Consider the following 43,527-nt stretch of genomic DNA (forward strand, 5'->3'; position numbering starts at 1 on the left):
CCGCCCCCGCCGCGCCCGCCGCCACCCTCGCCGCGTCCGCCGGCGCCGTCCTCGCCGCGCCCGCCGGCGCCGTCCTCGCCGGGGCCACCCTCGGCGAGGCCCTTCTGGGCGAGCCAGACGTGTGGGGCGCGGTGGCCGGGCGCAGTGCTCGGGCGGACGTGCGCGGGGTCGAAGTCGGGGCCGGGTTCCCCGGCGGGCAGCGCGAGCGGCGACGTCGGGTGGCGCTGGTCGTAGAGCACGCCGTCGGCGCTGCCGTGCAGCAGCGGGGCAACGTGTTCGGCCAGCGCGTCGCGGGCGTCCCGTCCGCCCGGGTCGTCGAGCCGCGGGCCCAGCGCGCGGGCCTGCGCGCCGACGCGCAGCCAGGCCTCGGCGACGCGCAGCGTCGCTTCACCGGTCGCGACGCTCGCGGCGCGGCGCTCGTGCTCGTAGGCGTCGAGCAGCGCCTCGCCACCCCAGCCCGCGAGCAGCGCCGGGAGCATCCAGCCGAGCGTCACCGCGTCGGCGACGCCGTGGTTGAGGTTCTGGCCCAGGTGGGGCGGGAAGGCCGAGGCGGCGTCGCCCGCGAGCAGCACGCGGCCCGCCCGGTAGACCCAGGCGGTGCGGCGCTGGATCGTGTGCGTCGTCACCGCGGCCTCGGTCACCGGCAGTCCGGCCCGGCCGAGGAAGCGCGCGATCTCCGCGTGGACGTCGAGCTCGTCGAGCGCGACGAGCGGGCCGGCGGCGATCCGCCAGCGATCTCGTTCGTACGGGTGCGTCAGCCCGGCCGCGTCGTGGTTGATCACCCGGAACTGCACGCCGGGACGCACGCCGAGCCGGCCGAACGCGCCCGGCAGCCGGAAGGTGAGGTTGCGCAGGTGGCCGACGGGCGTCGTGAGCTCGCGGTCGATCCCGACGGCTTCGCGGACGCGGCTACGGCCACCGTCGCAGGCGACGAGCCAGCGCGCGCCGACGACGTCGTCGCCGACGCGGACGGTCACCCCGGTCGCGTCGGGCCGGAGGTCCGTGACCTCGACGCCGAGCACGAAGCGCGCCCCGAGCGCCGCGGCGCGCTCCCGTACGACCCGCAGGAACCGGTACTGCGGAAGATCGATCGGGGGCTCCGCGCCGATCGTCGCCCACGGCGCGCTCGGCGCCCACAGCTCACGCCCCGCGCCGACCGGCGGGAGCAGCTCGTGCCCGGCGACGCGCGTCACGGCCAGCATCCCGCGGTGCCAGCCCGGCGGCAGCGGGCGCGCGGCACGCAGCGCTTCGGCGACGCCCCAGCGCCGCGCGGCCTCCATCGTGCGGATCGAGAGGTTCCGGGCGCGGACGTCGGTCGGCGGCGGCAGCGTGGCGCGCCGCTCGACGACGAGGGGACGCACGCCACGCACGCCGAGCTCGATCGCGAGCGCGGAGCCGACCGGCCCCGCGCCGACGATCAGCACGTCGACGGCCCGCGGCAGCCGCACGGCGCTACCCGACCGGCACCTGAGAGCGGAACGCCCCGCGGTAGCGCGCCGCGGGATGGCGCTCGCTCAGCCGGTCGTTGCCGAACAGCTTGCGGCGCAGCGTGCCGGGCGTGTACTCGCGCTGGGCGAGGCCGCGCTCGCGCAGGACGGGGAGCACGTGGTCGATGAACTCCTGGTAGGAGCCGGGGATGGTGGCGTTGACCACGTTGATCCCGTCGACGCCCGCCTCGCTCCAGCGCGCGAGCTCGTCGGCGATCTGCTCCGGCGTGCCGGTGACGCGCGTGTTGCGCGTGCGCAGCCGCACGACGTCCTCGAGCGTCGGCGTGCGCCCGTTCGTCGCCTCACGCAGCCACGCGAGCCCGCTCTGGCCGCCCTCGGTGTGGATGACGTCGATCGGCGTGTCCGGCTCGTAGGCGCCGAGGTCCACGCCCAGGCTGCCGCCGAAGTGGGCGATCTGGCCGTCGATGTCGATCTTCTCCTCCAGCTCGGCCTCTTTGCGGAGCGCCTCCTCCTCGGTCGAGCCGACCACGAACGAGAGGCCCTGGAAGAACTTCAGGTCGTCGCGGTGGCGGCCGTGCGCCTCGACGAGCCGGCGCGTGTCGTCGATCAGCACGCGCGCCTGCTCGGCGCCGGGGCTGACGATGAACTGCGCCTCGGCGTGGCGGGCGGCGAAGTCGCGCCCGACCTTCGAGGAGCCCGCCTGGAAGAGCAGCGGCGTGCGCTGCGGAGAGGGCGCGGAGAGGAACGGGCCCTGGACCTTCCAGTGCTCGCTGACGTGGTTGATCGCGTGGATCTTCGACGGGTCGGCGTGACGGCCGCTGCCGCGGTCCTGCTCGAGCGCGTCCTCGTCCCACGAGCCCTCCCAGAGCTTGTAGAGGACGTCGAGGTACTCGTCGGCGAACGCGTAGCGGTCGTCGTGGGAGAGCAGGTCGTCGTGGCCGAAGTTCTTCCAGCCGTTGGCGAGCGCGCTCGTGACGATGTTCCACGCGATCCGCCCGTTCGAGGCGTGATCGAGCGTGGCGACCTGGCGGGCGAAGTTGTACGGCGGCTGCTGGATCGGCCCGGCCGTGAACGCGAGCCCGAGGTGCTGGGTGTGCGACGCGAGCGCGGACAGGATCACCAGCGGGTCGTTGCTCGGGATCTGCAGGCCGAGCTCGGCGTGATGCGCCCAGCCGCCGCGGTAGTCGCCGTACACGCCGACGACGTCGGCGAAGAAGATCGCGTCGAACCCACCGGCCTCCAGGCGCTTCGCCAGATCGACCCACAGGTCGAGCTCGTTGAAGCGGAGCTGCTCGCCCTCCGGATCGCGCCACAAGCCGTGGACGATGTGCGACGCGGTGTTCATGACGAACGCGGAGAAACGCAGCGGTGGTCTGGGCATGACCGGATACTACATAAACTTGATCGGATTACTTATATTTGCGATGGTGCGCCAGTGCTCGTCCAACCCGCGACCTCGCGTCAGCGCGCTGGCGCCCGCGATCTCGAGCGCGTCGCTGACGATCCGCAGCGCCACCTCGTCGGCGTAGCGGGCGCCCTCCCCGCGGGCGTCGAGCGCGTCGAGCGCGCGCAGCCGGACAGCGAGCTCGCCGAAGCGCAGGATCGCGTGCGGCTCGTCGACGGCCCGCGCGACGCCGGCCTCGGGCCAGGCGGAGCGCTGCGCGACGAACTGCGCAGCCTCGGCGAGAGCGGCGCGGGCGGCGTCGGCGACCACGTGGCCGGTGGGCACGAAGGACGGCAGCCGGGGCGGCGCGACCAGCTCGTCCGCGCGGTGCTTGAGCCCCGGCGAGCGCGGCGCGGGATACGCCCCGGTGAGCACGTGCCGCCCCACGTGGTGGAACGCCCAGCGCCCGGGATCGTGCACCGAGTGCGTCCGCGCGTTGCGCCAGTGGAGCTCGACCCGCGCCGCGAGCCGGGCGTCGCCGCCGACCCAGCGCGTGGCGGCGTCGGCGGTCCGCACGGACGTCCGGTACGAAAGCGCCCGCGCGGCGAACAGCGCGAGGCTCGCCTCGCCGAGCGCGAGCCGCGAGGGCGCGACGGTCAGGGCGGCCTCGCCGGACGCGTCGGCGTCGTTGCGCGGCGCGCCAAGCCCGTTGCGCGGCGCGGCCGTGCGCGGCGCGAGCGCGTCGATTTGCGCGGCGGCGTCGTCCAGCAGTGCGCGGGCCGCGGCCACGTGCGCCGTCACAGCCGCGAAGGCGTCGCTCTCGCGGACGTGCGCCGGCCACGACTCGGCCAGTACGGCTTCGGCGATGCCGACCTCGAGCGCCGGGTGCGGGATCTGCGCACGCAGCTCGCGGGCCTGTGCCGCGGGGGCGTCGCGCCACGCGTCGAGCACGTGGTCGCGCGGCACGGCCACGTCCGTCAACGTGACGCCGACGCTGCGGGTCGCGCGCTGGCCGAACGCCTCCCAGCGCGTCCCGACCTCGATCCCGTCGGCGCCGGCCGGCACCAGCGCGACGCGCAACTCGTCCCCCAGCAGGGCAGGGACCGCGAGCCACTGGGCGTCGACCGCGCCCGTGCAGTACGACTTCGCGCCGGTCAGCCGGAAGCCGTCACCGTCGGGCGTGAGCGTCGTCGGCCGGCGCGGGTCGGCGTCGCGGTTGAGGTTGCCGAAGCGCGCGCCGCGGTCGCGGATGTCGTCGCTGATCGCCTCCCGCACGGCGGGCGACGCCAGCGCCAGCAGCTCGACGTTGCCGACGTGGCCGTGCAGCTGCTGCGCGAGGCCGGGATCGCCCGTGGCGAGGATGCGCACGAGGTCGGCGATCGCCGGGCCCGAAGCGCCCGCGCAGGCGCCGAGCAGCCCGCTTGCCGCCAGCGCCTCGAGCGCGCCGTCCTGCACCCACGGGTCGCGGTCACGGTCGAGCGCGCCGCGCCGCCAGTGGGCAGCCAGCCGCTCGGCGGCAGGAAGAACGGGCGACACCGAGAGCACGGATGGCATATTGTCGACTTTACCGATCGGGTTTAGGATATTTAAGGCGATGACCGAGTTCCAGGCGTACGAGCACACCGACATCAACAGCGCCACGGCGTTCAACGCCGAGCCCGTCCTGCGCCGCGTGCGCCACCGGTACGAGGGGCGCGCGTGGTGGCGACGGGTGTTCGGATCGTGTGAGCCTTCGCCCCTCGTGGCCCGGGCGGCGCGGGCCGCCGAGCACCAGGGCGCGGCCTGTGCCGAGGCCGTCCTGAAGCGGCTGCGCGAGGCGACGTTCGTCGATCGGACTCCGGTCGACGACGTGTCCGCGCTCGCCGCGGCGCTCGCCGACGTGCCCGGCCTGGACGTGTCGCGGCTCATCCGCGACCTCGAGTCGCCCGACGTCGTGTGGTCGGTCGACGCCGACCGCTCGCTCACCCGCCGCCGCGGTGGCGGCGAGGCGCCGTGCCCGTACCCGACCGTGCTGTTCCGTGGACCCGGAGGTGATCGTGTGGTGACCGGCCCGCAGCCGTTCGAGGCCTACGTTGAAGCGATCGAGGCGGTGGCGCCGGCACTGCGCGGCGTGCGCCCGCTCGCGGAGGCCGCCTGATGGGCGCCGCCGTGCAGCCGCTCCCCGCGGACGCGCTGCGGGCCGCGATGGGCCACTTCGCCACCGGCGTCACCGTCGTCACGGCCGGACCGGGCCGCGACCCGCACGGGAGCACCGTCAACGCGATCACGTCCGTGTCGCTCGCCCCGCCGCTGCTGCTGATCTGCCTGCGCGAGGACTCGCTGACGCTCGGCGCCCTCCTCACCGCCGGGCACTTCGGCGTCAACGTCCTGCGCGAGCACCAGACGTCGATCGCGAAGCGCTTCGCCCGTCGGGGCGCGTCGTGGGACGGCGTCACCTACTCGCAGGGCATCGTCGGCGGTGTCCCCGTGATCGACGGCGCGCTCGCGACGCTCGAATGCGCCGTCCACGACGTCGCCGACGGCGGCGACCACCGGATCATCGTCGGCCAGGTGCTTGCGGTCGAGCACCCCGAGGAGCACGTCTCGCCGCTGCTGTTCTACCGCGGCACGTTCACGAAGCTGGGAGCCTGAGAGTGTCGATCGTCGCCATCATCGGATCCGCCACGCCGCCCGGCCGCCTGCGCCGCGCCGTCGCGGAAGCGCTCGACCGGTCCCCCGCCGAGACGCAGCTGTTCGACCTGGCCGAGCATCCGCTGCCGTTCGCGGGCTCGGCGCACTTCGAGGCCCCGATCCTCGACGCCGTCGCCACCGCCGACGCTGTGCTCCTCGCCACGCCCGTGTACCGCGGCACGTACACGGGCGTGCTCAAGAACCTGCTCGACCTGCTGCCCGTCGAGGCGCTCCAGGGCAAGCCGGCGGCGATCGCCGCGATGGGCGCCACCGACCACCACTCGCTCGGGCCCGACTGGCACCTGCGGGACACGCTCGCGTGGTTCGGGGCGCTGACCCTGCCGACGAGCGCGTACCTGAGCTCGCGCGACTTCACCGACGGCGTCCCCGGCGACCGGGGCGTGGCGGAGCTCGACGAGCTGCTCGCGGGGCTGGCCGCGCTCGCGGACGCGCTGCCCGAGGGCGTCACGCTCGGGCCGGCGCCGCTGGCCGCGCGGGCGCGCGCTACGCCGCGAGGCGGGTGACAGTCGCGCCCGCCGCGTCGGCGAGCGCGGAGGGCGCGATCGGGAAGATCGTGTGTGGGTGGCCGGCGGCCGCCCACACCGTCTCGTACTGCAGGAGGTCCTCGTCCATGAACGTGCGGACGGGCGCGGGATGGCCGACCGGAGGGATGCCGCCGATCGCGTAGCCGGTGACCTCGCGCACGTAGGTGGCGTCGGGGCGCTCGACCTGCTCGTCGAGCGCCGCCTCCAGCAGCTCGAGGTCCGCGCGGTTGGACCCCGACACGAGGGCGAGCACCGGCTGGCCCGACGTGACGCCACGCATCACGAGCGACTTGACGATCGCGCCGAGCTCGCAGCCGACGGCGGCCGCGGCCTCCGGCGCGGTGCGGGTGGCGTCCTCGAGGTGGACGATGTCGGCCGGGAGCCCGAGCGCGACGAGCGCGGCGTGCACACGGCGGGAGCTGCGAGGCAGGTCGTCGGTCACGGCCCGAGACCTTAGCCACCGGCCGATCGGTCGCCGCCGGGTCCGCCGATCGGCCCAACCGGGGTTCGACCCCGGTTCAGTCCCTTCGTCCCATCCGTCAGTCGGCTGACAAGGCGAACACCCGGTGCATGACGTACGGACGTGTTCTCTCCACCCTCGCCGTCGTCGCCGCCGTGGCTGGCGGCGCGGCGGCCCCCGCCCACGCGGCGGTCACCACGAGCTACCCCAGCGCCGCTGAAGCCCGCACCTTCGCCACCACCAGCGGCGGCTGGACCGCGACCAACGCGTTCTCCGGCGTGTGCATCCTGTGCTCCGATCCGGCCGGGACCTACGTGTCCACGGGCGGCGCGGGCGGCACCGGCGACGGCCACCTGCGCGGCACGTTCACCACGAGCGTCGGCGTGCTGAGCACCTCGACGGTGACCTGGACGTCACCGGCGTTCACGGTCTCGGGCGCGCCCGACAGCAGCGTCCTGACCGCCAAGGTCCGCCCGCAGCTCGGCTCGATCCTCGCCCTGCTCGCCAGCGACGCCGACCTGACGGCGACGATCACCGACGTGGCGACGCCCGCGAGCTCGACCACGCTGCCCGCCCACGCGCTGTCGACCAACGCCACCTTCGCGCCCGTGAACCTGACCGTGCCCAACGGCGCGCTCGTCGCCGGCCGCACGTACAAGCTGACGCTCGCGCTGCACGTGCACGGTGGCATCGCCGCCGCCATCCAGACCGGCACCGTGGACCTCGACGACGTCGCGCTGAACGTCTCCGACCTCGCGCAGCCGTCCGCGCTGACCGCCTCGGCGGACACGACCGCCGGCGTCAAGATCACCGGCTCGGTCGACCCACACGGGCAGGCGACCGCCGTCTCCGTCCAGTACGGCCCCACGGCCGCCTACGGCACGAGCACCTCCGTCACCGCCGTCAACGGCACGGGCGCGCAGAACTTCAGCTTCCCGCTCGCCGGCCTCACGCCGGGCGCGACGTACCACTACCGCGTCCGCGCGGCCAACGCCGACGGCGAGTCCTTCACCAGCGACGCCACGTTCGTCGTGCCCGCCATCCCCAGCGACGCGGCGCCGTCGGTCAATGGCGACCTGAAGTCGCGCACCCGCACGGTCATCTACGACCAGGTGCCGGGCACGACCGCGGTCAACATCCAGGTGCTCGCGGCGGACAACACCACCGTCCTCTCCAACACGCCGGACCCCGACCTCGACGGCACGGCGCAGATCACGCTCCCCGACGCCGACGGCGTCTACTACGTGCGCATCCAGCGCACGAGCTCGGGCGGCACCTCGACGTCCGCCGGCGTCCTGGCCCAGCTGGACCGCGTCGGCCCGGCGAACGCCGCCGCGCCCGTCGTCACCGGCGACGTCTCCGTCCGCCCGCGCCACGTGCAGTTCGTCCGCGCGAGCGACGCGACGGCGGCGACCGTCCAGATCCTCAGCGCCGGCGGCACCGTGCTCTCCAGCACCCCGGTCGCCGCGGGTGGCGACGTCGACGTCACGCTCCCCGACACCGACGGCACGTACCTCGTGCGCGTCATCCAGACCGACGCCGCCGGCAACGCGACGACGTCGCCGAGCGCGAGCGTCGAGCTGAACCGCCAGACGCGCGGCACCGGTGGCGAGGACACCCCGGCACCGCCGACCGACCCGGTGACGCCGGTCACCCCCGAGCCGCCGGTCACGACCACCACCGTCAACGGCGACCCGGGCGGCTGGGGCGCGCTGCTGGCCTCCTGCTACGGCAACGGCAAGCTCGCGCTGGTCGACGTCCGCACCGCGGGCAAGACCGTCAAGTTCGCCGGCGCCGCCGCGCAGCCGGTCGGCACCGCCGTCACCATCGTCGACAAGGCGGGCAAGACCGTCGCCACCGCGAAGATCGGCGCCGACGGCCGCTTCGCCGCCTCGATCAAGCGCCCGAAGGCCAAGGTCCTGCGCAGCGCCCGCTACCGCGCCGTCGTGGGCACCACCAAGTCGCTCGCGCTGAAGGCCACGCGCGTCGCCTCCGTGAGCAAGCTGTCCGTCAGCGGCACCACCGCGACGCTCACCGGCACCGTCGACCCGCGCAAGCTCAAGGCGGGCAAGAGCCTCAAGGTCGCCGCCCGCGGCGGCCGCGGCGGCACCGCCTGCGCCGTGCTCGGCGGCGGCAAGCTGACCACGGTCGGCAAGGCGAAGATCAACAAGAAGACCGGCAAGTTCACGGTCAAGGTCAAGGTGCCCGGCACCGGTCGCGTCGCCGTGCGCGTCGCGTTCTCCGGCGGTGTCCGCACCGCCACGCTGTACGCGGTGCGCTAGCTAGAGGCGCTTCTCGAAGAAGCGCTCGGCGTACTCGTCCGCATTGAACGGCTCGACCTCGTCGTAGCCCTCGGCCAGATAGAGCCGCTGGGCTTCGACGAGGTCGTCGCGTGTGTCGATCTGGAGCTTGGTGATGCCGAGCTCGCGCGCGGCGTCCTCGACGCCCCGCAGGAGCAGGCGCGCGCCGCCCCGGCGCCGATACGCCGGCGCGATGAACATCCGCGTGAGCGCGCCGTGGCGGCGCAGCCCGGCACAGCCCGCCGGCTCACCGTCCCAGCGCGCGACGAGCCACGCCGCGAGGTCTTCCGTGCGGTACTCGTCCATCGCCGCGTCGACCTCGTGCGGGGCGATCGAGCGGTCCTCGTAATGGCGGTAGTAGCGCGCGACGATGTCGTGCCAGTACGCCCACAGCAACGCTTCGGAATCCGGGCTGTCCAGGGGCTCTGAATGGATGGTCCACACGGCGGTTAGCCGCACTTTACGTACCGTCGCGATGCGGGTAGGTTCGAATCCCGTGCGACGACCCTTCACCGCTCTGATCGTCATCGGCGCCACCCTCGGCGTCGGTGCCACCGCACTCGCGCAGAGCGGCGGGAGTGAGCTGTCGATCGACTTCCAGGACGGCTGCCTGGATCACTCGCGCGTCGTCGTGAAGGTCGCCGCGCCCAGCGACCGCGCGATCGAGGCGCTGAGCGTGAGCGCGCACGGCCGCGAGGTCCTGCGCCTGAACGGCCTGTCGGGCGAGGCGCGGATGCGCGTCCGCCTCGCGTCCCCCCGCGGCCAGGTCACCGTGAGCGGCGAGCTGGCCGGCGGCGAGACGTTCACCCGCTCCCGCGACTACCGGGGCTGCGCGCCGGAGCCGACCCCCGAGCCCGCACCGCAGCGCAACACCCGCCCCGAGCCCACGCTCACGGGCGGCGGCGAAGGCTAAAGCGCACCTAACGCGACGTTAAAGGCCCTGGGGCTTTAACTTTCGGCCTCGTCGCGCGACGGCGGCGGGACGTGGAACGCGTCCGGCAGCGGGACGGTCGGGGTGCGCGCGACGGTGAGCGCCGCGATCAGGAAGCGCGCCGCGGCCGGGAACGGGCGGCCCGGCGGGGGCGGCGCGAGGTGCTCGCGGAACAGGTCGAGCAGCTCGAGCGTCGCACCGGCGACGTCGGCGTGCGGCGCGTCGTCGCCGACCGCGCAGGCGAGGCGGGCGAGCGCGATCGACTCGTCCGGGTCGGTCTGGCCGAACGCGCGGCCCATCGCCGTGATCAGGTGCGTGACGATCCGGTCCAGCAGCGGGTGCAGCGCGGGCTCGACGGCGCCGGGCGCGGAGCCGGCCCACGCCGGGTCCTCACCCGCGACGAGCCGGGCCATCTGGCCGCCCATGATCGAGCGCAGCGCCTCGTCGCTCACGCCCGCCTGCAGCGCGCAGCGGGCGTGGGTGAACGCGGCGGTGATCGGCAGGCCGTACGGCGAGTCGCTCGCCCACACGATGTGCGACGGGTCCACGAGCGCGAACAGCGCGATCAGGTCCGCCGGGTTCCACCACGAGGTGTCGATGAAGACGTTCCGGTGCTCGGGCAGCACGTGCCAGAGCCAGGCGAGGTCGGAGATCGCGCCGTGGGCGAGGATCAGCCGCGCGTCCGGGAACTCGCTCGAGAGCGCGACCGTGGTCTGGCCGAGCGCGGGGATGCCGCGGCCGGCGTGGATGAGCACGGGGACCTTGCGCTCGTGCGCGATCGTGATGATCTCGCGCACGCCCGGCTCGTCCATCCCGAACTGCTCGGCGCGCGGGTGCAGCTTGATGCCGACCGCGCCGGCGTCCAGGCAGCGGCGCGCCTCCTCGGCCGGGTGGTCGCGTGGGTCCAGCCGGCAGAACGCCTCCAGCCGATCGGAGGACGCCGCCGCCGCGATCGCGGCGTCGTTCGGCCCGCGGTAGCCGTCGGGCTCGTGCATCGGGAACGTGACCGCGCGCGCGTCGGCGCGGGTCATGACGTCGATCAGCTCCTCCGGCGTCTGCTTGAAGCCGTCGGGGTCGTTCTGGCCGATGTGGGTGTGGGCGTCGTAGAGCTCCAGCGGGCCGTGCGCCGCCTGGATGCTGTCCCACCACGGGCGGAGGATCGCGTCAATGTCCAGCATGGGTTGGCAACCCTACAGACGCGCGCTGCGCCGGCCGACATACTGGGAGCCATGCAGTCCCGCCACGAACGCGTCCGGATCGAGACCGCGCGCCACGAGATCGAGGCCACCCTGCAGCTGCCGCAGGAGGGCTTCCGCTCGCGGCTGACCGACTTCCTGAACGCCCAGGGCGACGACTTCCTGCCGCTCACGGACGCGCGGGTCACGTGGGCCGACGGCTCGCGCGAGCCCGAGCATCACGAGTACCTGGCGCTGGCCACGCGCCACGTCGTGCTGGTGCTGGAGCTCAGCCCAGCGCCGACGCCATCCGCCTGACGGCCTCGCGCACCAGCTCGGGCGTCGTGCCGACGTTCAGGCGCACGTGGCCCTTGCCCGGCGCGCCGAAGCCGAGCCCGGACTGCAGCGCGACGCGCCCGCGCTCGAGGAAGACCGCGGCGGGATCGTCGCCCAGGCCGGGGTCGCAGCGCAGCCACGCGAGGTAGGACGCGTCGGCGGGATAGGTGACCGCGACGCCGTCCGGGAGCAGCGCGGGGAGGTCGCGCTGGTTGGCGGCGATCGTCGCGAGCGTCTCGTCCAGCCACTCGTCGCCGCCCGAGAACGCCGCCTCGGCCGCCACCAGCCCGGCGTAGCCCGCGTGGTAGCGAAGATGCGGATGGAGCTTCGTCGCCGGCTCGCCGACCACGAACCCGAGCTTGAGGCCCGGGACGTTGAACGCCTTCGACGCCGAGGTGAGCACGGCGCCGCGCGTGGACACCGCCTGCCACGGGGTGAAGCTGCCGTTGAAAGTCAGCGGCGCGTGGATCTCGTCCACGACCACGAACGCGTCGTGGTCCTCGGCAACCGCCGCGACCGCGGCCAGCTCCTCCCGCGTGTACACGCGGCCGGTCGGGTTGTGCGGCGAGCACAGCAGCAGCGCGCGGGCACCGGCGGCGAACGCCTTGTCCAGCCCGTCGACGTCGAGCGCGCCGTCCTCACCCAGCGGCACCTCGACCACACGCCGCCCGACGTGCGGGATGTCGTCGAAGTACGGCGGGTACGCGGGCGGGTTGATGATCACGCCTTCACCCGGCTGCGTGTGCACGAGCAGCAGCTCCTTGAAGCCGACCATCACGTCGGCGACGAGCGCGACCTGCTCGGTGTCGAGCTCCCAGCCGAGCCGCCGCGCGTAGAAGCCGTGCATGGCCTCGAGCAGCCCGCCGGTCGGCCCGATGTAGCCGAGGTCACCGCGGTCGATCGCGAGGTGCAGCGCCTCGCGCACGGGCGGCGCGAGCGGGAAGTCCATCTCTGCCACCCACGCCGGCAGGACGTCGGGCGGGTACCTGCTCCACTTCTCGCTGCCGCGAACTAGGAGATCGTCCACGTGTCTCCGCTGCGCATGAGCGCGTCGAGCGCGGCGTCGTCGGCGCCGGCGCGGGCGGCCGCCAGCTCCGCCGTGAGGTCGCTCCCGCTGACCGGGCGCCGGACGTCGCGGAAGATGCCGATCGGCGTCGGCCCGTCCGGCGAGGACGACAGCCGGGAGAGCGCGAACGCGAACGCCGGGTCCTCGCGGTGCGCGTCGTGGACCACCGGCGCGCCGCCAGAACCCAGCCGCAGCGCCCCGTCGGCGTCCCGCACGACGCCGCGGATCGGCTCGCCGTGCTCGAGGTAGATCCGGTTCACCTCGCCACGCTTCTTGTCGCGCAGCGCGTCGAACGCGCCGTCGTTGAACACGGGGCAGTTCTGGTAGATCTCGACGAGCGCCGCGCCCTCGTGGGCGGCGGCCGCGCGCAGCACCGCGGGCAGGTGCTGCTTGTCGGTGTCGATCGTGCGCGCGACGAACGTGGCCTCGGCGCCGATCGCCAACGACAGCGGGTTGAACGGGGCGTCGATCGAGCCGAACGGCGTCGACTTCGTGACCTTGCCGAGCTCTGAGGTCGGCGACGCCTGGCCCTTCGTGAGCCCGTAGATCTGGTTGTTGAACAGCAGGATCTTCACCGGCACGTTGCGGCGCAGCGCGTGGATGAGGTGGTTGCCGCCGATGCTCAAAGCGTCGCCGTCGCCGGTCACGACCCAGATCGAGAGGTCGTCGCGCGCACTCGCCAGCCCGGTCGCGAGCGCCGGCCCCCGGCCGTGGATGCCGTGCATCCCGTACGTGTCCATGTAGTACGCGAAGCGCCCCGCGCAGCCGATCCCGGACACGAACACGATCCGCTCCGGCGGGATGCCGAGCTCGGGGAAGAACGACTGGACGGCGGCGAGCACCGCGTAGTCGCCGCAGCCCGGGCACCAGCGCGTCTCCTGGTTGGACTGGAAGTCGGCCTTCGTCAGCTGCTCAGTCGCCGCCATATCTCCTGCTCCATCTCCGACGGCAGCAGCGGCTGCCCCTGGACCTTGCCGTAGGACTCCACGTTCACGAGGTACTGCGCGCGCAGCTCGTGCGCGAGCTGGCCGCTGTTCATCTCCGGCACGAGCACGCGGTCGAACTTGCGGAGCAGCGCGCCGGTGTTCTTCGGCATCGGCCGCAGGTGGCGCAGGTGCGCCGTCGCCACGCGGCCGCCGCCTTCCCGCACCCGCCGCGCGCCCGCCCGGATCGTCCCGTAGGAGGAGCCCCAGCCGAGCACGAGCAGGTCCGCGTCCGCCTCGCCGTGGATCTCCAGGTCCGGCACCTCGATGCCGTCCACCTTGTCCGCGCGCAGCTTGGTCATCCGCGCGTGATTCTTCCCGTCATAGGAGATCGCGCCCGTGCCGTCCGCCTTCTCCAGGCCGCCGATCCGGTGCTGGAGCCCCGGCGTGCCGGGGATCGCCCACGGCCGCGCGAGGTTGTCGTCGCGCGTGTACGGGAGGAACGCTCCCGTTGAGGTCGTGCGGAAGTGCGGGTCGATCGGCGGCAGCGACGCGGCGTTCGGGATCCGCCACGGCTCACTCGAGTTGGCCACGAACAGGTCGCTGAGCAGGATCACCGGCGTGCGGTAGGTGATCGCGATCCGCGCCGCCTCGTACACCGCCTCGAAGCACTGCCCGGGCGAGGAGGCCGCGAGCACCGGCAGCGGCGACTCGCCGTGGCGGCCGTAGAGCGCCTGAAGCAGGTCGGACTGCTCGGTCTTGGTCGGCATCCCGGTCGACGGGCCGGCGCGCTGGACGTCGATGATCACGAGCGGCAGCTCGAGCATCACCGCGAGCCCGATCGTCTCGGTCTTCAGATCCAGGCCAGGGCCGGACGTGCACGTCACGCCCAAAGCACCCCCGAACGCCGCGCCCAGCGCCATCGACGCCGCCGCGATCTCGTCCTCGGCCTGGATCGTGCGCACGCCCATGTCGTGGCGGCGCGCCAGCGCGTGCAGCAGGTCCGACGCGGGCGTGATCGGATAGGCGCCGAACACGAGCGGCAGCCCCGACTTCACCGACGCCGCGATGAGCCCCAGCGCCGTCGCCTCGGTGCCGTTGACGTTGCGGTAGGTGCCCGGCAGGACCTCGGTGTTGCGGTCCACCTTGACCTGCACGTCGATCAGCTCGGACGTCTCGCCGAAGCTCCACCCCGCCCGGAACGCGGCGAGGTTCGCGGCCTCCACGGGACCGTCGAACTTGCCGGTGATCCAGCGCTCGGTGACGTCCGTCGGCCGGTCGTAGAGCCAGCTGAGCACGCCGAGCGCGAACAGGTTCTTGGCCTTCTGCGCGTCCCGGCTGGTGACGCCGTCCAGGTCCTCGACGGCCCGCGTGGTGAGCGAGCTCATCGGGATCCGCTTGACCGTGAACCCCTCGAGCGTGCCGTCCTCCAAGGGACTTTCCGCGTAGCCCGCCTTCTGCACCGCGCGCACGCTGAACGCGTCCTCGTTGACGAGGATCGTCGCGCCGCGCTGCAGCAGCGGCAGGTTGGCCTTCAACGCCGCGGGGTTCATCGCCACCAGCACGTCCGGCGTGTCGCCGGGCGTGAGGATGTCGCGCGACGCGAAGTGGATCTGGAACGCCGACACGCCCGCGACCGTCCCGGCCGGCGCCCGGATCTCCGCGGGGAAGTCCGGCAGCGTGGCCAGGTCGTTGCCGAAGATCGCGGTGGCGTCGGTGAACCGGCTGCCCGCCAGCTGCATCCCGTCGCCGGAGTCTCCGGCCATGCGGACGACGACGCGTTCACGGGTTTCACTCCGGTGACTCGTCTCCACGCTTGTAGCCTCTCGCACAATGCGGCGGATGTTAAGTCCCGACGGCCTCGAAATGGCCGTTGAGGTGGCCGGCGACGGCCCGCCAGTGCTGCTCCTGCACGGTTTTCCGGACCGCGCGGATTTGTGGCGGCACCAGCTCGAGGATCTGAAAGCTGACTTCACGGTGATCGCTCCGGACCTGCGCGGCTTCGGTGACACCGACAAGCCCGACGACGTCGACGCGTACCGGATGCGCCGCAGCGTCCAGGACGTGCTGGGCCTCCTCGACACGCTCGGGTTCGAGCGCGCGCACGTCGTCGGCCACGACTGGGGCGCGGGCCTCGCCTGGTCGCTCGTGCACGCGGCGACCGACCGTGTGGACCGGCTCGTCGTCCTCTCCGTCGGCCATCCCAGCGTGCCGCGGACGCTCGCCCAGCGCGAGAAGTCCTGGTACACGAGCTACTTCCAGTTCGCGGAGGCCGAGGAGCTGATCCGCCGGGACGACTGGGCGATGCTGCGCGAGTGGGCGAGCACGCATCCGGAGCTGGACCGCGTGCTCGAAGACCTGGCTCGGCCTGGAGCCTTGAGGGCCGGGCTCAACTGGTACCGGGCGAACCACCATCCGAAGCTCGAGCTGCGCGAGCGCGAGCTGCCGCGCCTGCCCATCCCGATCCTCGGCGTCTGGAGCGACGGCGACGCCTACCTGACCGAGGAGCAGATGACCGGTTCGCAGGCGTACGTTCCCGACTGGCGCTACGAGCGGATCGAGGGCGCCGGCCACTGGATGCAACTGGACGCCCCGGATGCGGTCAGCGCGCTGATAAGAAGCCACCTGTGCTGAATGCCGTATCGCTGCGTGCCGCGTTCGCCGCGCGCGAGCTCTCACCGGTCGAAGTCGTCGACGCCTTCGAGGAGCTGCCGGAGTACGGCGCGTTCGTGACCCTCACGCTCGAGCGCGCCCGGGAAGAGGCCAAGGCCGCCGAGGCCGCCTACAAGGACGGCACCGCGCGGCCGCTGGAAGGGCTCACGCTCGCCGTCAAGGACCTCTTCGACACCGAGGGCGTGCGCACCACCTACGGCTCGACGATCTTCGGCGGCCATGTCCCCACCGCCGACGCGTGGGCCGTTCGGCGGGCGCGCGAGGCGGGCGCGATCGTCGTCGGCAAGACGCTCACGCACGAGTTCGCGTGGGGCATCACGTCGATCAACCCGCACTTCCCGCCGTGCCGGAACCCGCACGACCCCGAGCGCGTGCCCGGCGGCTCCAGCGGCGGCTCGGCCGTCGCGCTCGGCCTCGGCCAGGCGGCGCTCGCGCTCGGCACGGACACGGGCGGCTCGATCCGCATCCCGGCCTCGTTCTGCGGCGTCTCGGGCCTGAAGCCCACGTTCGGGCGACTGAGCACCGGCGGTGTCTTCCCGCTCGCCCGTTCGCTCGACCACGCCGGCCCGATGGCGCGCACGCCCGCCGACGTGCGGCTGTTCTACGAAGCGCTCGTCGGCGAGCGCGGCCGGACCGAGCCCGCCACGCGGATCGCGGTCTGCCCCGACCTGCACGTGCGCGCGCCCGAGCCCGGCATCCAGCGCGCCTTCGACGCCGCCGTGGCCGCGCTCGAGGCCGAGGTGATCGAGGTCCGCTTCGACGCGTCCCCCGAGCGCCTGTACCCGACGTACGCGAGCATCCAGAACGCCGAAGCCGCGCTCACCCACGCGCAGCTGTTCGGCGCGCATCGCGACCAGTACGGCCCGGACGTCGCGGGCCGGCTCGAGCACGCCCAGAGCGTCACGCTCGCCGAGTACGCGGAGGCGACCGCGGAGCGCGAACGCATCCGCTCGGCCTTCGCGCACATCTTCGCGGCCGCCGACCTGCTGATCACGCCGATCTCCGCCGTCCCGCCGGAGCGCATCGACGCGCCGACCAACCAGCAGTTCCGCGACGGCGTGCTGCCCTACACCGTGCCGCAGGACCTCGCGGGCCTGCCGACGTGCGCGGTGCCGGTCGGCTTCGACGACGAGGGCCTGCCGGTCGGCGTGCAGCTGACCGGCCCGGCGTGGAGCGAGGCGCGCGTGCTCGCCGCCGCCGAGGGGCTCTTCAGCGCGACAGCATCGGCGAGGGCGGAATCCGCGTCTGCCCGGTGACCTGCGGGATGAGCATCCCGACCTCGTCCTTGAAGCACCAGCACCAGTTCTCACCCGGCTCGAGCGAGCGGATGATCGGGTGCTCGTCGTGAGTGCGCGCGTGCGCGCTCGCGTGCTTGTTGGGTGAGTCGTCGCAGCAGCCGACGTGCCCGCACGTCAGGCAGATGCGCAGGTGCAGCCAGACGCCGCCGGCCTGCAGGCAGTCCTCACAGCCGGCGACCTCGGCCGGCAGCTCGGTGATCTCGATCGCGTCGGTGTGGGTGCAGCGGGAGCTCATTTCTTCTTGCCCTCCAAGGGAAGCCAGATGTGGAACGTCGTGCCCGCGTCGCTCGTGTCGAACGTCAGCGAGCCGCCGTGCTTCTGCTCGACGATCCGCCGAGCGGTGTCCAGCCCCATGCCCGTGCCGCTGCCGGGGGCCTTGGTGGTGAAGAACGGGTCGAAGATGCGGCTGCGGACGTCCTCGGGGATGCCGGGTCCGTCGTCGGCGATGTCGACCTTGATGCAGCCGTTCTCGGGCCCCGTCGTGATCGTGATCGTCCCGTCCTCGCCGAGCGCGCCGAGCGCGTTGTCGAGGATGTTCGTCCACACCTGGTTGAGCTCGGAGCCGTGCATCGTGATCTGCGGCAGCGACTGGTCGTAGTGGCGCTCGACCTTGATGTTCGTGTGCTTGATCTTGTGCTTGAGCATGATCAGCGTGCTGTCGATGCCCTCGTGCACGTCCGCGACGATCACGCCGCCGCGGTCCATGTAGGCGTAGGTCTTGATCGCCTTCACGAGCTTGGACATGCGGTCGGTCGAGTCCACGAGCTCGGTGGCCAGCGCCTGCGCGGAGATCGTCGACGCGACCCACCACAGCGCCTTCAGCGACGCGTGCGTCCCCTCGCCGGTGATCGCGATCACGCGCCGGACCCAGTCCTCGTCGAGCCCCGCCGAGGCCAGCGGCTCGGAGAAGCGGTAGCCCTCGGTGATGCCGAGCTCGTCGAGGATGTCCTCCATCGCGTCGATCGCGTCCGACTCGTCGAGCGCGCTGCTCGCCTCGCGGCTCTCGGAGCGCTCGAGCGCCTCCTTCTGCAGCGCGAGCAGCTTCTCCGCGTCCTCGCGCTCGATGCCGGCCTCGACGAACGCCCGCAGCGCGTAGTTGATGACCTGCATCGCCTGGACGAGGTCGCTCGCCGCGCGCCGCGCCGCCGCGGCCGGGTTGTTGAGCTCGTGCGCCAGGCCCGCCGCCATCGTGCCGAGCGAGGTGAGGCGCTCGCGGCTGGACTCGCGCGAGTTGATCCCGCGCATGACCGGCCCGATCACCTTCATGACCTTGCGGTGCACGGAGCGGTGCTTGATCGCGAGCTCGATGAACTCGGCGCGCGGGATGATCGTGTAGCGGCACGTCGAGGTGGCCTCGATCGTGACCGGCAGCGCGCTCTCGGTGACCGCGGCGATCGCGCCGATCCACGTCGCGCCGTTGCTGACCTGGCCGAGGTCGGTGCCGCCACCGGACTTGATCAGCGAGCGCGTGCCGCCGTCGAACATCAACAGCGGGCCGGGCGAGTCGGCGCCCTGCTCGAGCAGGATGTCGCCCTCCTCGGCGGTCTGGATGGCCGGCGTGATCGCGGCGAACTCGGCGAGCCCCTCGTCCGACACCTCGTCGAACAGGTCGATCCGGCGCAGCTCTTCGACCGGAACGCTCATTCGGCCAGGTACTCGTGGATCAGCGAGACGGCCATCGAGCCTTCGCCCACCGCGCTCGCGACGCGCTTGATCGAGCGCGCGCGGACGTCGCCGGCGACGAACACGCCGGGCACGGTCGTCTCGAGCGTGTAGGGGTCGCGTTTGAGCGGGAAGCCCGCGGCCTTGGCGTCGGCGCCGGCGAGGATGAAGCCGCGCGCGTCGCGGCCGACCACGCCGTCGAGCCAGTCCGTGCGCGGGGCCGCGCCGATGAAGACGAACGTCGCGTCGACGTTCTCGTCGTGCTCGCCGTCCGCGTCACGGATGCGCAGCGTGCGCAGGTGGTCATCGCCGTCGGCGGCCACGGCCTGCGCGTTGGTGCGCACGTCGATGTTCGGAATGGCCGCGATCTGCTCGATCAGGTAGTGCGACATCGACTTCGCGAGCGAGTCGCCGCGCACGAGCATCGTGACCTGCTTCGCGTAGCCGCTGAAGTGCACGGCGGCCTGGCCGGCGGAGTTCGCGCCGCCGATGATCACGACGTGCTGCTCGGCGCACGAGCGCGCCTCGCTCAGCGCCGCGCCGTAGTAGATGCCCTTGCCGGTGAAGGTGTCGAAGCCCTCGGCGGTGAGGTGGTTGTAGGAGACGCCGGACGCCACCAGCACGCAGTTCGCGCTGAGCGTGCCGCCGCCGGAGAGCTGCAGGATCCGCCCGGCGCCTTCAACGCGCAGCGAGACCGCGTCCTGCACGGTCAGCAGCTCGGCGCCGAGCCGGCGCGCCTGGTCGGTCGCGCGCCGCGCGAGGTCCGAGCCGGAGAGGCCGGTCGGGAAGCCGAGGTAGTTCTCGATCCGGGAGGAAGTACCCGCCTGGCCGCCGGGTGCCTCGCGCTCGACCATCACGGTCCGCAGGCCTTCGCTCGCCCCGTACACCGCCGCCGCGAGCCCCGCGGGCCCGCCGCCGACGATCGCCAGGTCGTAGTGGTCGGACGCGGGCGCGGCCGAGACACCCAGCCGCTCGGCCAGCTCCAGCACGGTCGGGCGCTCGAGCACGGTGCCGTCTTCCAGCAGCGCGACCGGCAGCCGGCCGTCGTCGATCGCGGCCACCTGCAGCAGCTCGCGCGCCTCGGAGTCGCGCTCGACGTCCAGCCAGCGCATCGGCACGCGGTTGCGGGCGAGGAAGTCGCGCAGGTCGTGCGAGTCCCGGCTGAAGCGATGGCCGATCACGCGCACGCCGCCGGACTCGAGCGCGGCGCCCGACTCCCACGTCGTCAGCAGGTCCTCGACCACCGGGTACAGCTGCTCCTCCGGCGGGTCCCACGGCTTGAGCAGGTAGTAGTCGAGGTCGACCTCGTTGATCGCCTGGATCGCGGCCTCGGTGTCGGCGTACGCGGTCAGCAGCACGCGCTTGGCGTCCGGCACGAGCTTGCGCGCCTCCACCAGGTACTCCGTGCCGGCCATCTGCGGCATCCGCTGGTCGGCGACGAGCAGCGCGACCTGCTCCCCGCGCGACACGAGCTCCTTCAGCGCGCCGAGCGCCTCCTGCCCGCTGGTGGCGCGCACGATCCGGTAGCGCTCGCCGAACTGGCGGCGCAGGTCACGGGCGACGGCGGCGAGCACCGCGGGTTCGTCGTCGACGCAGACGATCGCGGCGCGGCGACGGCGCGGTTCAGAAGCCTCCATGGCCAAGGACGCTATACGACGCGAACCGGCGTGCCGACTTCCACGAAGTCGAAGATCGCTTGGACCTCCGGCATAGGCACGCGCGCGCCGCCGTGCGACGCGGGACCCGCGGGCACGTCGGTGGCGCCGTAGATCGCCAGGCCGGTGGCCCAGTAGACCGCGTGGTCGAACCAGCTCTTGAACGGCACCGACCACGCCTGCTCGACCTTGCGCGTGACCTTGAAGGTGCCGGCCGGCGTGCCCATGTCGGTGCTGTTGTTGCCGACACCGGTGGAGGTGTGGATGACGCGCACGACGCGGCCCGCCTCGATCAGCAGCACGGCGCTGCGGCCGCGGTTGATCTCGACCTGCTTGCCGTCTCCGGTGCGGTCGGTCGCGAGCGGGCGGCCGGCGCTGTCGAGGCGCTGCACCGTCATCTCGCCCACGATCCCGTCGCGCTCGAGGCCCTCCCAGGACTGGAAGGCGAGCACGGCCTGCTGGGAGCGGTAGTCCCACTTGCCGGTGATCGCGTCCTCGGGCAGGTAGCCGAGCTGGGCGAGCTTGGTCTGAACCGCCTTCGGGTCACGCGGCGCCACGGGCTTCTTGGTCGGCGGCTTGGGGGCCGCGTATTCCTCCGGCGGGGCGAAGTCCGCGCGCGTGAACGTGCGGCCGCGGATCTCGACCTCCTCCGCGTCGGTCGCGCCGGTCACCGTGTAGACGATCTGGGCGACGCGCGCGAGGTAGGAGACGTCGGCGGCGGCGAAGTTGGTGCTCAGCTCGACCTCGACCTGCTCGTCGTCGACCTCGGCGGACGTGAGCGTGACGCCGTTCGGGATCGCCGAGCCGTAGCCCTTCTTGCGCTCGGCGGCGGTGATGCCCTGGAGCAGCACCTTGATCGCGGCCTCGGGGCCGTCGGCGGCCTGGCGCTTGACCGAGGTGAGCGCCTCGCCGCGCAGGACGTAGATCTTGATCGACTTGGCCTCGGCGGCCGCGGGCGCGGCGAGCACGAGGAGGGCGACGACGAGGAGGAGAAGTCTGCGCATCACGCGCCAGTTTGACAACGTGCGCAAGCGTGACGCCCGAGCACGTACGGCTGGAGGAGGCCAGAAGCGGCACGGCGGCGTGGAAAGCGTGGGGTCCCTACCTGTCGGAACGTCAGTGGGGGACGGTCCGCGAGGACGACTCCGCGAGCGGCGACGCCTGGAACGCGTTCACGCACGACGAAGCGCGCTCGAAGGCGTACCGGTGGGGCGAGGACGGGCTCGCCGGCGTCTCCGACGACAAGCAGCGCCTCTGCCTGGCGCTCGCGCTCTGGAACGGGCACGACCCGATCCTCAAGGAGCGCATCTTCGGGCTCACCAACAGCGAGGGCAACCACGGCGAGGACGCCAAGGAGTACTGGTTCTACCTGGACTCCACGCCCACGCACTCGTACATGAAGTGGGCGTACAAGTACCCGCAGGCCGCGTTCCCGTACGAGCAGCTCGTCCACCACGGGCGTGGGCGCGACGACCTGGAGCTCGAGCTGCTCGACACGGGCGTGTTCGACTCAGGCCGGTACTTCGACGTGGTCGTCGAGTACGCGAAGGGTGGGCCCGAGGATCTGCTGATGCTGATCACGGTCCACAACCGCGGGCCGGAGGCGGCGACGCTGCACGTGCTGCCGACCCTGTGGCTGCGGAACACCTGGCACGACGGGTCGACGCGCCCCTCGCTGCACCTCGACGACGAGGTCGTCGCGGGCGACTTCCGCTTCAGCGCCGACGGCGACTATCTCTTCTGCGAGAACGAGAGCGACGGGCCGTACCCCAAGGTCACGATCAACGACCACGTGCTGCACGGCGCGCCGACGAACCCGGATGCGACCGGGACCAAGTGCGCGGCCCATTCGGTGCTGGAGGTCCCCGCGGGCGAGTCGGTGACGGTCCGCGCGCGGCTCTCGACAGCACCGCTCGGCGGCTTCGACGCGGTCTTGGCCACCCGCCGCGAGGAGGCCGACGCGTTCTACGCCGCCGTCCTCCCGGAGAGCCTGGGCGAGGACCGCGCGCGGATCATGCGCCAGTCGCTCGCCGGGATGCTGTGGACGAAGCAGTTCTACGCCTACGACGTCCACCGCTGGCTGCGCGAGCGCGGCATCAACCCGTGGAGCGCGGAAGCCGCCGGGCAGCGCAACGGCACCTGGTTCCACATGGTCGCCAGCGACATCATCTCGATGCCGGACAAGTGGGAGTACCCGTGGTTCGCGGCCTGGGACCTGGCGTTCCACTGCGCGCCGCTCGCGCTCGTCGACCTGGACTTCGCCAAGGAGCAGGTCGAGCTGCTCCTGCACACGCGCTACGTGCACCCCAACGGGCAGATCCCGGCCTACGAGTGGAACTTCTCCGACGTCAACCCGCCGGTCACGGCGTGGGCGGCGCTGTGGGTCTACCACCGCGAGCAGGAGACCCGCGGCGCCGGCGACCGCGTCTGGCTCGGACGCGTCTTCCAGCGGCTGCTGACCAACTTCACCTGGTGGGTCAACCGCAAGGACCCGGACGGCCGCAACCTCTTCCAGGGCGGCTTCCTCGGGCTCGACAACATCGGCATCTTCGACCGCTCGAAGGAGCTGCCGGGCGGCGGGACGCTCCAGCAGGCCGACGGCACCGCGTGGATGGCGTTGTACTGCCAGTGGATGCTGCAGATCGCGGTCGAGCTCGGCCGCGAGGACCAGAGCTACGCCGACATCGCGCTGAAGTTCGTCGCGCACTTCGCGTGGATCGCGATCGCTTTGAACCCACCCGACGCGGACACGCCGCTGTGGGACGAGGCCGACGGCTTCTTCTACGACGTGATGCGGATGCCCGACGGGACGACGATCCCGCTGCGGGTGCGCTCGCTGGTCGGCCTGCTGCCGCTGTGCGCGGCGACCGTGTTCGAGCCGGAGGACCTGGCGGGGCAACCGGGCTTGGTGGAGCGGGCGCTGGAGTTCGCGGAGCGCTTCAAGGACTCCGTGCCCGCGCTCGCGCACGTCCCGCGCGAGGGCCACGAGGGGCGGCGGATGCTCTCGCTCGTCGACCATCACCAGCTCCGCCAGCTGCTGACGGTGATGCTCGACGAGGACGAGTTCCTGTCCCCGCACGGCATCCGCTCGCTCTCGCGCCGCCACGCCGACGAGCCGTGCGAGTTCGACTGGGCGGGCGAGCACTACGAGGTCCGCTACCAGCCTGCCGAGTCGGACTCCGGCATGTTCGGCGGCAACTCGAACTGGCGCGGGCCGGTGTGGTTCCCGATGAACCTCGTGATCCTGCGGGCGCTGTTCCAGATGCACCGCTACTACGGCGAGGACTTCAAGGTCGAGTGCCCGACCGGGTCGGGCACGCAGATGAGCCTGCAGGAGGTCGCGCTGGAGATCTCCCGGCGGCTGATCTCCACCTTCGAGCGCGGCGAGGACGGCAAGCGGCCCGTATATGGGTCGCTCGAGGCGTTCCAAGACGACCCGCACTGGCGCGACCTGCTGCTCTTCTACGAGTACTTCCACGGCGACAACGGCGCCGGGCTCGGTGCCTCGCACCAGACGGGCTGGACGGGAACGGTCGCCACGCTGCTGTGGTTGGTCTCGCAGTGACCGGCGACACTCGCCCAACGGCTCGCGTCGCTGCGAGTTCTCGCCCGGAGGGCTCGGACTCGCGCGCCAGGAGGGGTCCAGCGATCTACGAGATCAACACCGCCGTGTGGCTGCGCGGGCACTCGCTGGCCGACGTGCCGGCGCGGCGCTGGGACGCGATCGCCGCCCTCGGCGTCGACGCGGTGTGGCTGATGGGCGTGTGGGAGCGCTCCCCGGCCGGGCTGAAGATCGCGCTCGGCGAGCCGGGGCTGGTGGCGAGCTTCGCGGAGGCGCTGGGCGAGGTGCGCGAGGGCGACGTGATCGGCTCGCCCTACTGCGTGCGGCGCTACGTGGTCGACGAGCGGTTCGGCGGGCGCGCGGGCCTGGCGCACGCGCGGCGCGAGCTGGCCGCGCGTGGCATGAAGCTCATCCTCGACTACGTGCCCAACCACGTCGCGCCCGACCACCCGTGGGTGGACGAGCGGCCCGGCGTGTTCGTGCGCGGCGCGGACGGCACGATCAAGCGCGGCAAAGACCCCTACTTCCCGCCCTGGCCGGACGTGATCCAGCTCAACGCGTTCTCCCCCGAGCTGCGGGAGGCGGCGGCCGAGACGCTGATCGACATCGGCGCGCAGTGCGACGGGCTGCGCGTGGACATGGCGATGCTGATGGTCAACGAGGTGTTTGCGCGCACCTGGGGGCTGGAGGCGCCGGCGGAGGAGTTCTGGCCCGCGCTCATCGCGCGCGTGAAGTGGACGCACCCCGAGCTGCTGCTGATCGCCGAGGCCTACTGGGACATGGAGTGGACGCTCCAGCAGCAGGGCTTCGACTACTGCTACGACAAGCGGCTCTACGACCGGCTCGTCGAGCGCGGCGACGTGGCCGGGCATCTGGTCGCCGGGCTGGACTACCAGGAGCGGCTGGTGCGCTTCATCGAGAACCACGACGAGCCGCGCGCGGCCTCGGTGTTCGGCCCCGAGCAGGCACGCGCGGCCGCGGTCGTGATGTCCACGCTGCCGGGCGCGCGGCTCTACCACGACGGGCAGCTGAGCGGGCGGCGCAAGCACATCCCGGTCTTCCTGGGACGGGCACCGGACGAGCCGGTGGACGCGGAGCTGCGCGCGTTCTACGCGTGGCTGCTGCCGCGCGCGGCGGGGCTGCGCGGGGCGTGGCGGCGGGTCGACGCTGAGCCGCCGCTCGTGTCCTGGGCGTGGGACGACGACGTCGTGGTCGTGAACCTGAGCGACACGCCGGCCGGCGGCCTGGAGCCCTGGGGCTTCAACCTGCCGTTCGGATAAGCCCGCCGTACACCGTGTTGTACGCACGGCTAAAGACGATCGCCGCGCGTCCTTGAAGGCTGTGCGGACTATGAAGCTCGTAATCGGGATTGTCCGCCCCGAAAAGACGAACGAAGTCCTCGAAGCGCTCTACCGCGCCGAAGTCAGAGGCTTCTCGATGAGCCGCGTGCAAGGGCACGGCGGCGAGCTCGACCGCGTCGAGACCTACCGCGGCACCACGGTGCGCGTCGGCCTCACGGAGAAGGTGCGGTTCGAGATCGCGGTGTCCGACGACTTCGTCGACCCGGCGATCGAAGCGCTGTGCTCCGGTGGCCAGACCGGCGAGGTCGGCGACGGCAAGATCTACGTGCTCGACCTCGAGCAGGTCGTCCGCATCCGAACCGGCGAGACCGCCAACGCCGCCGTCACGCCCGTCGGGGCCTCCGCATGAGCGGGGTGAACGCGGGCGACACCGCCTGGGTCCTGATGGCCACGGCGCTCGTGCTGCTGATGACGCCCGCGCTCGGGCTCTTCTACGCGGGGCTCGTGCGGTCCAAGAACACGCTCAACACCTTCATGATGTGCGTGGCCGCGCTGGCCGTGGCGACGATCACGTGGGCGCTGGTCGGCTACTCGATCGCGTTCGCTCCAGGGAATCCCATCGTCGGCGGGCTCGACCACATCGGGCTGTCCGGCGTGGCCTTCGAGCCGCGCGAGGGCCAGACGATCCCGCACCTGCTGTTCATGGCCTTCCAGGCCACGTTCTGCATCATCACCACGGCGCTCGTCGCCGGCGCGGTCGTCGAGCGCATGCGCTTCGGCCCGTTCCTGATCTTCTCCGCCCTGTGGTCGGTGCTCGTCTACGCGGTGCTCGCGCACTGGGCGTGGGGCGGCGGCTGGCTGCAGGAGCTCGGCGCGCTGGACTTCGCGGGCGGCATCCCGGTCGAGATGGGCTCAGGCTTCAGCGCCCTCGCCGCCGCGATCGTCGTCGGCGCGCGCAAGGACCACGGCCGCGTCGCGATGCTCCCCCACAACTCCGTCTACGTCCTGCTCGGCGCCGGCCTGCTGTGGTTCGGCTGGTTCGGCTTCAACGGCGGCAGCGGGCTCGCCGCGGGCGAGGTGTCCGTGCTCGCGTTCGTCAACACGCTGCTCACCCCGGCGTGCACGCTCGCCGCCTGGTTCGTGCTCGACCTGCTGCGCTCGCGCCAGGTGACCGCGATCGGCGCGGCGACGGCGATCGTCGTCGGCTGCGTCGGCATCACGCCCGCCGCGGGCTTCCTCTCCCCGATCTGGGCGATGGTCCTCGGCGTCGTCGCCGCGCTCCCGTCCTACGCCGTGATCATGTGGCGCCCGCGCTGGCGCGTGGACGAGACGCTCGACGTGCTCGCCGCCCACGGCGTCGCGGGCCTCACCGGCATCGTCTTCATCGGGTTGGTCGCGCAGCAGAGCTGGAACGGCATCGCGGACGGCGCGCTCTACGGCGACGTCGGTCAGCTCGGCAAGCAGCTCGTCGCCGTGCTCGCCGCCCCGGCCTACGCGTTCGTCGCCACGTTCGCCCTGCTGAAGCTGATCGCCCTCTTCACGCCCCTGCGCGCGACCGCGAGCGAAGAGGCGATCGGCATGGACATCGTCGCCCACGGCGAGGAGGCCTACGCCACCGGCGAGGGCGCGATCCTCGTCATGCCCGACGCCCCGCGCCCCGAGCCGCGCCCGTCCAAGGAGCGCGTGCTGGCATAGGCTCCGACCGATGACGCTGGTCCTCCACGAGCATCCGTTCGCCGCGTACTGCTGGAAGCCGCTGATCGCGTTCTACGACCGTGGCGTGCCGTTCGAGCGCGTGAACATCGGCGGCGACGAGGATCGGGCGCGGCTCACCGAGCTGTGGCCGACGGGGAACATCCCCGTGCTCGTCGACAGCTTGCGGCCGGAGCACGGGCGCGACCCGTACGGCGTGGACGAGGCCCGCGCCACGCTCGACCGCGCCTATCCGATCCTCGAGGCCCACGAGCGGCTGGAGGCGCGGCCGAGCGTCAAGCGCGTGATCGACGAGGCCCGGTTCTTCCGCGAGTTCTTCCCGCTGGGCTGGCCGGACCACGTCAAATAGCGAGGTGGGCGCGCACCGCCAGCACCCGGCGGTGCGTGCGCGTCGACGGCGGCAGCCGGAGCTTGTCGAAGATCGAGGTGACGTGGCGCTCGACGGCGCGCTCGGACAGGTAGGCCTGCTGGGCGATCGCGCGGTTGCTGCGGCCCTCGGCCATCAGCGTCAGCACCTCGCGCTCGCGCTCGGTGAACGTGTTCCGGGTCGAGCGGCGGCCGAGCACCTGCGGGACGACGGCGGGGTCGATCACCGAGCCGCCCGCGGCCACCTCCCGCACGGCGGAGACGAGGCGCTCGACGTCCGGGACCCGCTCGGCCAGCAGGTACCCCGCGCCGGCCGGGCGGTCCTCGAGCAGGTCGAGCGCGGCGTCGGGATCGGCGGTGTCGGCGAGCACGAGGAACGGGACCTGCTCGCGCACCGGGGGCTCGCGCAGCGCGACGACGGCCATGTCGGGCCGGTGCGCGCGGGCCTTGCGCGCCAGCTCCTCGCCGTCCGCCGCCTGGGCGACGACCGCGATCCCGTGCTCCTCGAGCAGGCGCGTGAGGCCGGCGCGGAGGAGGGCGGAGTCGGCGGCGACGATGACATGGAGTTGCTGCATGACCCTCCAGACGGTGAAGGGCCGCGCGCTATTCCCGGCTCATGCCAAACTGGCCGCATGAGCCGTTCCCTCACCCCCGTCAATCGTGTCGGGGTCGACGAGCGGGCCGCGGCACTCGGGCGCCGGTCGATCAAGACGACCGCCAAGCGCGAGGGCATCCGTCTCGCCACGTCGATGATCGACCTGACGACGCTGGAGGGGTCGGACACCCCCGGCAAGGTCCGCCACCTGTGCGCGAAGGCCGTCTGCCCGGACTCCTCGCGGCCCGAGATCCCTTCGGTCGCCGCCGTCTGCGTGTACCCGGCGCTGGTCGAGGTGGCCGCGGCGGCGCTGCGCGGGTCCGGCGTCGCCGTCGCGTCCGTCGCCACCGGGTTCCCGGCCGGGCAGACGTCGCTGAAGGTCAAGCTCGACGAGACGCGCGAGGCGGTGGCCGCGGGCGCGGCGGAGATCGACATGGTGATCTCGCGCGACGCCTACCTGCGCGGCGACGACGCGCGCGTGGCGGGTGAGATCGAGGCGGTCAAGGAGGCGTGCGGCGCGGCGCACCTGAAGGTGATCATCGAGACCGCCGAGCTGCCGACCTACGCGCACGTGCGCCACGCGTCGGAGCTGGCGATCGCGGCGGGTGCGGACTGGATCAAGACGTCGACCGGCAAGTCGACCTCGGGGGCGACCCCGGGCGTGGTGCTGGTGATGCTGGAGACGGTCCGCGACCACGCGCACCGCACCGGCGAGATCGTCGGCGTCAAGGCCGCGGGCGGCGTCTCGAACACGAAGGCCGCGCTGCACCAGCTGGTGCTCGTCAAGGAGACGCTCGGCGACGAGTGGCTGACGCCGGAGCGCTTCCGGATCGGCGCGTCGTCGCTGTTGAACGACCTGCTGATGCAGTACGCCAAGCTCGACGGCGGCCATTACGGGCGCGCCGAGGACTTCTCGAAGGAGTGACGCTTCATGGCGACCGTTGAACGAACAGCTGTGAAGTGGGACTACGCGCCGGCGCCTGAGTCGCGCGACTCGGCGACGATCAAGCCGCGCTACGACCTGTTCATCGGCGGCAGGTTCGTCGCGCCGACGGACGGGACGGTGGTCTCGACCGTCAACCCCGCCACCGAGGAGGTCCTCGCGGAGGTCGCCTTCGCGGGGCCGGGCGACGTGGCGCTCGCCGTGGAGGCCGCGCGCGGTGCCGCCGCCGGCTGGGCCGCGCTGCCCGCGCTCGAGCGCGGCAAGTACCTGTTCCGGATCGCGCGGCTGCTGCAGGAGCGCGCGCGGGAGCTGGCGATCGTGGAGACGCTGGACGGCGGCAAGCCGATCCGCGAGTCCCGCGACGTGGACGTGCCGCTCGCCGCGGCGCACTTCTTCTCCTACGCGGGCTGGGCCGACAAGCTGCAGTACGCCTTCGCCGGCCGCGAGTTCGCGCCGCGCGGTGTGGTCGGCCAGGTCGTGCCGTGGAACTTCCCGCTGCTGATGGCGGCGTGGAAGCTCGCGCCCGCGCTGGCGACCGGCAACACGGCGGTCCTCAAGCCCGCCGAGACGACGCCGCTGACGGCGCTCCTGCTCGCCGAGATCATCGAGGAGGCCGGGCTGCCCGACGGCGTCGTGAACATCATTCCCGGCGACGGTTCCGCGGGCGCGTCGCTGGTGCGCAGCGACGTCGACAAGGTCGCCTTCACCGGCTCGACGGCGGTCGGCAAGGAGATCCAGCGCGCGCTGGCCGGCACCGGCAAGGGGCTCACGCTGGAGCTCGGCGGCAAGTCCGCGAACATCGTCTTCGAGGACGCCGCGCTCGACCAAGCGGTCGAGGGGATCATCGAGGGCATCTTCTTCAACCAGGGCCACGTGTGCTGCGCGGGCTCGCGGCTGCTGCTGCAGGAGAGCGTGGCCGAGGAGGTCGTGCGCAAGCTGTGGGCGCGGATGGAGCGCCTGCGCGTCGGCGACCCGCTGGACAAGAACACCGACGTGGGCGCGATCAACTCCGCCGAGCAGCTCGCCCGCATCACGTCGATGGTCGAGGCCGGTGAGCGCGAGGGCGCGACGCGGCGCTCGGTGTCCTGTGCGCTCCCGGAGGCCGGCTACTGGTTCGCGCCGACGATGTTCCTCGACGTCGCGCCCGCCAACCGGATCGCGGTCGAGGAGATCTTCGGGCCGGTCGTGTCGGTGACGACGTTCCGGTCGCCGGGCGAGGCCGTCGAGAAGGCCAACAACTCCGCCTACGGGCTGGCCGCGGGTGTGTGGACCGACAACGGCGCCAAGGCGTTCGAGGTCGCCTCCAAGCTCCGCGCCGGCGTGGTCTGGCAGAACACCTACAACAAGTTCGACCCGACGGCCGCCTTCGGGGGCTACAAGGAGAGCGGGTTCGGACGTGAAGGCGGGCCCGCGGGCCTGTCGCCGTACGTGAGGTTCGGCGGATGAGCTCCCGCGCGGCGGTCGCCAAGACGTACAAGCTCTACCTGGGAGGCGCGTTCGTGCGTTCGGAGTCCGGCCGGACCGACCCGATCGGCGGGGTCAACGTGCCCCGCGGCTCCCGGAAGGACATCCGTGACGCCGTGAAGGCGGCGCGCGGCGCCGCCGGCGGCTGGGCGAAGAAGACGGCCTACAACCGCGGGCAGGTGCTGTACCGGTTCGCGGAGGCGCTGGAGTCGCGGTCGGACGGCTCCGACGAGTACGGCGAGGCCATCGACCTGCTCGTGCACTACGCGGGCTGGACGGACAAGCTCGCGGCCGTGATGGGCGGCGTGAACCCGGTCGCGGCGCCGTTCCTGTCCTTCTCGTCGCCGGAGCCGACGGGTGTCGTCGCCGTGCTGGCGCCGGACCGGCCGGACGTGCTCGGCCTCATCCGCGAGATCGCGCCGGCCCTGGCCGCGGGCAACGCGGTGGTGGCGGTCGTGTCCCGAACCTCGCCTTTGCGGGCGCTGGACCTCGGCGAGGTGGCCGGCGTCTCGGACATCCCGGCCGGCGTGTTGAACCTCATCTCCGGCCGGCTGGACGAGCTGCTGACGCCGCTGTGCGGGCACCGCGACGTGAACGCGATCATCGACGCGACGAGCGACGACGCGGTCGCCGCGCAGGTCGACGAGCTGGCGGCGGAGACGGTCAAGCGCGTCTCCCGGCCCACGCCCTACACGGACTCGCTGACGCGCCTGGAGCCACTGGTCGAGCTCAAGACGGCCTGGCACCCAGTCGGGTCCTAGTTCGTGCTCACTCGCTGGCTTCGCGTCGTCCCGCAGTCGGCGCTGGCGGATGGTCTTGCGGCCATCCGCGCCGAGCTCGGCGTGCCGGGCGCGTTTCCGGAGGACGCGCTTGAAGAGGCCGAGGCCGCGGCGGCCAAGCCCGTCGAGGGCACGCGGGTCGAGCTGCCGTTCATCACGATCGACCCGCCCGGCGCGCGCGATCTCGACCAGGCGCTGCACCTCGCCCGGCGCGAGGACGGCTACCGGGTCTCGTACGCGATCGCCGATCCCGCGTACTTCCTGAAGCCCGGCGGCGCGCTCGACCGCGAGGCGCACGAGCGGGGCGCCACGGTCTACATGCCCGACGGCAAGCTCCCGCTCTACCCGCCGGCGCTGTCCGAGGGCGCGGCGTCGCTGCTCCCGGACGACTGGCGACCCGCCGTGCTGTGGACGCTGGACCTCGACGCGCGGGGCGAGCTGGTGGCCACGCACGTTGCGCGCCGTGTCGTGCGCAGCACCGCGCAGCACACCTACGAGGACGTCCCGGACGACGTCGCGCCGCTGCTGCGCGAGATCGGCGAGCTGCGGCTGGCGATCGAGCGGGCGCGCGGCGGCGTCCGGCTCGCCGTGCCCGAGCAGGAGGTGATCGCGCAGGACGATGGCTGGACGACCTCCTACCGCGTCCCGAACGCCTACGAGGAGTTCAACGCCCAGCTCTCGCTGCTGACCGGCATGGCCGCGGCGCGGCTGATGCTGGACGCGCGCGTCGGCATCCTGCGCACGCAGCCCGCGCCGTCGGAGAAGTCGTTCGCGCGCTTCGGCCTCACCGCCGCCGCGCTCGGCGTGCCGTGGCCGGAGGACGTCGCCTACCCCGAGTTCGTCCGGGCGCTCGACCCGACCATCCCCGCGCACGCCGCCGTCATGCACGAGGCGTCGCGGATCGGCTCGGGCGCCGGCTACACGGCCTTCGACGGCGCGCTCCCGGAGCTCGGCAGCCACTGGGCGGTCGCGGCGCCCTACGCGCACGCCACCGCGCCGCTGCGCCGGCTCCAGGACCGCTACGTCTCCGACTGCTGCCTCGGCACGCCGGACCGGGAGGCGCTGCCGGGGCTTCCCGCGACGATGGCGGCCGCGGGTCGCCGCGCCGGCGCTGTCGACCGTGCGGTCGTCGATCTGGTCGAGGCCGTCCTGCTCGCCGGCCGCGAGGGCGAGTCCTTCGAGGCGGTCGTGATCGACGACGGCGTGATCCAGCTCCGCGACCCGGCCGTCCGCGCGAAGGTCTCCGGCTCCCCCGCTCCCGGCACCACCGTCACCGTGCGACTCGAGCGCGCCGATCCCGCGACGCGCACGGTCACCTTCACGCTCTAGCGAGCAGGCCCGTGAGGATCTCCTTCACGAGCCCCGGCCCGTGGTAGATCAGGCCGGTGTAGAGCTGGACGACGGTCGCCCCCAGCTGCAGCTTCGTGTACGCCGCCTCGGCGCTGGCGACGCCGCCCGCCGCGATCAGGTCGTAGCGGTCGCCGGTGATCGACTTCAAGGTGCCGAGGATCGCGTTCACGAACGCCTCCACGGGCGGGCCGCCGACCGCGCCCGGCATGCGGTCGAGCGAGTCGCGGGCGACGGTGAGGTTCAGGTCGGCGGGCTTGCCCGACGGAAGGTTGATGGCGAAGCCGGACACGAACGGGTGGCCGTCGGCGATCGCGACGATCTCGCGCAGCACGCCCGCGTCCCGAGTGGGCTTGAGCTTCAGGATCAGCGGGCGGCGCACGTCCTCCTGCGCGAGGCGGGACAGCAGCGCGTCGATGCGGGGGAGCTCGTCGAAGAAGTCCCGGTCGGCGGCCGAGTTCGGGCAGCTCAGGTTGAGCGCCACGTAGTCGGCGCGGTCCTGGAGCACGGCGAACGAGGCCGCGTAGTCCTCGTAGACCTCCGGTCCCGCGGCGGGCTTGGCGGGGTCGTTCGTCTTGACGAGGTTGATCCCGACCGGAACCCGGCGCGGCCCGCTCAGCCGCTCCCGCACCGCGTGCGCGCCCTCGTTGGGCACGCCGTAGGCGACGACGATCGCCTCGTCCTGCGGCACGCGGAACAGTCGCGGCTTCGGGTTCCCGTCGGAGGCGTCCGCGGACACGGAGCCGATCTCCAGGTGCCCGAAGCCCAGCGCGCCGAGCATCCGCACGGCGCGCGCGTTCTTGTCGAAGCCGGCGGCGAGCCCGAGCGGGTTCGCGAGCGGGATCCCGGCCAGCGACGTCTCCAGCCGCGGGTCGCGCACCGTGAACGCGCGGCCGGCGGCCCTGCGGACGAGCGACGAGCGTCCGCCCAGCTCCGACGCCGCGAGCGTCAGGTTGTGCGCGCGTTCGGGGTCCAGCCGGAACAGCAGCGGCCGAACGGCGGACTCGTAGACGCTCATGCCAGGATCGTACGGATGACGGACGCGCCCTTCACGCTCGAACCCGGCCCCGACGGCACCGCGGTGCTCGCCGTCGACGACGCCCGCCTCACCCTCGACCAGGACGGCCTGCGCCAGCTGCGCGACGGCATCGACGCCGCCGTCGCCCGCGGCGCGGCGGGCGGCCAGGGAGTCGTGCACGAGTTCGAGGCCGGCAACGCGGTCGTGACGATCTCGGCCGTGCCCGGCGGCTCGGTCAAGATCCGCATCGACCGTTAGACGACCGCCACCGCGTCGATCTCGACCAGGAAGCCCGGGCCGAGCCCGGCGACGGTGTGGACCGTGATCGCCGGCGGCGGGTCCTCGCGGTTCCACACCTGCTGGAAGGCGCCGACGCCCTCCTGCACCGGCTGCCCGTCGACGACGGCGATCCGCCAGTGCACGACGTTCGCCAGCGTCCCGCCCTCGCTCTCGACGACGAGCTGGATCCGGCGCAGCGCCTGCAGGGCCTGCTCGCCGAGCGTGTCGCCGACAACCTTGCCCTCGGCGTCGACGCCGTTCTGCCCGCCGATGTAGATCGTCTTCGCGGGCTGCTCGACCACCACCGCCTGGCTGAACGCCGGGCTGTGATGCAGGCCTTCGGGGTTGATGTGCCGTACGGTCATCACGCGACCTCCGTAACCGGTAAGAGGGGTTAGTGTCGCAACCACTTATACTGGTTACATGCACGGGATGTCGACCGGTCGCCGGCTGCAGGACCCCAAGGGCGGCTCCTTCTGGTTCGACGCGGGCGCCGTCTGCCTGGACTTCGCCCACACGGGCGGCGAGGGCGACTACGCAATCTTCGAGTCGCTCCACGCACCGTCCGACTTCACGACGTGGCTCGCGGAGCTCGGCGTCGTCGTCGACGCCCTGAGCGATGCGGACCTCGTCGCGGCGAAGACGCTGCGTCAGGCGATCTGGGAGGTCGCGCACGCGCAGGCCGACGGCGTCGCGTTGCCCGCGGAAGCGGTCGCGATCATCAACGCGGCCGCGATCGAGCCGCCGCTGGTCCCCCAGCTGGGCACGGGCTGGGCGCCACCGGTGACCGCCTCACAGGTGCGGTCGGCGCTGGCGCGTGAGCTGATCGAGCTGCTGTCCGGCCCGCTCGCCACCCGCTTCCGCGAGTGCGCGAGCGACAACTGCCCGCTCGTCTTCGTCGACGCCTCACGTCCCGGAACCCGGCGCTGGTGCTCGATGGAGCGCTGCGGCAACCGCAGCAAGCTGCGGGCGCACCGCGCGCGGCACGCCCCGTGAGAGCCGCCCTTTGGTCACAAAGCGGGGATCTCGAGGCATGGACTGGATGTGTCCGATCTGCGACCGCGCTCCGATGAGCGCCTTCTCAGGGAACGCGAGCCGGGAGTTGCCGGCTCGGCATTCGCGGTCTTCTACGAGCGTCACAGACGCGCGGTTCTCGCGTACTTCCAGCGACGTACGCGAACACCCGAGCTTGCCGCCGACCTGGCCGCCGAGACCTTCGCTCAAGCGCTGCAGTCGCGCTGGCGCTTTCGCGCCCACACGGATGACGGCTCGGCCGCAGCCTGGCTCTTCGGCATCGCCGGGCACGTGCACAGCCGAAGCCTTCGGAAAGGGCGCGTTGAAGACCAGGCCCGACGCCGTCTCGGCCTCCCCGCCATGGCTCTTGACGATGAGGCCATACGTGAGATCACGGAGTCCGATGGCGATCAGGCGATCACCGACGCGCTCGCCCGCCTGCCCGAGGATCAGCGGGCAGCGATTCGGGCGCGCATCGTCGAGGAGCAGAGCTACGCCGACATCGCGTCGCGTCTGCGCTGCTCGGAAGGCGTAATCCGCAAGCGAGTCAGCCGCGGGCTGGTGTCGCTACGTCGAGACCTAGGGGAACTCGCGTGACCGCGTTCGATCAGTTCGAGAAGCATCTCTCCGACGCCGGGGACGCAATGGCGCTCCGAAACGTGCGAAGCCGACGCCGTCGTCGCCTGGCGACCATCGCGCTTACGGGTACGTTGGCCTTCGGCGGTGTGGCCGCTGCGGCGGCACCGTTGTGGCAACCACTGCTCGGCGATGATCAACGGGGAAACCCGACGACAGACCGCTCGGCGGTTCCCGCCGACCAGCTCGAAGCCATCGGAGCGCTTCGGCGGCCGCAGACGCCGGGTGACCGCGCCGAAGCGACTCGGTACGCCCTCACCCAACTCCCGGCTCACCGTGTTGCCGGCGTGCGACTCGATGGTGTACGTGCCATCACGCCGCCGGACACCGACGTCGAGCTGATCCTCATCCCGGCCCAGGCCGCGTCCGAAATTCGCGACGCGCTCTGCCTCTTCGTCGCCGATGAGGCCGACGGCGGAGCGATGAGTTGCTTCGCGACGTCGGACGTCCTCGAGGGAGGAGCGACGCTTCAGACGGCAGGGCCCGCCTCGGCGGCTCCTTCCGCCCCCGAGCTCCGGCCCACGAAGACCATCACGCCGTCCGATCGCATCACGACCTCCGATGCGTTCACCGGAAAGAACCCAGAAGCCGGCTTGATGGACTTCTACGGGCTCGTACCCGACGGGGTCAGCCGCGTCCGGATCGACAGCGTGGACGCCACCGTCCGCGAGAACGCGTTCCATCTCCGCGCGAGCGAGGCGACGTCCCCAAGGTCCATCGAGTGGTTCGACCGAGCGGGACGTCCGGTCTCGAAATGACGGAGAGAGGGGGATTCGAACCCCCGGACGAGTTTCCCCGTCACACGATTTCCAGTCGTGCCCGTTCAGCCGCTCCGGCACCTCTCCTGGATCGACGCGACAGGATAGTGCGTCAGACCTGCCACGCACCCCCGTACAAGACGGGAACGCGTTCGCCGTCCTTGGTGATGCCCGTGATGTTGAGCTGCTCGGAGCCGATCATGAAGTCGATGTGGATGTCGGACTCGTTCATCCGGCCGGCGGTCTCCTCGTCGCCGGCGAGGAACGGGAACGCCCGGCCCAGCGCGATGTGCGAGGCGGCGTTCTCGTCCAGCAGCGTGTCGTAGAAGACGGTGTCGAGCGCGCCGATCCGGCCCTCGTTGTCCACCAGCGCGACCTCGCCGAGGCGGGCGGCGCCCTCGTCGCGGGTGATGATCGTGCGCATGGTCTCCTGCGCCGTCGACGAGTTCAGCTCGACCGCGCGGCCGTTCTCGAAGCGCACGTAGAGGTCGCGGACGACCGTGCCGTCGATCAGCACGAGCGGCTTCGACGAGGTCACGTAGCCGTCCACGCGCGTCGGGTCGGGGCTCGTGAACACCTCCTCGGTGGGGAGGTTCGGCATGTGCGGGATGCCGTCGGCGGTCTCGAAGCGGGCCGCCTGCCACGAGGCGCCGGGCAGCAGCCCGACAGTCATCTCGGTGCCGGGCCCCTCGTAGTGCAGCGCGTCGAACTGGCGCTCGGTGAGCAGCTTGGCCACGGACACGAGCCGGTCGGCGCGCGAGCGCCACGCGGCGACGGGGTCCTCCTCGTCCAGGCGCAGCACGTGCAGCAGCTGCCCCTCGAGCTTGGCGAGCGCCTCCGCGGGCTCCAGGCCCGGATGGACGAGCTCGGCCCAGGCGGGCGTCGGGCCGGGCAGGATCGTCCAGTTGAGCTCACGCCGGCCGACGACCTCGCCGGTCTCGCGGATCGCCGGCAGGCGGTCGCGGCCGGACCGCACGGGGTCCAGGTCGTCCAGCAGGCCGGGCGCGACGGGGCCGCTCAGCGTGATCGCGGCGCCGCGGTCCTTGCCGAGCGCGAGGATCCGCTCGCCGTACCAGGGCGGCACGAACTCGAGGGTGTCGTCGGCGGCGTGCTCGATCCGCGCGCGCTTGATCCAGGGGTCGAACCAGGCGAGGTCGACGAACTTGGCGCCCTTCTCATAGGCGCGATTCGCGATCGCGCGGACGAGGGCTTCCTTGCCTGGTGCCCCGCTCAGGGAGACGACCTGGCCAGGCTGGAGGTTGGCGCCGAAATCGACAGCGAGCTCGGCGAAGCGCGCAAGCGTTACATCGTCCATAGGCACGGCGAGCGTATCTGGTGACACTATGCCGCCGTGCTGCGCTATCGCCACATCCTGATCGCGTTCGACGGCTCGCCCGAAGGCGAGCTCGCGCTCGCCCACGCCGTGGCGATGGCTCATTCCTTCCGCGCCCGGCTCACGATCGTCGCGGTGCGGCCCCGGCCCAAGTGGCCGGCGCGCCCGGGGCAGGAAGATCTCGAGGAGCGGCTGCGCGCCGCGGCCGACGGCGTGCCCGACGACCTCGGCGTCACCACCCAGCTGCTCGACGGCGACGTGGCGGACGAGGTGCTGCGCGCCGCACGCGACGGGGAGCACGACCTGATCGTGATCGGTGGCGCCGCCGCCGGCCGCGTGGCGCAGGACACGGAGATCCCGGTGATCGCCGTCCATCGACCGAACGAAGGGCCCGACCTTGCCGCATAGACCGTGGACGGTGCTCGACGCACCCTCGAACCTCGGCCTCCGGCAGCTGCGGCCCGGGGTCGAGCCGGGCGCGCGGCGGTTGGCCGACGCGCTGCGAGCGTGCGGTCTCGTCGACCGGCTGGGCGCGCGCGACGCCGGCCGCGTGGCGGCACCGCCGTGGGTGGAGCTGTTCGCCAACCGGGAGCAGATCCCCGGCTACACGCGGGAGTTGGCGGAGCGGCTCGGCGAGCTGCTGCGAGACGGCGCGAAGCCGCTCGTGCTCGGCGGCGACTGTTCGATCCTGCTCGGCGCGATGCTCGCGCTGCGCCGCCGCGGCCACTACGGGCTCGCATTCGTGGACGGCCACCTGGACTTCCGCACCGAGGACGTGGACGCCGTCGCGGGCGAGGACCTGGCGGTGGTCACAGGTCGGGCGGAGGACGCGCTCGCGGACCTCGACGGGCTGCGGCCGTACGTGCTCGACGAGGACGTCGTGGCCTACGGCTCGCGCGACGGCTCGACGGCGCCGGTCCGCGTCATCGACCTCGACGCGCTGCGTGCCGGCGAGTGGGCGGTCCCGCCCGTGCCGTACTGGGTGCACGTCGACGCCGATGTGCTGCGCCTGGACGCGGTCGACTCCCCGCAGCCGGACGGGCTCTCCTACGAGGAGCTGGCGACGCTGCTGCGCCTGCTGCTCAGCGGCCCGGTCGTGGGCATGCAGGTCACGATCTTCGACCCGGATCTGGACCCCGACGGGTCCGCGGCGGAGGCCTTGACGGCGTGCCTGGTCAGCGCCGCTGCGCCAGCGGCGCGATGACGCGACCCTCGGCGGTCCGGCCGAAGACGACCGTGTCCGGCGTCTCCTTCGGGTCGAACCGGCGCGCGTCGATCACGGCCAGGCCGGGCTTGCGGCGCAGCTCTTCGGTGCCGACGAGCGCGTGCACGGTGTCGACGACGCCGGAGGACGCGAGCAGCAGGTAGGGGAAGTTGTCGAACGTCGTGTAGGCGTACGCCGCGAACGTGTCCGCGCTCTTGAAGACCTGGTCGGCGGAGGCGGTGCCGAGGCCGACCGTGCGCTCGTCCTTGTCCTCACCCCGGTCGGGCCGGTTGCCGTAGCCGAGCGCCGCCGCCCGGCGACCGCTGAGCGCGTCGCCGTGCAGGACCACCGCGGCGCGCTTGTAGCCCGGGACCTCACCCGTCCACGTGACGGTCAGCGCGGGCGGCTCGTCGTCGGTGCGCTGCTGCTGCTCGTCGTCCTCGAGCAGCGCGGCCGCCGCCTGGGTCGCGAGGAACACCGCGCGCGCGTAGCCGCCCTCGAGCGCGCTGGTGAAGGCCTCGTAGGCCTCCGGGCGGATGTAGCGCCCGCCTTCGCCGGTGACGTAGATCGGCACGCGGTCGCTCACGGCCTGCGTGGGGACGACGAACCCGTCCGAGTCCAGGCCGCCATTACTCCACAGCAGCCCGTCGCCCACGTCCTCGTAGCCGTTGCCGTAGCCCGCGTCGACGAAGCGCCAGTCGTTGCGCGCGGGGGTGAGGATCGCGTCGCCGACGCCGATCGGGACGTCGCCGGGGTAGTCGCCCTCGGTGCGCACACGCTCGGCGTCCACGAACCAGCCGTCGCTGGACTCACGGCGCGTCAACCCCGCGAGCAGGCCACCCTGGCTCTCCAGGATCGCGAGCTGCTCGTCGTCGACCGTGCCGATCCAGAGCACGGTGACGTCGTCGTCCGGGTCGGGTTGGCGGGCCCGGCGTTCGCGCGTCTCCGGGCTCTCGCCGTCATCGTCGTCGTCCTCCTCGGCTTCCTGCTCGTCCTCGGCCGCTTCCTCGCGCCACTCGGCGACCGCGCTGTCGATCGCTTTCTCGTCCTTGGCGAGCGAGCCCCGCAGCGGGAACCCGCGCGCCCCGAGCTCGGTCTCGCCCTTCGGGTCCTCCCCACCCGAGGTGAGGAGGAGGACGGCGACGACGGCTACACCGACAACGGCGAGCCCGAGGAGGAGACGGCGCATGAGGTACGCATGTACCCAGAACCGTCGCGAAGCTCCACAACGGCGTCGAACGCCTCCAGCCCCGTGGGGTCGTGCGTGATCACGATCAGCGTCCGGTCGGTCACCAGGATGTCCTCGCGGACGGCGCGGGCCGTGTCGGGGTCGAGCATGGCCGTCGGCTCGTCGAGGATGATGATGTCGGCGGGGCTGATGAGGGCGCGGGCGAGCCCGATCCGCTGGCGCTGGCCACCGGAGACCGCGAGGCCGTCCTCGCCGACGCGCGTGTGGATGCCGTCGGGCAGCGCGTTGATCCAGTCGGCCAGGCCGGCTTCGACGAGCGTGCGGTGCACGTCGTGATCGGTCGCCTCGGGGCGGCCGATGCGCACGTTGGCGGCGATCGTCCCTGCGAGCAGGTGCGCGTCCTGGCCGGCGAGGCGGATGTGGCGGCGGATCGCATCCGGGTCCGCGTCCTTGAGGTCGACGTCGCCGAGCGCCACCGTGCCCGCATCCGGGTCGGCGAGGCGGGCCAGCAGGTTCGCGAGCGTGGTCTTGCCGGTGCCCGACGGTCCGACGATCGCGACGTGCTCGCCCGGGTTGACGGTGAGGTCGACGCCGTCCAGGACGATCGGCGCGCCGGGACCGCCGGGGCGGTGGACGAGGCCCGTGGCGGTGAGCGTGGCGCGGCGCGGGAGGGGTTCCGTTCCTGCGCGCTGCAGCTGCGGCGGACCGGCGGTGGCGGCGGCGAGCCGCTCGCGGGCGGCGCGCACGCCGATGAAGCGCAGCGCCGCCTCTGGGAGCGCCGCGGGCGCCTCGAACGCGCCGAGCGTGAGCAGGGCGAGGGCGCCGAGCCAGACCGTCGCGAGGTCGCTCTGCGTGCCGATCGCGAGGACGCCGGTGAGCGTGGCGCCCGCCGCGAGGGTGGTGGTGACGGCACCGAACGCGGCGGCGCGGGCCTGGCCGCGGTCGACGCGGGCGAGCGTTCGGCTGGCGTCGGTGAGCGCTTGGAGGCGGTTCGGGCCCTGCCCGGCGACCGCGAGCTGCGGGCCGAGCGTGAGCGCTTCCACGAGCTCGGCGCCGAACGCCGCGCGGGCCTTCCCGGGCGCGCTGTGGCGGGCCAGGGCGTGGGTCGCGAGCGGGACCAGCACGGTGGCCGTGGCGAGCCCGGCCGCGACGACGAGCGCGGTCTCCGGCAGGATCAGCGCGGCGGCGACGACCACGGCGAGCGACGCGACGGCCGCGACCGCCGCCGGCAGCACGACGCGCGGGTGCAGGTGCTGAAGCTCGTCCACGTCGCTCGTGAAGCGCGTGAGCAGGTCGGCCGCGCCGGGCACGCCGGGCCGCCCGATCCGAGCCGCGAGCCGCTCGAAGAACCCGACGCGCACCTCGGCGAGCTGCCGCAGCGCGACGTCATGCGAAGCGAGCCGCTCCCCGTAGCGCGCGAGTGATCTGACCAGCCCGAGCGCGCGGACGGTGACGATCCCGACCAGCAGCGCGAGCACGGGCGGCTGCTCGGCCGCACGCGTGACGAGCCAGCCGCTCGTGGCGAGCACGGCGAGCGCCGACAGCGTGCCCGCGACGCCGAGCGCGACCCCGGCCCACTTCGGCCATTCCCGCGCGGGCCGCGCGTCGGTGTGTGCGCCGGGCAAGGACAGCCCCGAGCCGCCCGAACTTAAAGAGGGACTGTCCCTCTTTAGCGACAGCTGTCGCGTTTCCCGCGCGTCCTCTCCGGCCCGCGCGTCGCGCCGCGCCGTCGCGCCGTCGGCCGCGCGGAGCGAGCCGGCGCCGGTTCTCCCCACGAGGCCGGCGCGCAGCGAGCCGCTCGTCCACTCGAGCCGGGCGGGCTCCTGCCGGGCCAGTTCGGCCAGGTCGATCACGACGTCGCAGATCGAGGCCAGGCGGGCGTCGTGGGTCGCGACGACCAGCGTGCGGCCGCGGGCAGCGGCGAGGATGCCCTCCGCGACGCGGCGGGTCGAGGCGTGGTCGAGGTGGGCGGTCGGCTCGTCGAGCAGGAGCAACGGCGTGTCGGCGCCGAGCGCGGCGGCGAGGCCGAGGCGCTGCTCCTGGCCGCGCGAGAACGGGCGCCCGCCCGCCCCGACGCGCGTGCTCTCCGGCACGGCCGCGATGATCTCCTCCGCGTCGGCGGCACGCAGCGCGGGCTCGCCGCCGTGCAGGCGCAGCGCTTCGCCGAGCGTGCCGGTGGGCAGCGGCGGGCGCTGGTCGAGCCAGGTGACCTGCCGCCACCAGGCGTCGCGGTCGAGCTCGCGGGCGTCGATGCCGCCGATCGTGATCGTGCCCGTGTCGGGGTCCTGGACGCGCGCGAGCAGCCGCAGCAGCGTCGACTTGCCGACGCCCGACGGGCCGACGAGCGCCACGGACGTCCCCGGCTCGATCGTCAGGTCCAGGTTCCGGAGCGGGTCCGGGCGGCCGTGCCCGTCGACGCCGACACCGCGCAGGACGATCGGCCCGGCGACCGGCGCGCAGGTGCCGCTGTCGGCGAACGGCGCGGGCTCGTCGAGCAGGTCGAAGAGCCGCTGCACGGCGACGGCGCCGTCCTCCGCGGCGTGGAAGCGCGCGCCCGCGGCCCGCAGCGGCGTGTAGACCTCCGGCGCGAGGACCAGCACGAATAGGCCGGTCGCGAGGTCCAGGTGTCCCTCGGCGAGCTGCACGCCGACGACGGCGGCCGCGATCGCGGTGCCGAGCATCGCCAGGAACTCGAGCACGAGCGCGCTCAGGAACGCGACTCGCAACGCCCCGAGCGACTCGTCCCGGTAGCGCTCCCCGACAGCCTGCAGCGACGCGGCCTGCGCCTGCTCACGGCCGTGCGCGCGGAGCGTCGGCAGCCCACGGACCACCTCGAGGAAGTGCGCGCCGAGCACGGCCAGCGCGTGCTGGCGCTCCCGCGCGTGCTCGGCCGACTTGCGACCGACCAGGACCATGAAGACGATCACGATCGGGAGCGTGATCGCCAGCAGGACGCCGACCACGAGGTCGCGCGTGGCGATGACCGCGACGACGCCGATCGGGACGGCGGCGGCGAGCGCGAGCTGCGGTACGGCCCGCGCGTAGTACTCCGCGAGCGCGTCCAGGCCCTGCGTGGCGGCGGTGGCGATGTCGCCGCGGCGAGCGTCCCGGGCGCGCCCGGCGAGCGCGCGCCCTGCGACGAGCTCACGCAGCCGCGCCAGCGCCACTTCGGCCGCACGGCGCCCCGCCAGCTCCACGACGCCCGCGAGCGCGGCGCGGATGGCGACGACGGCGATCAGCCCGAGCGCGAGCTCACGCGTGGCGACGGCGTCGGCGACGATCCACGCCTGCACCACGAGCAGCGCCGCGGCGAGGAGCCCCGCACCGGTGGCGATGCCCAGCGCTGTGCGCGCCCGCGGCGCGACGGCGAGCAGTCGCCGGTACACGGGTGGGATCGGCCCGCCGCGCTCGCGGCCACCGACCGCGGCATCGCTGTGCCCAGCGCGCCCGCGGGCGCCGTTCGCCGCGCCACTGGCCGCCGCCTCGCCGCGCGCCAAGTC

At 72.8% G+C, this 43,527-nt stretch carries 42 protein-coding genes and 1 tRNA gene; 23 read left to right on the forward strand and 20 right to left on the reverse strand.

What is annotated here, in order from left to right:
* From OJ997_RS27710 to OJ997_RS27720, 3 genes are all read right to left on the reverse strand, one after another.
* Positions 1 to 1,448: FAD-dependent monooxygenase (locus OJ997_RS27710; protein ID WP_270028554.1), on the reverse strand; the 1,448-nt coding region annotated here is incomplete at its 3' end.
* A 4-nt stretch (positions 1,449 to 1,452) separates the two neighbouring features.
* Positions 1,453 to 2,829 carry an LLM class flavin-dependent oxidoreductase gene (locus OJ997_RS27715; protein WP_270028555.1) on the reverse strand — a complete coding sequence of 459 codons (1,377 nt, stop codon included), beginning with the start codon at positions 2,827 to 2,829 and terminating at the stop codon, positions 1,453 to 1,455.
* Between the two features lie 9 nt (positions 2,830 to 2,838).
* Positions 2,839 to 4,386 (reverse strand): acyl-CoA dehydrogenase, encoded by a 1,548-nt coding sequence (locus tag OJ997_RS27720; RefSeq protein WP_270028556.1) that lies wholly within the window; start codon positions 4,384 to 4,386, stop codon positions 2,839 to 2,841.
* A 40-nt stretch (positions 4,387 to 4,426) separates the two neighbouring features.
* On the opposite strand from OJ997_RS27720, the gene OJ997_RS27725 reads away from it, so the two are divergent.
* Genes OJ997_RS27725 through OJ997_RS27735 form a run of 3 tightly spaced genes read left to right on the forward strand, consistent with a single transcriptional unit; the run spans position 4,427 to position 6,026 of the window.
* Positions 4,427 to 4,969, forward strand: coding sequence for a DsbA family oxidoreductase (locus OJ997_RS27725; protein ID WP_270028557.1), 543 nt, complete (start codon positions 4,427 to 4,429; stop codon positions 4,967 to 4,969).
* 11 nt (positions 4,970 to 4,980) lie between these two features.
* Complete coding sequence (locus tag OJ997_RS27730; RefSeq protein ID WP_270028558.1) at positions 4,981 to 5,463, forward strand: flavin reductase family protein; 483 nt, start codon at positions 4,981 to 4,983, stop codon at positions 5,461 to 5,463.
* 2 nt (positions 5,464 to 5,465) lie between these two features.
* On the forward strand, positions 5,466 to 6,026 hold the full coding sequence (locus OJ997_RS27735; protein WP_270028559.1) for an NADPH-dependent FMN reductase: 561 nt from the start codon (positions 5,466 to 5,468) through the stop codon (positions 6,024 to 6,026).
* On the opposite strand, the gene OJ997_RS27740 is transcribed toward OJ997_RS27735, so the two are convergent.
* The gene (locus OJ997_RS27740; RefSeq protein ID WP_270028560.1) at positions 6,007 to 6,489 is read right to left on the reverse strand and encodes a YbaK/EbsC family protein; all 483 of its coding nucleotides are present in this window, start codon (positions 6,487 to 6,489) and stop codon (positions 6,007 to 6,009) included. The two genes, OJ997_RS27735 and OJ997_RS27740, sit on opposite strands and share 20 nt — an antisense overlap.
* A 128-nt stretch (positions 6,490 to 6,617) precedes the next feature.
* On the opposite strand from OJ997_RS27740, the gene OJ997_RS27745 reads away from it, so the two are divergent.
* On the forward strand, positions 6,618 to 8,789 hold the full coding sequence (locus OJ997_RS27745; protein WP_270028561.1) for a fibronectin type III domain-containing protein: 2,172 nt from the start codon (positions 6,618 to 6,620) through the stop codon (positions 8,787 to 8,789).
* On the opposite strand, the gene OJ997_RS27750 is transcribed toward OJ997_RS27745, so the two are convergent.
* Complete coding sequence (locus OJ997_RS27750; RefSeq protein ID WP_270028562.1) at positions 8,790 to 9,266, reverse strand: GNAT family N-acetyltransferase; 477 nt, start codon at positions 9,264 to 9,266, stop codon at positions 8,790 to 8,792. It abuts the gene before it with no gap.
* Between the two features lie 37 nt (positions 9,267 to 9,303).
* Here OJ997_RS27750 and OJ997_RS27755 point away from each other — a divergent pair, with 37 nt between their 5' ends.
* Positions 9,304 to 9,720, forward strand: a complete 417-nt coding sequence (locus tag OJ997_RS27755; RefSeq protein ID WP_270028563.1) for a hypothetical protein — start codon at positions 9,304 to 9,306, stop codon at positions 9,718 to 9,720.
* 35 nt (positions 9,721 to 9,755) lie between these two features.
* On the opposite strand, the gene OJ997_RS27760 is transcribed toward OJ997_RS27755, so the two are convergent.
* Complete coding sequence (locus OJ997_RS27760; RefSeq protein WP_270028564.1) at positions 9,756 to 10,916, reverse strand: amidohydrolase family protein; 1,161 nt, start codon at positions 10,914 to 10,916, stop codon at positions 9,756 to 9,758.
* A 51-nt stretch (positions 10,917 to 10,967) separates the two neighbouring features.
* Here OJ997_RS27760 and OJ997_RS27765 point away from each other — a divergent pair, with 51 nt between their 5' ends.
* Complete coding sequence (locus OJ997_RS27765) at positions 10,968 to 11,231, forward strand: DUF6812 domain-containing protein (protein WP_270028565.1); 264 nt, start codon at positions 10,968 to 10,970, stop codon at positions 11,229 to 11,231.
* Here the strand turns inward: OJ997_RS27765 and OJ997_RS27770 are convergent.
* Genes OJ997_RS27770 through OJ997_RS27780 form a run of 3 tightly spaced genes read right to left on the reverse strand, consistent with a single transcriptional unit; the run spans position 11,203 to position 15,004 of the window.
* Positions 11,203 to 12,276, reverse strand: coding sequence for a MalY/PatB family protein (locus OJ997_RS27770; protein WP_270028566.1), 1,074 nt, complete (start codon positions 12,274 to 12,276; stop codon positions 11,203 to 11,205). The genes OJ997_RS27765 and OJ997_RS27770 overlap by 29 nt on opposite strands.
* Positions 12,261 to 13,241 (reverse strand): 2-oxoacid:ferredoxin oxidoreductase subunit beta, encoded by a 981-nt coding sequence (locus OJ997_RS27775; protein ID WP_270028567.1) that lies wholly within the window; start codon positions 13,239 to 13,241, stop codon positions 12,261 to 12,263. The genes OJ997_RS27770 and OJ997_RS27775 overlap by 16 nt, the downstream gene beginning before the upstream one ends.
* Positions 13,220 to 15,004: a 2-oxoacid:acceptor oxidoreductase subunit alpha gene (locus tag OJ997_RS27780; RefSeq protein ID WP_270028568.1), complete on the reverse strand. Its 1,785-nt coding sequence runs from the start codon at positions 15,002 to 15,004 to the stop codon at positions 13,220 to 13,222. The genes OJ997_RS27775 and OJ997_RS27780 overlap by 22 nt, the downstream gene beginning before the upstream one ends.
* A 100-nt stretch (positions 15,005 to 15,104) precedes the next feature.
* Here OJ997_RS27780 and OJ997_RS27785 point away from each other — a divergent pair, with 100 nt between their 5' ends.
* Both OJ997_RS27785 and OJ997_RS27790 read left to right on the forward strand, forming a co-directional pair.
* Entirely contained in the window at positions 15,105 to 15,872 is a 768-nt protein-coding gene (locus OJ997_RS27785) for an alpha/beta fold hydrolase (protein ID WP_270028569.1), read from the forward strand.
* Positions 15,866 to 17,167: an amidase gene (locus tag OJ997_RS27790; protein WP_270028570.1), complete on the forward strand. Its 1,302-nt coding sequence runs from the start codon at positions 15,866 to 15,868 to the stop codon at positions 17,165 to 17,167. The genes OJ997_RS27785 and OJ997_RS27790 overlap by 7 nt, the downstream gene beginning before the upstream one ends.
* Here OJ997_RS27790 and OJ997_RS27795 read toward each other — a convergent pair.
* The 4 genes from OJ997_RS27795 to OJ997_RS27810 are packed head-to-tail and all read right to left on the reverse strand — an operon-like array spanning position 17,121 to position 21,530.
* Entirely contained in the window at positions 17,121 to 17,444 is a 324-nt protein-coding gene (locus OJ997_RS27795; protein WP_270028571.1) for a UBP-type zinc finger domain-containing protein, read from the reverse strand. The genes OJ997_RS27790 and OJ997_RS27795 overlap by 47 nt on opposite strands.
* The gene (locus tag OJ997_RS27800; RefSeq protein ID WP_270028572.1) at positions 17,441 to 18,853 is read right to left on the reverse strand and encodes an ATP-binding protein; all 1,413 of its coding nucleotides are present in this window, start codon (positions 18,851 to 18,853) and stop codon (positions 17,441 to 17,443) included. The genes OJ997_RS27795 and OJ997_RS27800 overlap by 4 nt, the downstream gene beginning before the upstream one ends.
* Positions 18,850 to 20,508 carry an NAD(P)/FAD-dependent oxidoreductase gene (locus OJ997_RS27805; RefSeq protein ID WP_270028573.1) on the reverse strand — a complete coding sequence of 553 codons (1,659 nt, stop codon included), beginning with the start codon at positions 20,506 to 20,508 and terminating at the stop codon, positions 18,850 to 18,852. Before OJ997_RS27805 ends, OJ997_RS27800 begins: the two co-directional genes overlap by 4 nt.
* Before the next feature lie 11 nt (positions 20,509 to 20,519).
* Entirely contained in the window at positions 20,520 to 21,530 is a 1,011-nt protein-coding gene (locus OJ997_RS27810; protein WP_270028574.1) for a L,D-transpeptidase family protein, read from the reverse strand.
* Positions 21,531 to 21,559: 29 nt separating this feature from the next.
* Between OJ997_RS27810 and OJ997_RS27815 the strand changes: the two genes are divergently transcribed.
* The 5 genes from OJ997_RS27815 to OJ997_RS27835 all read left to right on the forward strand — a co-directional run bounded on the left by OJ997_RS27815 (position 21,560) and on the right by OJ997_RS27835 (position 27,451).
* Entirely contained in the window at positions 21,560 to 24,091 is a 2,532-nt protein-coding gene (locus tag OJ997_RS27815) for an MGH1-like glycoside hydrolase domain-containing protein (protein WP_270028575.1), read from the forward strand.
* A gap of 104 nt (positions 24,092 to 24,195) precedes the next feature.
* The gene (locus tag OJ997_RS27820; RefSeq protein ID WP_270028576.1) at positions 24,196 to 25,368 is read left to right on the forward strand and encodes an alpha-amylase family glycosyl hydrolase; all 1,173 of its coding nucleotides are present in this window, start codon (positions 24,196 to 24,198) and stop codon (positions 25,366 to 25,368) included.
* Between the two features lie 70 nt (positions 25,369 to 25,438).
* Complete coding sequence (locus OJ997_RS27825; RefSeq protein WP_270028577.1) at positions 25,439 to 25,798, forward strand: P-II family nitrogen regulator; 360 nt, start codon at positions 25,439 to 25,441, stop codon at positions 25,796 to 25,798.
* Complete coding sequence (locus tag OJ997_RS27830) at positions 25,795 to 27,084, forward strand: ammonium transporter (RefSeq protein ID WP_270028578.1); 1,290 nt, start codon at positions 25,795 to 25,797, stop codon at positions 27,082 to 27,084. Before OJ997_RS27825 ends, OJ997_RS27830 begins: the two co-directional genes overlap by 4 nt.
* 10 nt (positions 27,085 to 27,094) lie before the next feature.
* The gene (locus tag OJ997_RS27835; RefSeq protein ID WP_270028579.1) at positions 27,095 to 27,451 is read left to right on the forward strand and encodes a glutathione S-transferase N-terminal domain-containing protein; all 357 of its coding nucleotides are present in this window, start codon (positions 27,095 to 27,097) and stop codon (positions 27,449 to 27,451) included.
* On the opposite strand, the gene OJ997_RS27840 is transcribed toward OJ997_RS27835, so the two are convergent.
* Entirely contained in the window at positions 27,444 to 28,043 is a 600-nt protein-coding gene (locus OJ997_RS27840; RefSeq protein ID WP_270028580.1) for a response regulator transcription factor, read from the reverse strand. The genes OJ997_RS27835 and OJ997_RS27840 overlap by 8 nt on opposite strands.
* A gap of 57 nt (positions 28,044 to 28,100) precedes the next feature.
* Here OJ997_RS27840 and deoC point away from each other — a divergent pair, with 57 nt between their 5' ends.
* Genes deoC through OJ997_RS27860 form a run of 4 tightly spaced genes read left to right on the forward strand, consistent with a single transcriptional unit; the run spans position 28,101 to position 32,578 of the window.
* A complete protein-coding gene (gene deoC, locus OJ997_RS27845; protein WP_270028581.1) occupies positions 28,101 to 28,988 on the forward strand; it encodes a deoxyribose-phosphate aldolase in 888 nt (295 codons plus the stop codon).
* Between the two features lie 6 nt (positions 28,989 to 28,994).
* Complete coding sequence (locus tag OJ997_RS27850; RefSeq protein ID WP_272600343.1) at positions 28,995 to 30,452, forward strand: aldehyde dehydrogenase family protein; 1,458 nt, start codon at positions 28,995 to 28,997, stop codon at positions 30,450 to 30,452.
* Positions 30,449 to 31,231 carry an aldehyde dehydrogenase family protein gene (locus OJ997_RS27855; RefSeq protein ID WP_270028583.1) on the forward strand — a complete coding sequence of 261 codons (783 nt, stop codon included), beginning with the start codon at positions 30,449 to 30,451 and terminating at the stop codon, positions 31,229 to 31,231. The genes OJ997_RS27850 and OJ997_RS27855 overlap by 4 nt, the downstream gene beginning before the upstream one ends.
* A 3-nt stretch (positions 31,232 to 31,234) precedes the next feature.
* Positions 31,235 to 32,578 carry an RNB domain-containing ribonuclease gene (locus tag OJ997_RS27860; RefSeq protein WP_270028584.1) on the forward strand — a complete coding sequence of 448 codons (1,344 nt, stop codon included), beginning with the start codon at positions 31,235 to 31,237 and terminating at the stop codon, positions 32,576 to 32,578.
* Here OJ997_RS27860 and OJ997_RS27865 read toward each other — a convergent pair.
* The gene (locus tag OJ997_RS27865; protein ID WP_270028585.1) at positions 32,568 to 33,614 is read right to left on the reverse strand and encodes a quinone-dependent dihydroorotate dehydrogenase; all 1,047 of its coding nucleotides are present in this window, start codon (positions 33,612 to 33,614) and stop codon (positions 32,568 to 32,570) included. The genes OJ997_RS27860 and OJ997_RS27865 overlap by 11 nt on opposite strands.
* Positions 33,615 to 33,629: 15 nt before the next feature.
* Here OJ997_RS27865 and OJ997_RS27870 point away from each other — a divergent pair, with 15 nt between their 5' ends.
* Positions 33,630 to 33,872 carry a hypothetical protein gene (locus OJ997_RS27870; RefSeq protein ID WP_270028586.1) on the forward strand — a complete coding sequence of 81 codons (243 nt, stop codon included), beginning with the start codon at positions 33,630 to 33,632 and terminating at the stop codon, positions 33,870 to 33,872.
* On the opposite strand, the gene OJ997_RS27875 is transcribed toward OJ997_RS27870, so the two are convergent.
* Positions 33,869 to 34,258 (reverse strand): RidA family protein, encoded by a 390-nt coding sequence (locus OJ997_RS27875; RefSeq protein ID WP_270028587.1) that lies wholly within the window; start codon positions 34,256 to 34,258, stop codon positions 33,869 to 33,871. The genes OJ997_RS27870 and OJ997_RS27875 overlap by 4 nt on opposite strands.
* 58 nt (positions 34,259 to 34,316) lie before the next feature.
* Between OJ997_RS27875 and OJ997_RS27880 the strand changes: the two genes are divergently transcribed.
* The 3 genes from OJ997_RS27880 to OJ997_RS27890 are packed head-to-tail and all read left to right on the forward strand — an operon-like array spanning position 34,317 to position 36,301.
* Positions 34,317 to 34,889 carry a CGNR zinc finger domain-containing protein gene (locus tag OJ997_RS27880; protein ID WP_270028588.1) on the forward strand — a complete coding sequence of 191 codons (573 nt, stop codon included), beginning with the start codon at positions 34,317 to 34,319 and terminating at the stop codon, positions 34,887 to 34,889.
* 48 nt (positions 34,890 to 34,937) lie between these two features.
* Entirely contained in the window at positions 34,938 to 35,504 is a 567-nt protein-coding gene (locus OJ997_RS27885) for an RNA polymerase sigma factor (protein WP_270028589.1), read from the forward strand.
* Entirely contained in the window at positions 35,501 to 36,301 is an 801-nt protein-coding gene (locus tag OJ997_RS27890) for a hypothetical protein (protein ID WP_270028590.1), read from the forward strand. Before OJ997_RS27885 ends, OJ997_RS27890 begins: the two co-directional genes overlap by 4 nt.
* Here the strand turns inward: OJ997_RS27890 and OJ997_RS27895 are convergent.
* Together OJ997_RS27895 and OJ997_RS27900 are read right to left on the reverse strand one after the other, a co-directional pair.
* Positions 36,302 to 36,388: transfer RNA gene (locus tag OJ997_RS27895), tRNA-Ser, on the reverse strand. It abuts the gene before it with no gap.
* Between the two features lie 25 nt (positions 36,389 to 36,413).
* Positions 36,414 to 37,616 carry an aminopeptidase gene (locus OJ997_RS27900; protein ID WP_270028591.1) on the reverse strand — a complete coding sequence of 401 codons (1,203 nt, stop codon included), beginning with the start codon at positions 37,614 to 37,616 and terminating at the stop codon, positions 36,414 to 36,416.
* 36 nt (positions 37,617 to 37,652) lie between these two features.
* Between OJ997_RS27900 and OJ997_RS27905 the strand changes: the two genes are divergently transcribed.
* Both OJ997_RS27905 and OJ997_RS27910 read left to right on the forward strand, forming a co-directional pair.
* Positions 37,653 to 38,042 (forward strand): universal stress protein, encoded by a 390-nt coding sequence (locus OJ997_RS27905; RefSeq protein ID WP_270028592.1) that lies wholly within the window; start codon positions 37,653 to 37,655, stop codon positions 38,040 to 38,042.
* A gap of 10 nt (positions 38,043 to 38,052) precedes the next feature.
* The gene (locus OJ997_RS27910; protein WP_270028593.1) at positions 38,053 to 38,838 is read left to right on the forward strand and encodes an arginase family protein; all 786 of its coding nucleotides are present in this window, start codon (positions 38,053 to 38,055) and stop codon (positions 38,836 to 38,838) included.
* On the opposite strand, the gene OJ997_RS27915 is transcribed toward OJ997_RS27910, so the two are convergent.
* On the reverse strand, positions 38,810 to 40,027 hold the full coding sequence (locus OJ997_RS27915; protein ID WP_270028594.1) for a hypothetical protein: 1,218 nt from the start codon (positions 40,025 to 40,027) through the stop codon (positions 38,810 to 38,812). The two genes, OJ997_RS27910 and OJ997_RS27915, sit on opposite strands and share 29 nt — an antisense overlap.
* Positions 39,988 to 43,527 (reverse strand): thiol reductant ABC exporter subunit CydD (cydD, locus tag OJ997_RS27920; protein ID WP_270028595.1); only part of this gene is annotated, 3,540 nt, incomplete at its 5' end. The genes OJ997_RS27915 and cydD, both read right to left, overlap by 40 nt.

Source organism: Solirubrobacter phytolaccae (genome assembly GCF_027587195.1).
GTDB lineage: Bacteria > Actinomycetota > Thermoleophilia > Solirubrobacterales > Solirubrobacteraceae > Solirubrobacter > Solirubrobacter phytolaccae.

Bases quoted from the DNA above. Each gene is read 5' to 3' on its own strand.
- OJ997_RS27715 (WP_270028555.1), bottom strand. From the start codon at position 2,829: ATGCCCAGACCACCGCTGCGTTTCTCCGCGTTCGTCATGAACACCGCG.
- OJ997_RS27720 (WP_270028556.1), bottom strand. From the start codon at position 4,386: ATGCCATCCGTGCTCTCGGTGTCGCCCGTTCTTCCTGCCGCCGAGCGG.
- OJ997_RS27725 (WP_270028557.1), top strand. From the start codon at position 4,427: ATGACCGAGTTCCAGGCGTACGAGCACACCGACATCAACAGCGCCACG.
- OJ997_RS27745 (WP_270028561.1), top strand. From the start codon at position 6,618: ATGACGTACGGACGTGTTCTCTCCACCCTCGCCGTCGTCGCCGCCGTG.
- OJ997_RS27760 (WP_270028564.1), bottom strand. From the start codon at position 10,916: ATGCTGGACATTGACGCGATCCTCCGCCCGTGGTGGGACAGCATCCAG.
- OJ997_RS27765 (WP_270028565.1), top strand. From the start codon at position 10,968: ATGCAGTCCCGCCACGAACGCGTCCGGATCGAGACCGCGCGCCACGAG.
- OJ997_RS27775 (WP_270028567.1), bottom strand. From the start codon at position 13,241: ATGGCGGCGACTGAGCAGCTGACGAAGGCCGACTTCCAGTCCAACCAG.
- OJ997_RS27780 (WP_270028568.1), bottom strand. From the start codon at position 15,004: ATGGCCGGAGACTCCGGCGACGGGATGCAGCTGGCGGGCAGCCGGTTC.
- OJ997_RS27785 (WP_270028569.1), top strand. From the start codon at position 15,105: ATGGCCGTTGAGGTGGCCGGCGACGGCCCGCCAGTGCTGCTCCTGCAC.
- OJ997_RS27795 (WP_270028571.1), bottom strand. From the start codon at position 17,444: ATGAGCTCCCGCTGCACCCACACCGACGCGATCGAGATCACCGAGCTG.
- OJ997_RS27800 (WP_270028572.1), bottom strand. From the start codon at position 18,853: ATGAGCGTTCCGGTCGAAGAGCTGCGCCGGATCGACCTGTTCGACGAG.
- OJ997_RS27805 (WP_270028573.1), bottom strand. From the start codon at position 20,508: ATGGAGGCTTCTGAACCGCGCCGTCGCCGCGCCGCGATCGTCTGCGTC.
- OJ997_RS27810 (WP_270028574.1), bottom strand. From the start codon at position 21,530: ATGCGCAGACTTCTCCTCCTCGTCGTCGCCCTCCTCGTGCTCGCCGCG.
- OJ997_RS27825 (WP_270028577.1), top strand. From the start codon at position 25,439: ATGAAGCTCGTAATCGGGATTGTCCGCCCCGAAAAGACGAACGAAGTC.
- OJ997_RS27830 (WP_270028578.1), top strand. From the start codon at position 25,795: ATGAGCGGGGTGAACGCGGGCGACACCGCCTGGGTCCTGATGGCCACG.
- OJ997_RS27835 (WP_270028579.1), top strand. From the start codon at position 27,095: ATGACGCTGGTCCTCCACGAGCATCCGTTCGCCGCGTACTGCTGGAAG.
- OJ997_RS27840 (WP_270028580.1), bottom strand. From the start codon at position 28,043: ATGCAGCAACTCCATGTCATCGTCGCCGCCGACTCCGCCCTCCTCCGC.
- deoC (WP_270028581.1), top strand. From the start codon at position 28,101: ATGAGCCGTTCCCTCACCCCCGTCAATCGTGTCGGGGTCGACGAGCGG.
- OJ997_RS27850 (WP_272600343.1), top strand. From the start codon at position 28,995: ATGGCGACCGTTGAACGAACAGCTGTGAAGTGGGACTACGCGCCGGCG.
- OJ997_RS27855 (WP_270028583.1), top strand. From the start codon at position 30,449: ATGAGCTCCCGCGCGGCGGTCGCCAAGACGTACAAGCTCTACCTGGGA.
- OJ997_RS27865 (WP_270028585.1), bottom strand. From the start codon at position 33,614: ATGAGCGTCTACGAGTCCGCCGTTCGGCCGCTGCTGTTCCGGCTGGAC.
- OJ997_RS27870 (WP_270028586.1), top strand. From the start codon at position 33,630: ATGACGGACGCGCCCTTCACGCTCGAACCCGGCCCCGACGGCACCGCG.
- OJ997_RS27875 (WP_270028587.1), bottom strand. From the start codon at position 34,258: ATGACCGTACGGCACATCAACCCCGAAGGCCTGCATCACAGCCCGGCG.
- OJ997_RS27880 (WP_270028588.1), top strand. From the start codon at position 34,317: ATGCACGGGATGTCGACCGGTCGCCGGCTGCAGGACCCCAAGGGCGGC.
- OJ997_RS27900 (WP_270028591.1), bottom strand. From the start codon at position 37,616: ATGGACGATGTAACGCTTGCGCGCTTCGCCGAGCTCGCTGTCGATTTC.
- OJ997_RS27915 (WP_270028594.1), bottom strand. From the start codon at position 40,027: ATGCGCCGTCTCCTCCTCGGGCTCGCCGTTGTCGGTGTAGCCGTCGTC.